The 57,161-nt window shown below is 42.3% G+C and carries 57 protein-coding genes, 2 tRNA genes and 1 rRNA gene (1 of these 60 running past the window's edge); 30 read left to right on the top strand and 30 right to left on the bottom strand.

Going from position 1 to position 57,161, the window contains the following annotated elements:
• The 3 genes from DSL64_RS24400 to DSL64_RS24390 all read left to right on the top strand — a co-directional run.
• Positions 1-989: the 3' end of a hypothetical protein gene (locus DSL64_RS24400; RefSeq protein WP_115833566.1), read on the top strand. The gene continues 3,688 nt to the left of window position 1, outside the view; the window shows 989 of its 4,677 coding nt (coding positions 3,689-4,677); its start codon lies off the left edge, out of view; it ends in the stop codon at positions 987-989.
• A 141-nt stretch (positions 990-1,130) separates the two neighbouring features.
• A complete protein-coding gene (gene plsY / locus DSL64_RS24395; protein ID WP_115833565.1) occupies positions 1,131-1,784 on the top strand; it encodes a glycerol-3-phosphate 1-O-acyltransferase PlsY in 654 nt (217 codons plus the stop codon).
• Positions 1,785-1,903: 119 nt separating this feature from the next.
• Positions 1,904-3,265, top strand: coding sequence for a dipeptidase (locus DSL64_RS24390; protein ID WP_115833564.1), 1,362 nt, complete (start codon positions 1,904-1,906; stop codon positions 3,263-3,265).
• Positions 3,266-3,332: 67 nt separating this feature from the next.
• On the opposite strand, the gene DSL64_RS24385 is transcribed toward DSL64_RS24390, so the two are convergent.
• Positions 3,333-4,556 (bottom strand): tetratricopeptide repeat protein, encoded by a 1,224-nt coding sequence (locus tag DSL64_RS24385; protein WP_115833563.1) that lies wholly within the window; start codon positions 4,554-4,556, stop codon positions 3,333-3,335.
• A 142-nt stretch (positions 4,557-4,698) separates the two neighbouring features.
• Here DSL64_RS24385 and hpt point away from each other — a divergent pair, with 142 nt between their 5' ends.
• From hpt to DSL64_RS24370, 3 genes are all read left to right on the top strand, one after another.
• Complete coding sequence (hpt, locus tag DSL64_RS24380) at positions 4,699-5,226, top strand: hypoxanthine phosphoribosyltransferase (protein ID WP_115833562.1); 528 nt, start codon at positions 4,699-4,701, stop codon at positions 5,224-5,226.
• A 32-nt stretch (positions 5,227-5,258) separates the two neighbouring features.
• Positions 5,259-6,659 (top strand): MBL fold metallo-hydrolase RNA specificity domain-containing protein, encoded by a 1,401-nt coding sequence (locus DSL64_RS24375; protein WP_115833561.1) that lies wholly within the window; start codon positions 5,259-5,261, stop codon positions 6,657-6,659.
• Between the two features lie 63 nt (positions 6,660-6,722).
• Positions 6,723-6,809 (top strand) — tRNA-Leu (locus DSL64_RS24370).
• Positions 6,810-6,931: 122 nt separating this feature from the next.
• Here DSL64_RS24370 and nagB read toward each other — a convergent pair.
• The gene (gene nagB, locus DSL64_RS24365) at positions 6,932-8,869 is read right to left on the bottom strand and encodes a glucosamine-6-phosphate deaminase (protein ID WP_374755844.1); all 1,938 of its coding nucleotides are present in this window, start codon (positions 8,867-8,869) and stop codon (positions 6,932-6,934) included.
• 331 nt (positions 8,870-9,200) lie between these two features.
• Here nagB and glyA point away from each other — a divergent pair, with 331 nt between their 5' ends.
• The 5 genes from glyA to serS all read left to right on the top strand — a co-directional run bounded on the left by glyA (position 9,201) and on the right by serS (position 15,084).
• A complete protein-coding gene (glyA, locus tag DSL64_RS24360) occupies positions 9,201-10,505 on the top strand; it encodes a serine hydroxymethyltransferase (RefSeq protein WP_115833560.1) in 1,305 nt (434 codons plus the stop codon).
• A 244-nt stretch (positions 10,506-10,749) separates the two neighbouring features.
• Complete coding sequence (locus tag DSL64_RS24355) at positions 10,750-11,451, top strand: tetratricopeptide repeat protein (RefSeq protein ID WP_115833559.1); 702 nt, start codon at positions 10,750-10,752, stop codon at positions 11,449-11,451.
• A gap of 144 nt (positions 11,452-11,595) precedes the next feature.
• Complete coding sequence (gene ribH / locus DSL64_RS24350; RefSeq protein ID WP_115833558.1) at positions 11,596-12,093, top strand: 6,7-dimethyl-8-ribityllumazine synthase; 498 nt, start codon at positions 11,596-11,598, stop codon at positions 12,091-12,093.
• A 273-nt stretch (positions 12,094-12,366) separates the two neighbouring features.
• A complete protein-coding gene (locus tag DSL64_RS24345; RefSeq protein ID WP_115833557.1) occupies positions 12,367-13,725 on the top strand; it encodes an aspartate kinase in 1,359 nt (452 codons plus the stop codon).
• Positions 13,726-13,791: 66 nt separating this feature from the next.
• Positions 13,792-15,084 (top strand): serine--tRNA ligase, encoded by a 1,293-nt coding sequence (gene serS / locus DSL64_RS24340; RefSeq protein ID WP_115833556.1) that lies wholly within the window; start codon positions 13,792-13,794, stop codon positions 15,082-15,084.
• 32 nt (positions 15,085-15,116) lie between these two features.
• Here serS and DSL64_RS24335 read toward each other — a convergent pair whose 3' ends face one another.
• The gene (locus DSL64_RS24335) at positions 15,117-16,466 is read right to left on the bottom strand and encodes a MutS-related protein (protein WP_115833555.1); all 1,350 of its coding nucleotides are present in this window, start codon (positions 16,464-16,466) and stop codon (positions 15,117-15,119) included.
• Between the two features lie 168 nt (positions 16,467-16,634).
• Between DSL64_RS24335 and DSL64_RS24330 the strand changes: the two genes are divergently transcribed.
• Entirely contained in the window at positions 16,635-16,946 is a 312-nt protein-coding gene (locus DSL64_RS24330) for a hypothetical protein (protein ID WP_115833554.1), read from the top strand.
• Entirely contained in the window at positions 16,943-17,605 is a 663-nt protein-coding gene (locus tag DSL64_RS24325; RefSeq protein WP_115833553.1) for an ATP-binding cassette domain-containing protein, read from the top strand. The genes DSL64_RS24330 and DSL64_RS24325 overlap by 4 nt, the downstream gene beginning before the upstream one ends.
• Here DSL64_RS24325 and DSL64_RS24320 read toward each other — a convergent pair.
• Together DSL64_RS24320 and DSL64_RS24315 are read right to left on the bottom strand one after the other, a co-directional pair.
• Positions 17,593-18,837, bottom strand: coding sequence for a hypothetical protein (locus tag DSL64_RS24320; RefSeq protein WP_115833552.1), 1,245 nt, complete (start codon positions 18,835-18,837; stop codon positions 17,593-17,595). The two genes, DSL64_RS24325 and DSL64_RS24320, sit on opposite strands and share 13 nt — an antisense overlap.
• Positions 18,834-20,105 (bottom strand): hypothetical protein, encoded by a 1,272-nt coding sequence (locus DSL64_RS24315; RefSeq protein ID WP_115833551.1) that lies wholly within the window; start codon positions 20,103-20,105, stop codon positions 18,834-18,836. The genes DSL64_RS24320 and DSL64_RS24315 overlap by 4 nt, the downstream gene beginning before the upstream one ends.
• Before the next feature lie 218 nt (positions 20,106-20,323).
• On the opposite strand from DSL64_RS24315, the gene DSL64_RS24310 reads away from it, so the two are divergent.
• Positions 20,324-21,463 carry an acyl-CoA dehydrogenase gene (locus DSL64_RS24310; RefSeq protein WP_115833584.1) on the top strand — a complete coding sequence of 380 codons (1,140 nt, stop codon included), beginning with the start codon at positions 20,324-20,326 and terminating at the stop codon, positions 21,461-21,463.
• Positions 21,464-21,635: 172 nt separating this feature from the next.
• Positions 21,636-22,565 carry a helix-turn-helix domain-containing protein gene (locus DSL64_RS24305; RefSeq protein WP_115833550.1) on the top strand — a complete coding sequence of 310 codons (930 nt, stop codon included), beginning with the start codon at positions 21,636-21,638 and terminating at the stop codon, positions 22,563-22,565.
• 64 nt (positions 22,566-22,629) lie between these two features.
• Here the strand turns inward: DSL64_RS24305 and DSL64_RS24300 are convergent, their stop codons facing one another.
• Positions 22,630-23,067, bottom strand: coding sequence for a nuclear transport factor 2 family protein (locus DSL64_RS24300; RefSeq protein WP_115833549.1), 438 nt, complete (start codon positions 23,065-23,067; stop codon positions 22,630-22,632).
• Between the two features lie 137 nt (positions 23,068-23,204).
• On the opposite strand from DSL64_RS24300, the gene DSL64_RS24295 reads away from it, so the two are divergent.
• Complete coding sequence (locus DSL64_RS24295) at positions 23,205-23,588, top strand: hypothetical protein (RefSeq protein WP_229217215.1); 384 nt, start codon at positions 23,205-23,207, stop codon at positions 23,586-23,588.
• 160 nt (positions 23,589-23,748) lie between these two features.
• Complete coding sequence (locus tag DSL64_RS24290) at positions 23,749-25,497, top strand: SWIM zinc finger family protein (RefSeq protein ID WP_115833548.1); 1,749 nt, start codon at positions 23,749-23,751, stop codon at positions 25,495-25,497.
• 8 nt (positions 25,498-25,505) lie between these two features.
• On the opposite strand, the gene nadD is transcribed toward DSL64_RS24290, so the two are convergent.
• The 7 genes from nadD to DSL64_RS24255 all read right to left on the bottom strand — a co-directional run bounded on the left by nadD (position 25,506) and on the right by DSL64_RS24255 (position 30,303).
• Positions 25,506-26,081 carry a nicotinate (nicotinamide) nucleotide adenylyltransferase gene (nadD, locus tag DSL64_RS24285; protein WP_115833547.1) on the bottom strand — a complete coding sequence of 192 codons (576 nt, stop codon included), beginning with the start codon at positions 26,079-26,081 and terminating at the stop codon, positions 25,506-25,508.
• A 27-nt stretch (positions 26,082-26,108) separates the two neighbouring features.
• Positions 26,109-26,678: a guanylate kinase gene (gene gmk / locus DSL64_RS24280; protein WP_115833546.1), complete on the bottom strand. Its 570-nt coding sequence runs from the start codon at positions 26,676-26,678 to the stop codon at positions 26,109-26,111.
• 10 nt (positions 26,679-26,688) lie between these two features.
• Complete coding sequence (locus tag DSL64_RS24275; RefSeq protein ID WP_229217214.1) at positions 26,689-26,979, bottom strand: phosphohydrolase; 291 nt, start codon at positions 26,977-26,979, stop codon at positions 26,689-26,691.
• Positions 26,980-27,061: 82 nt separating this feature from the next.
• Entirely contained in the window at positions 27,062-27,649 is a 588-nt protein-coding gene (locus DSL64_RS24270) for a sigma-70 family RNA polymerase sigma factor (RefSeq protein WP_229213821.1), read from the bottom strand.
• A gap of 227 nt (positions 27,650-27,876) precedes the next feature.
• Positions 27,877-28,332 (bottom strand): hypothetical protein, encoded by a 456-nt coding sequence (locus DSL64_RS24265; RefSeq protein ID WP_229217213.1) that lies wholly within the window; start codon positions 28,330-28,332, stop codon positions 27,877-27,879.
• Between the two features lie 44 nt (positions 28,333-28,376).
• Complete coding sequence (gene mreC, locus DSL64_RS24260) at positions 28,377-29,216, bottom strand: rod shape-determining protein MreC (RefSeq protein WP_115833543.1); 840 nt, start codon at positions 29,214-29,216, stop codon at positions 28,377-28,379.
• A 61-nt stretch (positions 29,217-29,277) separates the two neighbouring features.
• A complete protein-coding gene (locus DSL64_RS24255) occupies positions 29,278-30,303 on the bottom strand; it encodes a rod shape-determining protein (protein WP_115833542.1) in 1,026 nt (341 codons plus the stop codon).
• 268 nt (positions 30,304-30,571) lie between these two features.
• Between DSL64_RS24255 and DSL64_RS24250 the strand changes: the two genes are divergently transcribed.
• Genes DSL64_RS24250 through DSL64_RS24240 form a run of 3 tightly spaced genes read left to right on the top strand, consistent with a single transcriptional unit; the run spans position 30,572 to position 33,704 of the window.
• Entirely contained in the window at positions 30,572-32,074 is a 1,503-nt protein-coding gene (locus DSL64_RS24250; RefSeq protein WP_115833541.1) for a GH3 auxin-responsive promoter family protein, read from the top strand.
• 14 nt (positions 32,075-32,088) lie between these two features.
• Positions 32,089-33,255 (top strand): 1-deoxy-D-xylulose-5-phosphate reductoisomerase, encoded by a 1,167-nt coding sequence (locus DSL64_RS24245; RefSeq protein WP_115833540.1) that lies wholly within the window; start codon positions 32,089-32,091, stop codon positions 33,253-33,255.
• On the top strand, positions 33,255-33,704 hold the full coding sequence (locus DSL64_RS24240) for a hypothetical protein (protein WP_115833539.1): 450 nt from the start codon (positions 33,255-33,257) through the stop codon (positions 33,702-33,704). Before DSL64_RS24245 ends, DSL64_RS24240 begins: the two co-directional genes overlap by 1 nt.
• A 140-nt stretch (positions 33,705-33,844) precedes the next feature.
• Here the strand turns inward: DSL64_RS24240 and DSL64_RS24235 are convergent, their stop codons facing one another.
• From DSL64_RS24235 to DSL64_RS24215, 5 genes are all read right to left on the bottom strand, one after another.
• Positions 33,845-34,609, bottom strand: coding sequence for a glycosyltransferase family 2 protein (locus tag DSL64_RS24235; RefSeq protein WP_115833538.1), 765 nt, complete (start codon positions 34,607-34,609; stop codon positions 33,845-33,847).
• A 44-nt stretch (positions 34,610-34,653) separates the two neighbouring features.
• On the bottom strand, positions 34,654-35,478 hold the full coding sequence (locus DSL64_RS24230; RefSeq protein WP_115833537.1) for a glycosyltransferase family 2 protein: 825 nt from the start codon (positions 35,476-35,478) through the stop codon (positions 34,654-34,656).
• 54 nt (positions 35,479-35,532) lie between these two features.
• Positions 35,533-36,351: a phytanoyl-CoA dioxygenase family protein gene (locus tag DSL64_RS24225; protein WP_115833536.1), complete on the bottom strand. Its 819-nt coding sequence runs from the start codon at positions 36,349-36,351 to the stop codon at positions 35,533-35,535.
• 97 nt (positions 36,352-36,448) lie between these two features.
• Positions 36,449-37,384: a glycoside hydrolase family protein gene (locus DSL64_RS24220; protein ID WP_115833535.1), complete on the bottom strand. Its 936-nt coding sequence runs from the start codon at positions 37,382-37,384 to the stop codon at positions 36,449-36,451.
• A gap of 51 nt (positions 37,385-37,435) precedes the next feature.
• Entirely contained in the window at positions 37,436-38,317 is an 882-nt protein-coding gene (locus DSL64_RS24215; protein WP_115833534.1) for a class I SAM-dependent methyltransferase, read from the bottom strand.
• Between the two features lie 189 nt (positions 38,318-38,506).
• Between DSL64_RS24215 and DSL64_RS24210 the strand changes: the two genes are divergently transcribed.
• Positions 38,507-39,700 (top strand): M20 metallopeptidase family protein, encoded by a 1,194-nt coding sequence (locus tag DSL64_RS24210; RefSeq protein ID WP_115833533.1) that lies wholly within the window; start codon positions 38,507-38,509, stop codon positions 39,698-39,700.
• On the opposite strand, the gene DSL64_RS24205 is transcribed toward DSL64_RS24210, so the two are convergent.
• Together DSL64_RS24205 and DSL64_RS24200 are read right to left on the bottom strand one after the other, a co-directional pair.
• The gene (locus tag DSL64_RS24205; RefSeq protein ID WP_115833532.1) at positions 39,678-40,427 is read right to left on the bottom strand and encodes a polyprenol monophosphomannose synthase; all 750 of its coding nucleotides are present in this window, start codon (positions 40,425-40,427) and stop codon (positions 39,678-39,680) included. The two genes, DSL64_RS24210 and DSL64_RS24205, sit on opposite strands and share 23 nt — an antisense overlap.
• Positions 40,428-40,472: 45 nt before the next feature.
• Complete coding sequence (locus DSL64_RS24200; protein ID WP_115833581.1) at positions 40,473-40,847, bottom strand: DUF4296 domain-containing protein; 375 nt, start codon at positions 40,845-40,847, stop codon at positions 40,473-40,475.
• A gap of 69 nt (positions 40,848-40,916) precedes the next feature.
• On the opposite strand from DSL64_RS24200, the gene DSL64_RS24195 reads away from it, so the two are divergent.
• Genes DSL64_RS24195 through rnhB form a run of 4 tightly spaced genes read left to right on the top strand, consistent with a single transcriptional unit; the run spans position 40,917 to position 44,395 of the window.
• Positions 40,917-41,807, top strand: coding sequence for a DUF58 domain-containing protein (locus DSL64_RS24195; RefSeq protein ID WP_115833580.1), 891 nt, complete (start codon positions 40,917-40,919; stop codon positions 41,805-41,807).
• Positions 41,808-41,810: 3 nt separating this feature from the next.
• Positions 41,811-42,785: a hypothetical protein gene (locus DSL64_RS24190; RefSeq protein WP_229217212.1), complete on the top strand. Its 975-nt coding sequence runs from the start codon at positions 41,811-41,813 to the stop codon at positions 42,783-42,785.
• Between the two features lie 9 nt (positions 42,786-42,794).
• Positions 42,795-43,814, top strand: a complete 1,020-nt coding sequence (locus tag DSL64_RS24185) for a VWA domain-containing protein (RefSeq protein ID WP_115833531.1) — start codon at positions 42,795-42,797, stop codon at positions 43,812-43,814.
• Entirely contained in the window at positions 43,814-44,395 is a 582-nt protein-coding gene (rnhB, locus tag DSL64_RS24180; RefSeq protein ID WP_115833530.1) for a ribonuclease HII, read from the top strand. The genes DSL64_RS24185 and rnhB overlap by 1 nt, the downstream gene beginning before the upstream one ends.
• Here rnhB and DSL64_RS24175 read toward each other — a convergent pair whose 3' ends face one another.
• The 6 genes from DSL64_RS24175 to ligD form a co-directional block, all read right to left on the bottom strand.
• Positions 44,396-44,911, bottom strand: coding sequence for a DUF2480 family protein (locus DSL64_RS24175; protein WP_115833529.1), 516 nt, complete (start codon positions 44,909-44,911; stop codon positions 44,396-44,398).
• Between the two features lie 75 nt (positions 44,912-44,986).
• Positions 44,987-45,685 carry a tRNA (adenosine(37)-N6)-threonylcarbamoyltransferase complex dimerization subunit type 1 TsaB gene (gene tsaB, locus DSL64_RS24170; RefSeq protein WP_115833528.1) on the bottom strand — a complete coding sequence of 233 codons (699 nt, stop codon included), beginning with the start codon at positions 45,683-45,685 and terminating at the stop codon, positions 44,987-44,989.
• A gap of 36 nt (positions 45,686-45,721) precedes the next feature.
• The gene (locus DSL64_RS24165; RefSeq protein ID WP_115833527.1) at positions 45,722-47,380 is read right to left on the bottom strand and encodes a S41 family peptidase; all 1,659 of its coding nucleotides are present in this window, start codon (positions 47,378-47,380) and stop codon (positions 45,722-45,724) included.
• Between the two features lie 29 nt (positions 47,381-47,409).
• On the bottom strand, positions 47,410-47,805 hold the full coding sequence (gene rnpA / locus DSL64_RS24160; protein ID WP_115833578.1) for a ribonuclease P protein component: 396 nt from the start codon (positions 47,803-47,805) through the stop codon (positions 47,410-47,412).
• A gap of 133 nt (positions 47,806-47,938) precedes the next feature.
• Positions 47,939-48,097 (bottom strand): 50S ribosomal protein L34, encoded by a 159-nt coding sequence (rpmH, locus tag DSL64_RS24155; RefSeq protein WP_015813300.1) that lies wholly within the window; start codon positions 48,095-48,097, stop codon positions 47,939-47,941.
• A gap of 231 nt (positions 48,098-48,328) precedes the next feature.
• A complete protein-coding gene (ligD, locus tag DSL64_RS24150; protein WP_115833526.1) occupies positions 48,329-49,336 on the bottom strand; it encodes a non-homologous end-joining DNA ligase in 1,008 nt (335 codons plus the stop codon).
• 259 nt (positions 49,337-49,595) lie between these two features.
• Between ligD and DSL64_RS28860 the strand changes: the two genes are divergently transcribed.
• Complete coding sequence (locus DSL64_RS28860; protein ID WP_147300415.1) at positions 49,596-50,180, top strand: hypothetical protein; 585 nt, start codon at positions 49,596-49,598, stop codon at positions 50,178-50,180.
• Between the two features lie 72 nt (positions 50,181-50,252).
• On the opposite strand, the gene DSL64_RS24140 is transcribed toward DSL64_RS28860, so the two are convergent.
• On the bottom strand, positions 50,253-50,498 hold the full coding sequence (locus DSL64_RS24140) for a YgaP family membrane protein (protein WP_115833524.1): 246 nt from the start codon (positions 50,496-50,498) through the stop codon (positions 50,253-50,255).
• 180 nt (positions 50,499-50,678) lie between these two features.
• A complete protein-coding gene (locus DSL64_RS29190) occupies positions 50,679-50,843 on the bottom strand; it encodes a hypothetical protein (protein WP_199539491.1) in 165 nt (54 codons plus the stop codon).
• Positions 50,844-51,076: 233 nt separating this feature from the next.
• On the opposite strand from DSL64_RS29190, the gene mutL reads away from it, so the two are divergent.
• The 4 genes from mutL (at position 51,077) to dxs (ending at position 56,747) form a co-directional block, all read left to right on the top strand.
• Positions 51,077-52,966, top strand: coding sequence for a DNA mismatch repair endonuclease MutL (gene mutL, locus DSL64_RS24135; protein WP_115833523.1), 1,890 nt, complete (start codon positions 51,077-51,079; stop codon positions 52,964-52,966).
• A 53-nt stretch (positions 52,967-53,019) separates the two neighbouring features.
• A complete protein-coding gene (locus DSL64_RS24130; RefSeq protein WP_115833522.1) occupies positions 53,020-53,805 on the top strand; it encodes a rhomboid family intramembrane serine protease in 786 nt (261 codons plus the stop codon).
• A gap of 3 nt (positions 53,806-53,808) precedes the next feature.
• Complete coding sequence (locus tag DSL64_RS24125) at positions 53,809-54,726, top strand: rhomboid family intramembrane serine protease (protein WP_115833521.1); 918 nt, start codon at positions 53,809-53,811, stop codon at positions 54,724-54,726.
• A gap of 86 nt (positions 54,727-54,812) precedes the next feature.
• Positions 54,813-56,747 carry a 1-deoxy-D-xylulose-5-phosphate synthase gene (gene dxs, locus DSL64_RS24120; protein ID WP_115833520.1) on the top strand — a complete coding sequence of 645 codons (1,935 nt, stop codon included), beginning with the start codon at positions 54,813-54,815 and terminating at the stop codon, positions 56,745-56,747.
• A gap of 80 nt (positions 56,748-56,827) precedes the next feature.
• Here dxs and DSL64_RS24115 read toward each other — a convergent pair.
• Both DSL64_RS24115 and rrf read right to left on the bottom strand, forming a co-directional pair.
• Positions 56,828-56,901: transfer RNA gene (locus tag DSL64_RS24115), tRNA-Pro, on the bottom strand.
• A gap of 91 nt (positions 56,902-56,992) precedes the next feature.
• Positions 56,993-57,104, bottom strand: a 5S ribosomal RNA gene (gene rrf, locus DSL64_RS24110).
• Between the last annotated feature and the right edge of the window lie 57 nt (positions 57,105-57,161).

Raw genomic sequence — 57,161 nt, 5'->3', positions numbered from 1 at the left:
ATTTTAATGAGGCAAGAGGGTTATATATGAGCTTTTTGTCGGCCAAAGACTCCGACGGTGATGAAGACATATACCTCGCACAAGGCGCCATGAATTATGACGAAGACAACAAAGCTTTCAAAGTGACACCTCCGGCGGGTGCCGACGGGCTCATAGACGAATCCAATGTTCTGAAGTTTGATGACAAAACGGGAATCGCCAATTTTTCCGGCCCGCTGAAACTTACGTCGGCAGACTGGATGCAGGCGTCCGGCATTGTGGAAGCACAGGTAGACAGTTCGCGATTTAGTTTCAACACGATGCTATTGCTTAAAATGGCCGCTCTTGAACCAGTGTTACAGCCCATTGCTGCCAAAATTGTAGAAACGAACCTGGAAGAACAAAACAGCACGGCTGCAGAGGATGATTTCGAGCTACAGAACCGAAAACTGGCAGCAATGATTGGAGCCAAACCAACCGATGCATTTGTCAAATTATCTGCGGCAGCCTACAAACCTTTGTTCGAAGCTTCGCCCGTCATGGACGCTCCGATTGCGCTGTCCAATGTTAACCTGAACTGGTCTGCCGTACATGGGGCTTACTATTCACAAGGTCCGATAGGCGTGTCTCACTTTGGCAGAAACAATATTAATGCGCAAATGGAAGGCGTACTTGAAATAAGGAGAACGGCGGATGGTGACGAGTTTAGCTTATTCCTACAGGCATCTCCGGACATCTGGTATTATTTTGACTATCGCCAAAATGAACTGGGTGTAGTATCTTCTCAGCTTGATTTTAATGACCAGCTTACGGCAAAGTCTAAAAACGTAAAATCCAAAATGACTCTGATCTCATTGGGTACGGAAGAGAAGGATATGTTCGTCAACCGTTTCGATGATTTTTACCAGCCGGCAGTAAAAAAAGCAAAGCAGATGAAAGCTACAGTTAAGAAAAAAGTAACACCGGCAGCCGAAAAGAAAAAGAAAGAAGAACAGGCAGAAGGCTTCTGATTTGCGCTGCGTAGAATTTATTTGATCATTCGTGGCAAAAACATTAATTTTGCAGTTACGCATTATTTGCAAAAAACCATATTCTATCGTATTTTTGACAAAAACTCAATCTAATTCAAAATAAACAAGAAATAGTACAAAATGAGTGTTACCCTATTTATAATTACGATTCTTGCAGCTTATCTTCTGGGTTCAATTCCGAGTTCTGTATGGTATGGGATTGGTTATTTTGGAATTGATGTCAGAAAACATGGTAGTGGTAATGCTGGTGCAACCAACACTTTCAGAGTGCTGGGAAAACGTGCTGGTACTATCGTGATGCTGATTGATGTGATTAAAGGATGGACCGCCACTTGTATGGCTTCTATGCTGTTTTATATGGGTACTATTGGAGAAACCGAGCTCCTGATGTACAAAATCCTTTTTGGAATAATCGCAATCGTTGGTCATATCTTTCCTGTTTTTGTAAAGTTTAAAGGCGGTAAGGGAATTGCAACACTCCTGGGTATGGTACTGGCTATTCACCCCGAGCTTGCTTTGCTTAGCATTACTATATTCATACTTACCCTTTTGGCGTCTCAATATGTATCCCTGAGCTCGATACTGGCTACACTTTCCTTTCCTGTACTTTCCTGGATTGGTGTATTTGGTCATCCTGAGCCACTGCTGATCGTATTTGGTTTCGTAATGTTTGTGTTGGTGGTCTTAACACATCAGAAGAATATTGTCAGATTGATGAACGGCAACGAGAATAGGGTGAAGCTATTCGGCAAATCGAAAGCGATTCGCCACTAACAAGAAATATATCAGAATAAGCACCCCTAAGGACAAAACCTTAGGGGTTATTTTTTTTAAATTTGCCGATCTTTTTCAAATGCTGCTTTCCGTAGCAAAACTAATGAACAAACCAGATTATGAATAATTACATTGATAAAAATCGTGACAGATTCCTGAATGAACTACTTGATCTGCTTCGGATTCCATCTGTAAGCGCTGATTCAAAGTTCAAACCTGATATGATCAAAGCTGCAGAATACGTGCGTGATCGGATCAGTGAAGCCGGTGCAGACCGTGTGGAGATATTTGAAACACCCGGACATCCGGTAGTCTATGGAGAAAAAATAATAGATCCGGCGCTTCCAACAGTATTGGTATACGGTCATTATGATGTACAGCCTGCTGATCCTTATGAACTTTGGAACTCACCGCCATTTGAGCCGGTAATCAAAAATGATCGTATTTATGCTCGTGGAGCATGCGATGATAAGGGTCAGTTTTACATGCATATTAAAGCGTTGGAAACGATGCTTGCGACAGATTCGCTGACCTGCAACATCAAAATGATGATTGAGGGTGAAGAAGAAATTGGCTCATCACACCTGGAAACATTTGTGAAAGAGCACCGCGATTTGTTGAAATGTGACACCATCCTTATTTCTGATACCAGTATCATTGCCAATGATGTGCCTTCCATTGAAACCGGCCTGCGTGGACTTACATACATGGAAGTGGAAGTAGTAGGTGCAAACCGCGATTTACATTCTGGTGTATACGGCGGCGGCGTAGCGAACCCTATCAATGTGTTGTGTGAAATGATCGCTTCGCTTAAAGATGAAAACGGACATATTACCATTCCCGGATTCTACGATCAGGTTCAGGAGCTTAGTCAGGCGGAAAGAGATGCGTTGAATGCGGCTCCGTTTGATCTGGATGAATATAAAAAGGATCTGGTCATTGACGATGTAGCTGGTGAAAAAGGCTATACAACCATTGAAAGAACATCCATCCGCCCTACACTTGACGTCAACGGAATTTGGGGAGGTTATATAGGTGAAGGAGCAAAAACTGTTTTGCCGTCCAAAGCAAATGCTAAAATTTCCATGCGCCTTGTCCCTAATCAGACGGACCAAGAAATATGCGCTTTGTTCACCAAACATTTTGAATCTATTGCACCAGCATCAGTGAAAGTAAAGGTGACACCGCACCATGGTGGGTTACCTTATGTTACGCCGACAGATTCTGTTGAATACGAGGCAGCTTCACTTGCCATGGAAGAATCTTTCGGTAAAAAACCGATCCCAACACGTGGTGGAGGAAGTATTCCTATTGTAGCATTATTCGAGCAGGAACTGGGTCAGAAAAGTATCCTGATGGGCTTCGGACTGGATATCGACGCACTGCATTCTCCTAATGAGAGCTACGGACTTTTCAATTACTACAAAGGAATAGAGACTATTCCGCTTTTCTTCAAGCATTATGCAAGGTTGAAAAAGTAATAAAAAAGGGTTAAAACTGAAGATCATGTTCAGTTTTAACCCTTTCAATTTATCCGCTGATTTGCACCTACCTCCTTCTTCTTTCTTCCCGTTTCATTTTTTTTAGATTTTCAATAGCCTTCTTCGCTTCCTTATCCTGACTGGATTTTTTGTCAGCCTTGTCATCGGCCAGTTTATAATAGCGTAGTGCCTCATCATAATTCTTTTTCATCTCTGCTATTTTACCAAGTCCCAGCAACGAGGACACGTAGTATCCGGCATTCAGCGATTTGGTCTGCACTGAAAAGTCGATCGCCCGCTGATAATATTTAGCGGCCAGCTCGTAATTACGATGGTATTGCATATTATAATAAGCCAGAACATAGGCAGCGTTTCGCCCACTCACTCCTTCATATCCAGGCATATACTGATCTATCTTCGTAAGAATATTCTCAGCTGCCTTTTCCGCTTCCGCTGCTCTTCCGGTAACAAAAGCTGTCCGGCAGAAATAGCGCTCGAAATACGGATTATTCGGATAAGTCTGCCACATATACTTGGCCAGCTCATAGGCCTTGCCATACTCATTTTCCATGCTATATATCTGCAACAGGAAATACCTCGCTTCAACACGCGTGTAAAATGCGTTGTTACCCACTTTCTCCAACTGTTGCTGTCCCAGTTTCTTATTACCCTTTGGAAATAAAGCCAATATCGGCTTCAGCAAAGGATACTCCTTAGGAACCCATTCTGCGTAATAATTATAAAGACCATCACCAAACAGCAGCTCAGGAGAAAGGTCACCGTTTCCCTTACAAACCTCAAAATACTTGAGTGACTTCCTCCCGGCAAATGCAGCCTTTGTCCAGCTTTCCCGCTCTGCATAAAGCCTTCCTTTAAATGCGTAGGCAGCAGCCAGGAAAAAAGCTGGTTCTACTTTATTCTTTTCATTATCATACAATTTCTCCGCGAGCGTAATGGTTGAATCCATCTGAGCCAAAAATGCCCTGTCATGCTCTTCATTATCCGTATTAGGCACAATTTTCCACCATTCCGCCAATCCCATCAAAAAATGAGGCATCGGGTGCTTCGGATAGCGATATTTCAACCAGCGAAACTCTGCATCAGCCTCTGCAAACTTGTAATTGTAGAGCATATTGATCGCCTCAGTAGATTCAATCTGTACACTCGGATTCTTCAGGATCATGTCATAATTTTTGTCGAGATCAGCCGAAGAATATAATTGGGCAAAAACGTTGGTTGAGGAAAGCAGCGCCAGGAGGCAATATGTAGTAATATGTTGTATTCGTTTCATATCAGGGGTAATCTGTCCTATTAACGACGGAAAGTTATTTTACGTTTGCAGGGAGGTGGGTTTTTAAAAAAAGAGTTAATATTGATAAACTGAACCAATTATAAGATCCCTGCGAAGGTGATTTTTAGATATTAACTTCCTTATGATAACCATATTAGACAAAACCTTTGTTCCATTCATTGACCAGCCAACGCTAGAAAACCGGATATCACATCTGGCTTCTCAAGTGAGCGCTGACTACAAAGATCGCTGTCCGTTGTTTATTGTAGTACTTAATGGTGCTTTTTTGTTTGCAACCGAGCTTTTAAAAAGAATTCCCATCACTTGTGAAATCACTTTTGTAAAGCTTGCATCCTATGAAAATACAGGTTCAACCGGACAGGTAAGACAAATTATCGGTCTGGAAGAAAGTATAAAAGACCGCGACGTAATTGTAATCGAAGACATCGTAGACACAGGCCTCACGATGAATCATCTGATTGAACAAATATCGGCTTTTAGTCCCGCATCAGTAGAAATTGCCACTTTACTACACAAACCGGATGCATTGAAAAAACCAGTTGAAATGCGTTATATCGGATTTGAAATTGCTAATCGCTTCGTAGTAGGTTACGGTCTGGATTACAACGGGCTGGGCCGCAATCTGGATGCACTATACGTAATTGCCTGATTTAAATTTATTTCTCAAAAATCCACTCGAATATGCACATACAGTTTTTTGGAGCCGCAAGAACAGTTACCGGAAGCAAGCACCTCATCACAACCGAACAGGGAACAAAAATACTACTGGACTGTGGATTGTTCCAGGGTATTCAAACCGATGAATTTAATCGCAACCTGGGATTTAAAGCTTCTGATGTTGACTACCTGATCCTTTCACATGCACATATAGATCATTCGGGTTTGATTCCCCGACTGGTACGGCAAGGGTTTTCCGGACCTATTTATTGTACAGCACCAACGGCGGATCTGTGTAAAATTATGCTGATGGACAGCGCACATATTCAGGAGAAAGATTTGGAGAGAATCAATGAGCGCAGAAAAAAACAAGGCAGGCCCTTATTGGAAGAACTCTACGATGCTGAAGATGCGCAGAAGGCGCTGAGTCTTTTCAAAACAGTGAAATACGGACAAACTTTCCACCTGGGGCCGAACGACGAAGTAGCGGTATTTCTTACAGATGCAGCCCACTTGCTTGGAAGCGCTGCGGTACATTTGAGCGTACCGGATAAAGGCACTTTTAAACAAATTACTTTTACAGGTGATATAGGCCGTCCGGAAGACAGGATACTTCGTAAACCCGATGTTTTCCCTCAGGCTGACATCATCATTTGTGAATCGACTTATGGCGATCGACTGCATGAAAAGGAGATTGATATGCATGGACATTTGTTACAGATTGTTCATGAAACATGTGTCGAGAAACGTGGTAAACTGATTATTCCGGCATTCGCAGTCGACCGTACGCAAGAACTGATCTACGCCCTTGATCAGCTGTCAAGCTCGGGCAAATTACCCCGGATACCTGTTTACATTGACAGCCCGCTGGCTATCAACGCGACTAAAATCATGAAAGATCATGAGGATTTTTTCAACCCTGAAATTCTGGATTATATTGAAAAAGACGGTGATGCCTTCGCATTCCCCTATCTTCATTATGTATCTGACGTAAACGAATCTAAGGCTATCAACGACCGCAAAGAGCCTTGTATCATCATTTCATCCTCCGGCATGGCAGAAGCTGGCAGGATTAAACACCATATCAGGAATAATGTTGAGAAAGAAAACTGCACCATACTACTCGTAGGATATGCTTCAGCCAATACACTTGCCGGTGCTCTCAAACGGGGTGATAAGCAGGTCAATATATTCGGAGAAACCCTGGATGTGAAATGCCGGGTCGCCACTATGGATTCATTCTCGGGACACGGGGATTACAACGAAATGATTGATTTCCTTTCCTGCCAAACCCCGGAACGGGTTAAGAAAGTTTTTCTTGTTCATGGAGAATATGAAACCCAGGTTGCATTCAAGTTAAAACTGCAGGCCAAAGGATATAAAAACATCCATATTCCGGCATTATACGAGAACGTAGAAATTTAGTTAAGATTTTTTTGAAGCGTATTTGGAAACCTGTTAACTCTTGCTACTTTTGCACACCCAAATGCCGAAGTGGTGAAACTGGTAGACACGCACGTTTCAGAGGCGTGTGGGGGTTGCCCCATGCGGGTTCGAGTCCCGCCTTCGGCACCAAATGCCGCTCCTGTTCACAGGGGTGGCATTTTTGCTATTAGAACGTAGTGGGCGGGACAAAAAATAACCAGCAAGAAATGAATCCAGCCGGCTATTTTTAGTACTCTCTATATTTCAAAATTCTAGAATCTCCACCTCACAAAGGCTTCCATCGCTTCGTACTCTGCAAGACCCAGTTCATCGTACAATAACGCAGTTGCGCTGTTTCTTTCTTCAGCTCTCTGCCAGAATTCCCTTGCATCTTCACCCTGGAATACAACACCATCCTTTTGAGACTGGTGCTTGAAAATACCACGACGTTTTTTCAATACCTGATCCGGACTCATCGGCACAGCCATTTCGATCTCATGAATATCCCACTCAGCCCATGCGCCACGGTACAACCATACCCAGCAATCCTTCATGTAATTTTTATGCTTGCAACGTTCCAATGCCGCCTCTATCGCATCCCAGCATACCTTGTGCGTACCATGCGGATCAGCAAAGTCACCTGCAGCATATATCTGATGTGGTTTTATTTCTTCGATCAGGTTTTCAATGATTTTGATATCCTCTTCACCGATCGGGTTTTTCTGTACTGTACCTGTTTCGTAGAAAGGCATGTTCAGGAAGTGAGCCTGCTTGGTAGGAATACCTACGAAACGGCATGTCGCCTTCGCCTCACCTTGTCTCAAAAGACCTTTCACCTGACGAATCTCAGGTGTATCAATCTCACTGTCTTTAGTATGCTTCAGGAATTCTTTTGCATCCAGGAACAACTTATTAGCTGCCGGACTGTCAATACCGAAACCGTTGTTAAAATCAACAACGAAATCTATAAATCTCAACGCCTCGTCATCAGCAACAGCAATGTTACCTGATGTCTGATACGCAACGTGTACCTCATGTCCCTGATCCACCAGACGCTGGAAGGTTCCTCCCATAGAAATGATGTCGTCATCCGGATGCGGACTAAAAATCAAAACACGTTTTTTAGCTGGCTGAGCACGTTCCGGACGATTGGTATCATCCGCATTCGGCTTACCTCCCGGCCAACCGGTAATTGTATGTTGTAACTGATTAAATACATTGATGTTGATTTCATAACCTGCTCCGTATTGAGCAAGCAAATCACTCATACCATTGTCATTATAATCTTTATCCGTTAGTTTCAGAATAGGCTTTCTAAGGCTCTGTGACAAGTGCGTCACTGCCTTTTTGATCATTTTATTATCCCATACTACCGAATCTACTGCCCATGGTGTTTTCACACGCGTAAGTTCAGTGGCAGCACTTTCATCCACTACGAAAGATACATTCGTATGTGCCTGCAGGTAAGAAGCTGGATTACGTTCTGTTACCGGCCCTTCTACAGCGCTGCGAATTACAGACGCTTTCCTTTCTCCCCAGGCAAGCAAAACAATACGGCGCGCACTCAAAATCGGAGCAACACCCAATGTAATCGCTTTACGAGGCACTTTATGTAATCCACCAAATTCCATAGCTGCTGCTGCTCTGGTCGAATGGTCAAGTGTGATAAGTCTTGTGTGAGAATTGATCAGAGAACCCGGTTCGTTGAAACCGACGTGTCCGTTTCCTCCGATTCCCAGCAACTGAAAATCCAGGCCACCCACAGCATTGATCTTATTCTCATAAGAAATACAATATTCTCTCAGCATAGCCGGAGGAATTGTACCATCGGGAATAAAGTAATTCTCTTTTGGAATATCCACATGATTGAACAGCTGCTCCTTCATGAACCGGTGGTAGCTATAAATAGAATCCGGCTCCATCTGGTAATATTCATCCAGATTGAATGAAATCACATTTTTAAAGCTCAACCCTTCTTCTCTATGCATTTTGACAAGCTTGGCATATACGGTTTTGGGCGAAGAGCCGGTTGCCAAACCTAATACACACATTTTACCTTCTTTTTGCTTTTTACGGATTAACTCCGCAATCTCCAGCGCAACGGCAGTAGAGGCCTCTTTTGAGTCAGCAAAAATCTGGGTTGGAATTTTTTCGTAGGTAATCGGTTGGCCAACAGTTCCGTTTGTAGCGTTGGTATCCGCTGTTTGCATCAGCATTGTTTCCGGATTCACAGTCTTAATGTCCATTTGTGGTTGTTTGACGGGATTTTAAGAATAGGAAGTAAGCAGGTTTCGAAGTCCCTGCTTACGCATCGATTTACAAAAATACGATTCGAAAGTCAATATTATTAAAAAAATTTAAAAATAACTTTTCCCTGAATATACTCTTTGAAAACACTAAAAGGCTACCGGTTTATACTGTATTTAAAGCATGAAGTGACTACCATTAAGGAGAAAGTGTTGTGTATTTTTTCTTTCCACGATAATTGCTTGTATTTTTGCGGCTTAATCTACATTCAACATCATTTTTCTGTTAAATCCCATGTCTACACTCACAAGCGTTGTACGTGACACTGCCATTTTCGACCTGATCAATAAAGAAAAAAATCGTCAGGAAGAAGGTATCGAACTGATTGCTTCCGAGAACTTTACCTCAAAACAGGTAATGGAAGCTGCCGGAAGTGTGCTAACTAATAAATACGCCGAAGGACTTCCTGGAAAAAGATATTACGGAGGATGTGAGGTTGTAGATGAAATCGAGCAAATCGCAATCGACAGACTTAAGGAACTTTTCGGAGCAACTTGGGCCAATGTGCAGCCTCACTCAGGTGCACAGGCGAATACAGCTGTATTTTTGGCCTGCCTTAATCCTGGCGACAAAATTATGGGCTTCAACCTGGCACATGGCGGACACCTTTCTCATGGTTCTCCTGTTAATATTTCGGGTAAATATTTTCAACCTGTATTTTATGGTGTAGAGGCTGAAACTGGTCTTATCAACTGGGATAAAGTAGAGGAAACTGCCGTAAAAGAGAAACCGAAATTGTTGATCTGTGGTGCTTCTGCATATAGCCGTGATTGGGATTACGAGCGTCTGCGTGCCATCGCTGACCAGGTAGGTGCTTTGCTGATGGCTGACATCGCTCACCCTGCAGGTCTTATTGCTAAAGGTTTACTTAAGGATCCATTTGATCACTGCCATGTTGTAACAACTACAACTCATAAGACATTACGCGGACCTCGTGGTGGTGTGATTATGATGCGTAACGATTTTGAGAACCCATTCGGAATCACTACTCCGAAAGGACAACTTCGTACGATGTCATCTTTGTTGGATTCAGGCGTTTTCCCTGGAACACAAGGTGGACCATTGGAACACATTATTGCTGCAAAAGCGATCGCATTTGGAGAAGCGTTAGGAGAAGGATACTACAACTACGCTACGCAGGTTGCTAAAAATGCACAGGCAATGGCGAAAGCATTTACTGAAAAAGGTTACAGAATTATCTCTGGCGGAACAGAAAACCATTTAATGCTGATTGATCTTCGTTCTAAAAACGGAGTTGAAACTGCAATGACTGGTAAACTTGCTGAGAATACTTTGATAAAAGCAGATATTACTATCAACAAAAACATGGTTCCTTTTGACGAGAAATCGCCGATGGTAACTTCTGGTATGCGTGTAGGAACTGCTGCTATGACCACCCGTGGATTGGTAGAAACAGACATGGCTCGTATCGTTGATATGATTGACACTGTATTGGTAAATCACGACAACGACAGCAAAATAGCAGCTGTGAAACAGGAGGTTAATACCTGGATGAAAGATTTCCCATTGTATAGCTAATACAATCCCGGTATAGAAAATAAACGGCATGGTATTCAATATTGTTTACTATGCCGTTTATTTTTTATCGTGCTAAATCTATTTTGATACGACATTCATTTCTATCAAAATGCAGGATATAAATGACACAAGTCTGACAACGGAAAGTATAGTAATATTAAGAACTTAAAGAATTGTGTGCTAAGATGTTTTGACTTAATAAAGTTTTCATAACTTTGCACTCCAAAATTGAATTCTAATTGATATGAGCAAGAAAAACACGGACGAGTCCGGTTTTGAAATTATTGAAACACCCGAGGCTCTGGCCGGACAAATCAGTAAAGCAGAAGTTTTCTTCCTGAAAAACCGTAGTGTGGTTTTCGGTATCGGCGGCGTTATTTTGCTTGCTGTTGTAGCTTTTGCAGGTTATCGTTTCTATATCGATAGCCAGGAAGGAACTGCACAGACTGCGCTTGCTAATGTCGTTTACGATTTTGAGGCTGATTCTCTTCAAAAAGCTTTGAACGGTAGTGGTGGAAACGAAGGTCTTTTGTCTATCGCAGATAGCTACAAAGGAACAGATGCAAGTAACCTTGCTACTTTCTACGCAGGTGTTGCTTTGTTGAAAGAAGGGAAATATGACGAAGCGATTACTCGTCTGCAGGCATTCAGCTCATCTGATCTGTTGCTACATGCTCGTGCTCAATCTCTGATAGGAGATGCTTATCTTGAAAAAAATCAAGCTGCAGAAGCTATTTCTTATTACAAGAAAGCTTCTGAATATGAAAAAAATGAATTCTTTACACCAGTTTATCTGATGAAACTTGCTCTTGCACAAGAGAAGGGAAATCAGGCGGCTGATGCTGTTTCTACGTATAAACGTGTTATCGATGAGTTTCCACTTTCCTCGGAAGTTGTGAACGCTAAGAAATACATCGGATTATTGGAAGGACAGGCCGGCAAATAATGTTTCATTATTTCTGTTCTTAAAAGGATAAAGCCGATAACGGTTTTATCCTTTTTTTTGTTCCGGATATATATTGTTTTAAATGACTACCTGAGCTGATTCAGGTTCTGTTAATAATAAAATTTACAAAACAGTTAAAAAGCTATGTCAAGCGCTGATAAAAATTTAAGTGTATTTTCTACCAATGACCTTCCCGATATCAGTAATAAAAAGTTTGCAATCGTTGTGGCAGAATGGAACGACGAAATAACTGAAAAGCTTTTTGAAGGTGCTTATCAAACCTTATTGCAATACGGTGCACTGGCTCAAAATATTGAAAGAGGAAATGTACCGGGTAGTTTTGAGCTCACATTGGGTGCACATTGGTATGCACAACGTGAAGATATTGATGCTGTTATTGCGATCGGAGTTGTGATTCAGGGAGAAACCAAGCATAATGATTATATCAACCATGCTGTTGCTCAGGGCATTACAAATATCAGCATTCAAAATAACAAACCTGTGATATTTGGTGTATTGACTCCCAATAACATGGAACAGGCTATCGACAGAGCAGGTGGCGTCCACGGTAATAAAGGAGACGAAGCTGCGATGACGGCCATCAAAATGGTAGGGCTTAAAGACAAAATATTCGTCAGGTAAACAATTGTCTGGTATTGACAAGAGGGGTCATGCGTAGTCAGGAGATGGTCGTTCATTGTCAAGAGTGGTCAGTTGTAGTCAGGAGATGGTCGTTTATTGTCAAGAGTGGTCAGTTGTAGTCAAGAGATGGTCATGCGTAGTCAAGGATCGGCTCTGACAATCAATGACAACTTCCTGACCATCAATGACCATTTCCTGACTATCCTTGACAATACCTGACCATAAGTGACAGTTCAAAAAAATAAGTAATCAAAAATCAATCACTATAAATTTATGCAAGTCTGGAAATTTGGTGGCACGTCGGTAGGAAAACCCGAACGCATGCATTCGATCCGCGAACTTCTTGAAAATGATTCCAATCGTAAAATTGTGGTTCTTTCAGCTTTGTCCGGCACGACAAACGCTCTTCTTTCCATTGGAGAGTCGGCAAAAGCCTACGACGAAGAGCAAGCCATTGCAAAAACAGACGAATTAAAAGCGCACTACGACCAGTTTATTACCGAACTGTATGCTACGGAAGAGGGGCTCGCAAAAGGCAAAGAAATTATTGAAAGTGAATTTGGTTTTATCAGATCTCTGGTAGGTATCAAACCTTTCACTATTAAGCAGGATAAAGAGCTGGTTGCGGAAGGAGAGATTTTAAGCACTAAAATGTTCCAGGCTTATCTGGAAGAAAAAGGTGACAGCGCGGTACTGTTGTCAGCGCTTGATTTTATGCGTATAGACGCAGATGGAGAGCCTGAAATGGCAACAATTGAAGAGAAACTTGTTGGTATATTGAACCAGCATACAGATGCTAAAATTGTGGTAACACAGGGGTTCATTTGCCGTAACCCACGTGAAGAAGTGGATAACCTGAAACGTGGCGGATCAGACTATACTGCGTCACTGATCGGTGGAGCGATTCGTGCAGACGAAATTCAGATATGGACAGATATTGACGGAATGCACAACAACGATCCCCGCATCGTAAAAAGAACATTCCCGATCAGAGAACTTACATTTGAAGAAGCCGCTGAACTGGCCTATTTCGGTGCCAAAATCCTGCATCCAAGTACGATCACTCCTGCCAAACTGAGAGGAGTTCCTGTTCGTCTGAAAAATACGATGCAACCGGAAGCGCCTGGTACGCTGATCGCAAACCAGAGTTCAGACCGTGAAATTAAAGCCATTGCAGCGAAGGATAACATCACAGCAATCTATATCCATTCGACACGTATGCTGAATGCTTACGGATTCCTGCGAAGAGTATTTGAGATTTTTGAAAAATACAAAACACCTGTAGACATGATCACTACTTCGGAAGTGTCCGTGTCGGTAACGATTGATAACTCTGAACACCTGGAAGCAATTACAGCAGAACTGAGAGAATTCGCAGACCTGGAAGAGCACGACCGCGATCAGAACATCATTTGTATTGTAGGTAATTTCAGTGCGGACAAAGAAGGCATCGCCCTTAAAGTGCTCGACGCGATGAAAAACATTCCTATCAGAATGATTTCTTATGGTGCATCCGAGCATAACCTTTCTCTTCTGATTCATTCAAAATACAAGTCAGAAGCGTTGAACGTACTAAACGAGCGTCTTTTCTATTATGAAGATGCTATGAAAAATATATTCTCGGCTCAGTAAGAGATTCGGGAAAATTGATTAAAACTTTAAAAAGCTGCCTGCTCACCGCCGACAGCTGACAGCCATATGTTACAACCCATTTTCATCCGCGAAAACAGAGAACTGACAATCGCAGGATTACAGAAAAAGCATTTTAAGGATGCTGAGAAGGCCGTAGATCAGATCATTACACTTGACCAGAGTCGCCGGGAGGTGCAGCAGGAACTGGATACCGTTCTGGCCGAATCCAACAACAAGGCGAAAGAGATCGGTGCTTTGATGAAATCAGGGCAAAAAGAGGCTGCAGAGGCTGCCAAAGCAGAAACTGCCGTTCTTAAGGAACGCTCCAAAACGCTTGACGACAAACACAAGGAGATAGAACAGGCTTTATTGGAAGAACTTGTAAAACTTCCTAACCTGCCGCATGAAAGCGTTCCGGAAGGCCGCACTGCGGAAGACAATGTAAACGTGCTTGAAAAGGGCGAAAAACCTGCTTTACACGCCGGTGCGTTGCCCCACTGGGAATTGATCCGCAAGTTGGGAAAATCGCAGGCTCCGATCATTGACTTTGAATTGGGTAATAAAATTACCGGTGCAGGTTTTCCTGTTTACAAAGGAAAAGCGGCGCGTTTACAACGTGCGATGATTTCTTTCTTCCTGGACGAAGCAACAAAAGCAGGCTATATAGAAGTGCAGACTCCTATTTTAGTAAATGCTGATTCAGGCTTCGGAACAGGACAACTCCCTGATAAAGAGGGACAAATGTACCACGATGCACAGGATGATCTTTATTTAATCCCTACAGCTGAAGTACCTGTTACGAACTTATACCGCGATGTAATCGTACCGGAATCTGAGCTTCCTGTCAAGCATGCTGCCTATACACCGTGTTTCCGTCGTGAAGCAGGAAGTTGGGGAGCGCACGTGAGAGGGTTGAACCGTCTGCATCAGTTCGACAAAATTGAGATTGTACAGATCAACAAACCTGAAGAATCGTACAAAGCACTGGACGAGATGGTTGAGCATGTAAAAAGCCTTCTTGAAAAGCTGGAATTACCTTATCGCATACTCCGTTTGTGCGGTGGAGATATGGGCTTTACTTCTGCGTTAACATATGATTTTGAGGTATGGTCTGCGGGACAGGAACGCTGGCTTGAATGTAGCTCTGTATCCAACTTTGAAACCTACCAGGCAAACCGCCTTAAATTGCGTTACAAAAATGCGGATAAGAAAACGCAGCTTCTTCATACCCTGAATGGCTCAGCACTTGCACTTCCGCGTATTGTTGCAGCTCTTTTAGAGAATAATCAGCAGGAAGATGGTACCATCCGTGTGCCGGCTGTATTGGTTCCTTATTGCGGTTTTGATGTGGTCGAGTAATCGAATCCGCGCCAAAAACTTATGTAAAGCCTTCACCTTTGTGAGGGCTTTATGCTTTTATTACCTTCCAGCAACTCAGGAATCCCAACATTTTCCATGATCAGTTTACCTACCTTTTCGGTTGCTACGCCATCTTCCAGCTTGTAAGTATTTTCAAATCCATCCCGGGTAATCATCGTCTTGAAACAATTGAACCTGATGTAAGGGTTCTTTTCGTAATTCTTCAAAAGCTCCATGAGGTGTGTAGAGATCACAAAAACTGACGTTGAATAATTGAGAAAGCCATTCACAACGGTACCCGAACAGTGCAGCGCATCTTCCTGATTTGTACCTCTGAACAGCTCATCTATTAACACCAAACACCTTTTTCCGTTAGCCAGCGCCTGAGCAATCTCTTTAATTCTCATGATTTCATTGTAAAAATGACTGTATCCGAGGGTAAGATCATCAGAGAGATGTATGGAAGTAAACAGCCGATCCGAAAAAGAAAGTTGCAGCTTAGCCGCCGGAACCGGCCAGCCCAGATGTGCCAGATAAACAGAAATGCCCAACGCTTTTAAAAAGGTCGTTTTTCCGCTGGTATTGGCTCCTGTAAGTATACAAATACCTGACTCTCTTGTGAGTGTACAACCATTTTTGACGGGATTCTGAAGCAAGGGATGCCACAAATCAGATACTTCAAGAACTCCGTCATCAGAGACAAATTCCGGAAAATACAACGCATGATCACGGGCCGTCATAGCAATAGACAACATGGCATCCAGCTTGTACAGTATATCAAGCATCCGTCTGAACTCATCTTTACATTGCTTTCGCAAGAAGTAATCCAGATGAAAAACACTCATTTTACTTATACCCCTATCCTCTTCCTGCATATAGGGACGTAACATCAGCGAGTCGAGGAAAGCCACTATAAACTCAAAATCCTTTTTAAAGGAATCCGGCACATCCATATAAGAGAGCTGCCAAACTGTTCTTTTCAAAGCTCTGAAAACCCTGATCGTTGCTGTAACCCCGCTCTGAATCAGATAAAATTCCGCCTCATTTTTATAGGCAAACATCATCGTCTGAAACCAGTGCTGAACAATATCCTGAGCCATCGTATGCCCTATATTACTTTCATAGTAATACTCGGTCGCAGCGATATAAGCATGGGAAACATTCACTTCCCACCAGGAGTAATTGGTAATAACAGATCTCAGCAACTCTTGCTCTTCAATGATATCCTCCACCGACTCCTTCGGTTCCCGGATCATCTTTTTCAGCAAATCCCTTCCACCGTAAGAAACGGTCCTGTCAAAAAAAGAGAGAATCGACTCCTCATGTACTTTTTCCGAGATAATCTGAAGTTCGTATAAAGTATGTAATCCAACTGGTAGCATAGAATATATGTGATACCCTCAAAGATACTTCCGCCACCTATCCTCCTATGTTAAAATAAGTTAAAGGGCTATTTCCTTGTGATGATTTGCCTGTTAAAAAAGCTTAATGCACTTATTAACTCAAAGCCATTTCTCTACATTGCCTCAAAAATTGAAACAGGTAAATGAATGACAGCAATCCTATACTTCTACCGCTCCATTGGTCTTTTTACAGGCATAATCTCGCTTGCATTATGGGCTTTGGCAGATCTTCCTTTAGACAAGAATTTTCATGTGTTCCTCCCAAGATATCTGATCATCAAGCTTATTACTGACTACATCATATTGCGCTATATGAGAAAATACCGGATGGCTTCTCAGCGCTATTTTTATCACAATCTTGGTATATCAGAAACAAGGTTATATCTGACCGCATTTGGATTAGATATACTGATCTTCTTTTTGTTAGTAGCCGTAGTTAAAATGTATACCCAGCTATGATTACGCACAAGCTTGAAGCGGACAGCATGTGGCTGGAATATAACAATCGAAAAATCCTGCAGAACATTTATATCCAGTTAGAGACTGGAAAAGTCACAGGCTTGCTGGGACGAAACGGAACAGGGAAATCAAGTCTGCTCAGGATGATATTAGGAAGTTTGCGAGGCCAGAGTCAATCTGTCAGGTGGAACGGAGATTATATAGCTCATCCATATCAGGAGCCGGGCCTGGTACGGTACCTTCCTCAGTTTAATTTTATACCGCCAAACATGAGGATTAATCAGATATGCCGGATGTATCAGGTTGAATATGATCGTATGATCGACTTTTTTCCTGAATTGCAGACATCTCGTTATACTTCTGCCGCAAAGCTCTCAGGTGGCTACAAAAGACTGATAGAAACGCTGCTTATACTGTTCTCCCCTGTGAAGTTCGTGTTGCTGGATGAGCCATTTACACATTTATCTCCGCGTAGCATAGAAACGTTAGTAAAGATCATTCACCTTGAAAAGCAGAATAAGGGAATTTTGGTGTCGGACCATATGCATCAATATGTAACAAATCTGAGTGACGCTGTGTATCTGCTCGCACCCGTTGGCCGGTGTATTCTTCTGAAAGATCCGGTAAAAGATATGAAGCTGATGGGCTATATCCGCTGACTTTTTTTAGGGAATGCAAGCCAGACAAAATATCCGGTCATCAAAACAATAGCCACTTGCATCAGATAATCCGTAAGCAGCTCCGTAGAAGAGACCATATCCTGGGGAGACATATAACACGGCATTCCCAATCTCCACCAATACGACGGATGCACAACGCAGAGAATGTTAAAAATCAGTAGCAAAATGACCTGAACAGGGCTTTTCCAATTGATCACATAAAAGACCAATGGAATCAGAAAAAGAAAGATATAGTTACTGTATGCACTTTGCTGTACAACCATCATGGTGGCATAAAGTACAACCCAAACTCGGGATAGCATGATGCGAAAATCAGCCTTTCGTAATCTCCAGGCCGCCAGACAACCCAGCCCAACCGATGCCACCAATCCGATCCAGTTCCAGAACTTCTCTCCTACCCCTATATGATTATTAAACCAGGGGTTCAGAATAGCGGGAATATTAGGAGCCCTAAGCGTTTGTGCTTCGTCCATAGGTTGCGTGAATTCCCAGCCTACGAGCGGGTACAAAATCCCCAGAGATATAATACCTACAATAATCATCGGTATCATAAACCTGATTTTCTCTTTCTCAATCAGAAAAAGTGGAACCAGAATCAATACAAAAATGGCTTTGGTCATCAGTAAGCCAATAGCCAGAATGAACGAATACCATGCGACACCCACCTTCCGCTCGCGAACCAGATACGCAAGCGCTACAAAAAGCCACATCCAAACATCCTCCTGAGCTCCTACAATACATAATACCAGCGCGCCCGGCAGAATATAGTAAACCAATGCATTAAACAGGAAAACTCCGCGTGACTGAAATGGCCTGAAAAAATGCCATGATACAAACAGGGCAACTCCATCCATAACGGCCATCGTCAGCACAATCATTTTAGAATCGTACCAGATTTTCAGCCATATACCCAGGAAGTAAGCATACAACGGAGAATACGGCGACCAGAAGTCGCGGTACACAATCATTCCCTGAGAGGCTTTGCTGCCCTCATCCCAAAAACCATTCACATCGGACGTTGTCGCAAGACCGGCTATCAGATAAATCGCTATGAAAGGCAACAAGCGAAAGAGCACCCAGCCCGACAAAAGCGTTACGCGCACGCCCTGATTTTCCAGCCATTTAGTCAATACGCTTTTTCTAAAAAGCATCAGCATCAGTAATAATACACTGATAACACTGATTCCCAGCTTCGCCCAAACGATACTCATGCTACGGAAAGTTTAGGTGATAAAACCACTTTCCTGTATGTTTCACGCAGAATCCAGAAGAAGCAGAGCACATTCATGATTTGCAGCAAATACTCGAATAAAAACAATGGATTTGCAAACATCGCCGGTGAGGTGTAGGCAGGTTGACCAATATATACCCATACAAATGGCTGAACCACAGTAAGCCAGTTAAGAGCAATGAGCACAGCAATGTGCCCGGTTTTCCTGATATCTATAATTTCGAACAAAGCCGCCATCAGATAAGCAATCACATACGCGCCCATGGCACTGGCCTGAAAAATCATCATACATACGAAGCAGGCAATAAATATCCCCGGTAAAACTTCATTGATATGTTTGTGGCGAGCTTTATAGGCCATATATACCGGTACAAAAACAGTGAACAAAAGTCCGAACCAATTGATCATGGTCGACTTTTTCTCATTGATATGTAATACCAGCTCTACCCAGGGACGTGTCACAGAAAACAAATTAGGCGTCATCAATTGCTCCGTATGCTGAATAGGCATCAGGAACAAATCCCCGATCTGCCAATAGAGAAACCCGACAGCAGGAATACCTACAGCTGCCATCACCAGTAACATTTTGACAGGTCGCTTTACAACCACAAGCAATGCCGGCAACAGAAATATAAATGTAACCTTGATTGTAAGCAACGTAAGCGCATAGAGCAGCCCAATTCCTACTTCGTAATTTTCCTTATTTTTCAGTGTATATCTCCAAATCAGTAAAGCAGCTCCCCAAAACCAAACTTCTTCCTGCCCGTCGACAAGAATATACATAAATGCAGCCGGAAGCATCAGGTAAATCACTGCAAGTTGCAATGCTTTCACGCTTCTCTCTTTGTACGTTTGATAGGTAAGCCATAAAATGCCGGTTTCCATCAACACCATAAAAAGGACAATAGCGCGTGCATTGTGCCATATCCATACTGGCAAGCTGATAATATAAGCATACAACGGCGCGTGATAGGACCAGAAATCCCGGTACACAAACCCACCTTTTTTTGCAGCTTCAGCTTTATAAAAAAAGAATGGAATATCTCCTCTCGGATCCTCATTGATGACAAGGAAAATTCCGATCCAGGGAATTAAGCGAAAGATTACAAAGGCCAGTAAAAATATCTGTTTATCTTTTTCCAGCTGCCATTTGGCGAAAAGTTCTGAGCGGCTTATAGTCCAGATGATTCCCAGTGTCAAACCCAGATTGATGATCAGCTTTAAATAAAAGACTGTAAGAATAGGCATGTGAATAAATAGCAGTAATGAAAGATTCTTGAAGCGTGCGTATGTTCCGTTCAGACCGCAAACTTAAGACTTCTTTTTTTCAAAACAGGCAGCAATACACAAAGTTTTAACACGTTAGAAATTCGTATGCTTGCATACTATTGTCTGAAGTCTTATTTTTGATTACTTCATTCCCAAACATCAAATAGCCCATGGCACATACTAATGAGATAAACTGTATGGATTTTGAGCTGAGCGAGGAACACCTTGCCGTACAGGAAGCTGCAAAAGATTTCGCTCAAAATGAACTACTCCCTGGTGTGATTGAAAGGGATAATGAACAAAAATTTGATCCCGTACTTCTCCGAAAAATGGGTGAATTGGGATTTTTAGGCATGATGGTTTCACCTGAGTATGGCGGTGGCGGTATGGATACGCTCTCCTACGTGATTGCGATGGAAGAACTATCCAAAGTAGATGCATCCGCATCCGTAATCATGTCGGTGAATAATTCATTGGTTTGCTGGGGGATGGAAACCTACGGAACAGACGCTCAGAAAGAAAAATACCTTACGCAATTAGCTGCCGGCAAATACATCGGTGCTTTTTGCCTCTCGGAGCCTCAGGCCGGCTCAGATGCCACCTCGCAACATACTACTGCAAAAGAAGAAGGTGACCATTACCTATTGAATGGCACTAAAAACTGGATCACCAATGGAAACTCATCCTCTGTTTGCCTTGTGATTGCACATACGCATCGCGAAAAAGGGCATAAGGGAATCAATGTTTTTATTGTAGAAAAGGGGTGGGAAGGATTTTCGGTAGGTAAAAAAGAGGATAAAATGGGCATCAGGGCGTCGGATACCCATACACTGATGTTTACTGACGTGAAAGTACCCAAAGAAAACAGAATTGGAGAAGATGGGTTCGGGTTTAAATTTGCCATGAGTACCCTGAACGGCGGCCGGATCGGTATTGCAGCGCAGGCATTGGGAATTGCCTCCGGGGCATTTGAGCTCTCGCTGAAATATGCTCAGGAAAGAAAGACGTTTGGCAAGCCAATCAGCGAACACCAGGCCATTCAATTCAAACTTTCCGAAATGGATACACGAATCGAAGCGGCAAGACTACTCGTTTACAAAGCTGCCCGACTCAAAGACCAGGGCAAAGATTATATAAAAGCAGCAGCCATGGCCAAATTATATGCGTCTGATGTTGCCATGTGGGTTACAACGGAAGCCGTTCAGATTCATGGGGGTTACGGCTATGTGAGGGAATATCACGTCGAAAGGCTCATGAGAGATGCCAAAATCACTCAAATTTATGAGGGTACCTCAGAAATCCAAAAACTTGTAATTGCCCGTGAACTTTTAAAATAACCCGAAACAAGGCCTCACGACTATTTTATTCTAAATCTTGGATTAAATTCATACCAAAATATCACTTTTTTTCATTTTTTTGTCGAAAAACACTTGTATTAGTTTTGTACAATTTATTAGATTTGTACAAAATAAGAAAGTAAGGCACTTCAGCCCATAAATATATACAAGCATGGAAGACTATAATAAGATTATTGAGTCATTGGGGGTAAAGTTCGTAAAGGCTCGTCATATACGGATTTTGCAACCTATCACGATCAAAAACTTCTACGATGTACAAAATTCGTTAACAATTCTGTATGACGGAGAGGTATCTTTCGGAGGTGAGGAATCTCAGAAAGTAGAAGAAGGTGATATGCTCTTCATTCCGGGCGGCAAGCACGCTACTGTTACTTACGGCAGTGCAACTTCTGCGAAAACGGTATCCAATGAGGAGTTCATGACCAACCGCGACAATTACATAGAAGCAGGTCACGATCCGGCACTCATCGGCAAATTGCCTAACTCATTTGGTCTTATTTCTTTCGAAGCAAAAGTTTTCGATACCGTTAACTTCTTCACTTCTCTGGACGTTCCTCCATTCCTGATCAAACGTGATGATCAGATTGCGGCAACGATCAACCAGATCCTGACAGAAGATATGCTGGATACGCCTGGTAAAGGCCGTATCATCAAGATCAAAACAGAAGAGGTTGTTATTGAAATTATTCGTTACATCCTGAAAAACAAACTGTTCGTTGAGCAATTAGTTACAAACAGTACGTATTTCAAAGATCCTCGTTTGATCGACATTTTCGCCTATATCAAAGATAATTTGGGTGGTGACCTGTCTAACAAAGTATTGGCTAACGTAGCTAATGTTTCTGAGGATTACGTAGGACAGTACTTCAAAATGCTGACAGGTATTAATCCACAGGATTACATTGAATACCAAAGAATGGAAAAAGCAGTTGATTTGCTGCGTACTTCTAAGAAGAGCATCCGCGCGATCGGTTCAGATGTTGGTTACAAAGACACCGCTTACTTCTGCCGTCGTTTTAAAATGATGTTTGGTATTCCTGCTGGTAAAATGCGTCGTCGTGAATCTTTGATGAACGTTTAGAAATAACCTATACCAAAAGAACGCGGAGTGAGTCATGTCGAATGGCTCACTCTTCTTTTTTTAACTACCTCAATGGTGTAAACTGCAGTGCGGTGACCTTCCAGCTACCTCCTGCCTTTACAGCTACTAACATATAAGCCAGATCATTATTAAAACTGATGTTCTGAATTTGCCCGCGCGCACTCCAGTTGCCCTGCACCAGGCCCACATCCCCATAGTTTCTGGTTCTCATACCTGAAAGCATACCACTCTCAATTTTGAGAACCCCCTCTTCCAGTGCTCTGATCAAAAAATTCCTCTCCAAAGGCTGACCATCAAAATTGGTAACAGAAAAATCCGGGGACATAATAGTTTGTAAAGTCCCACTGTCTTTATCCTGCAGCGCTTTAAAGAGAATAAGTGCACAGTCATTAGCATCCATTGGCTGAACCGATTGACTTCTGGCTACGAGTGTACAGCCAGACAACACTATTAATAAGATTAGCTTCCTTAGCATTTTCATTGGTGATTCTTTTAGTTCTTACCGGCCGTATAAAGTGATTACAACCGCCATGCCAATATTTATACCAAACTATACAAAAGATTTCATAACGAATTATTATATCGTTAGTTTCGTATTTTGCAGTAATGGCATACCAAATGATGAGATATATTACTTTCGCACTACTTCTGACAGGGATAATGTCCTGCTCTTCTCAACCTGAAACACTGGGTAAGTTGGACCTGAAGAAATGGCGTAGTGACAGAGGCAGTTGCAACGGTGTACGCACCACGCTTATAAACGACTTCAAAGCAGAACAAAATCAACTAATGGGTAAATATGCCGATGAAGTAGGCGAAATCCTCGGAAGACCTGATATCCATCAGTTAGGAGAACGTAATCAGAAGTTTTACGTATACTTTCTTGAAAAAGGTACCCATTGCGATGACATCAAAGCTCCTTCCAAATCCAATAAGGTGATTCTTAAATTCAATGCAATTGGCTTGCTGTCAGAGATTACGTATCAGGAGCGGCCGTTGTAGAACAAACTTGAACGGCTTAAATAGCAGCTAAAATTAGTTTATATTATTTTGTTTCATAATATACTATTAATCATTTACTTACGGAAATGACAGCTAAAACCAACAGCTACTCATGATCGTTTAAGTTGTTATTATCTTTCCGAACATTCACCATCCCAGAATGAACCTGAAAAATTTCCAAAACCATATCTCTTCCACAATTCTCAATAGGGGAAAAGAATATTACTATAATGGTGCTGTGAATGTTTTAGAAGAGGAGGAGGATGGTGTCTGGTGTGCGGAAGTGGAAGGTTCTGAGGTTTACTCCGTGGAAGTTGAGCTGTCTGCTGGCTGCGAAATAGATAGTTATACCTGTGACTGTCCCCACGAAGCTGATGTATGCAAACACATTGTGGCGGTGTTTTATGAACTGAAGGACAAGGTTAAAATTATCAAACTGAAACCTGAGAAGAAAGGAAAGAAGCAGGCCCTGTCGTTCAATGAATTGCTGGAAACTATTTCCTTCGCCGAATTAAAGCAATTTGTATCGCAACACGCGCAAAACGACAAAAACCTCAAAAATCAGTTTGAGCTATATTTTGCTCACAAGGACGAACATTTTGATATTGAAAAGAAATATTCGGATCTCCTGAAGAAGGCAATCCGTTCTTCAATGAGCCAGGGTTATGTAGATTACTACTCTGCAGGAGAGCTGTCAATGAAGGCCGACAGTTTTCTCAACAAGGCTCAGGAAGCTTTCGGAAATCACAATTTCAAAGAGGCATCTATCATTGCACGGGTTGTCCTGAAACAGTTAGTTGAAGAGGTAATTCCAAGTGCTGATGATTCTAACGGAAATATAGGCGACACCATTTTCAATGCCGTCCAGCTATTAGCATCCGTGGCCGAATCCGGGAGCTGTAACAGAGAGTTGAAAGAAGATTTGTATGATTTTTTTGCCAAAGCGCTGGTCGATGACACCTATTTCGATTATGGAGATTTTGGTGAAAGTTGCTTTGAGATATTCAGAAATTTAGCCGTTCAACTCAACAGACCAGAAATGTTTCTGGCCTTCAGCAATCTTGCTGTCCGGGATCCTGGAGAGGAAACATCCGAAGATTACAAAACAGAATTTTTCATCTTACAAACCCTTCTATTCTTTCAGGAAACAGGTAATGTGCAGGAAGCAGAGAAACTGATCCGACAGAACATGCACATTGTAGAAATCCGGCAGAATGTTGTAGATAATGCCATAAACAGACAATCGTATGAAGAAGCCAAGGAATTGATCCGTGAAGGCATTGACTTAGCAGACAAAAGGCAACATCCAGGTACCGTTTTTAACTGGCAGAAAACACTTCTTGATATTGCTTGTTTGGAGGGCGATATTCCAATGCAAAGACAGCTCAATCTACATTTCGCATTCGACCGTGGTTTCAACATCGAATACTATGAAGGCTGGAAAAAAACGTTTACACAGGCTGAATGGGAAACAGAATTCAGATTATTAGTCGGGAGTATCATTGCCGAGGTTGAACAGCAGGCGGAAAAGAATCTGAACAATCATTGGTGGTCCAAAAACAGAACAATACTTAACCAGCTTGCTCCTGTTTATGTACAGGAAAAACAGTGGAATAAGCTTTATCAACTTGTCGAGTCCTACCCAAGTCTAGACGTACTGCTCAGCTACATGAAATATCTGGCAAAAGATTATCAGGTTCAGTTGACCGAATTAATATGTCCCGCGCTGGTGCTTGCCGGCGACAAGGCCGATTCCCGCTCAAGCTACTCGCAAATTGCATCTCATATGCAAAACATCATCAAACTAATGCCTGAAAGCAAAAATAAAATTTTGGAAACAGCTCAGATTTTGCGTGCTAAATATCCGAGGCGCCCTGCCATGCACGATGAGCTAAAGAAGGTGAGGTAGTGAATATTTCAATTAACATAAAACTTCTTAATACGAATCATCTGCTCCACCGGCTCCGGCACCATGTAACGGATAGAAGAACCATTTTTCAAACAAGAACGGATGTAGGTGGCAGAAATGTCCAGCAGAGGGGCTTCTACAAATTTGACTGCAGGATGATCTTTAAAGTTATGCGGAGCGGATTGTGGTCTGGAATAGACGTAGAGTCCTGTATACTCCAGGATTTGCTCATAGTTTTTCCATTTAGGAAATTGTGCCAGATTGTCTTCTCCCATAATAAGCCGGAACTCGTGCTGAGGAAACTTCTCCTGAATTCTGACCAAAGTATCAATCGTATAGCTTGGCTTTGGCATATGGAATTCAATATCAGTCACCTTAAGAAGCGGGTTCTCGGATACTGCACGTTGCACCATATCATACCGGTCAAACTCGTGCAATAAGCTGTTATTCTTCTTAAATGGATTTTGGGGACTTACTACAAACCAAACTTGTTCAAGATCGGTAGCAGATGCCATGGTATTGGCGATGATCAGGTGGCCAATGTGGATAGGATTAAATGATCCGAAAAAGAGGCCTATTTTCATTGCTGAGGATTTGATGGAAGGCTAAACTTACGAAGCAATAAAATCGAGCGCAAGGTTTTCCGCTTTTTCCAGCGCATCCGACAAATTGTCATTGATCAGTGTAATATCAAACTTATCCTCAAAGCTAAGTTCATAACGCACCTTTCCAAGTCGTGTTTCCAGCGATTTTTCCGATTCAGTTCCTCTTCCACTCAAACGGCGGATGATTTCGTCTTCCGAAGATACTTTTACGAAAACAGCCAGTGCATCTTCTCTGTATATTTCTTTAAGCTTAAGCCCACCCTTTACATCTACATCAAAAAGAACATGTTTTCCTTCTGCCCACAGACGCTCAATCTCGGTTTTGAAAGTGCCATAGTAATTGCCTGCATACACCTCTTCCCACTCTGCAAATTCATTGTCTGCAATTTTCTGACGAAACTCTTTTTTGGGGATGAAGTAGTAATCTTTTCCGTTTACCTCGTGCTCACGCTGCTCGCGTGTAGCAGCCGATACCGAAAACGCCAGCAAAGACGGATACTTTTGTAATAAATGGCGAACGATAGTGGTTTTACCGGAACCTGAGGGGGCAGAAAATATGATAAGCTTACCTTTCACGCGAATACTACTAACCGTTAATTTTTGAAATAATAGTATTCAAAATGTTCTGAGGACAAGGCTTTTTCTGAACTTTGCTGCTCAAAGAATCTTTAATACACTTTTCGAGGCGATAAGCTTCTATACAAGGGATGCATTTATCCATGTTTTCTCTGAAGTGATCCTTCTCCGCCTCGGTTGCTTCGTCGTCAAGTATTGCCTGAATGACTTTCATACATTCAGCATGATGCTCGCAGGTATGCTTCATGGTTTGCTTTTGCGCTTCTTCTGTCACAGAAGGCGTCTTCAAAGATGCATTCATTACCGGTAATGATAAAAAAGAATTATGGAATATGTACAGTTGTACCTTATAACCACTTAGGTTACAAAAAAAGTTTCAAACGTTATGAATCATATCCCATTGAGCTCGCATAACTTTTCAGTTTCTCTTTCAAAAGGTTACGAGCACGGTGCAATCTAGATCTTACAGTACCGATAGGTATATCCAGAATTTTAGCCATTTCCTCGTAAGTGAATCCTTCTATATCGCAAAGGATGATCACGGTACGGAAGTCGACCGGTAACGCATTTAAAGCATTGGCCACTTCGTCCCCAATCAGCTCCTGAACTGCATCAGCCCGCAAATCTACCGTGTAAGTAGTATCCGAAGCTTCTTCTGAATTATAGGTAGTCTCAACCTCCTGATAATCTACCTTGGAAGGTTCTTTGCTCTTCTTACGGTAATCATTGATGAAGCTGTTTTTTAAAATTCTGAAAAGCCAGGCTTTTGCATTGGTACCTTGCTCAAAAGAAGAAATAAACCTGAAAGCTTTTAAATAGGTATCCTGAACCAGGTCATTAGCATCGTCTTCGTCCATGGTAAGACGAAAGGCGAAATTGTACATGGAGTCAATATGAGGCATGAATTCACGGTTAAAAACCTCATAGCGAAGGTCATCCGTATATCCATTGTTCGTGAGTGTTTCTGACATGGCGACTAACATAGGAATGCTGAATTTACAAAGATTAACAACAGCTCCAAACGGTACAAATTAAAATTTGATGAACGGCTTTTTGAAGCACCGAAAACCCGTTCACTAGTTGAAAGGAAGTGTGACGCAACTGACAACCTGTTATTTCAGAATCTTACTCCAACCATTATTATATGTATATACATCAAATAATGAGCCAGGGTCACCAGCTGCGACAAATTGTCATACTACCTTTTTGAGAAAAGTTCCAGGAGAATCAACACAATAGTACTTAACACTACGCTGGCACAAATGCGAATGAAAGTATACAGGATCATGCCAAAGCTGTTCATTTCCATCAGGAAAAGTACAGCGTGATGTATGAAAATAAGAGGTACGATATATGCCAAAAATGATCCGAGCCCTTGCGACCGGATGCCAAGCTCCATTCGTTCCGTTCCCTTAGCTTCCATTTGATAATTCACCAGATAGGGTTTGAGGTAGGCAATCAGAACGGTGGCAAATGCATGCATTCCGAAGGTATTGGAAAAAACATCGACAGTGAATCCCGTTGCGAAACCTATGAGCAACAAATACAACCTATCGGTATCAGCTGGTAACAGTAACACGCCTCCGATATAGACAAAGCAGAATGCATAATTGAAGAGTACAACATTACGCAAAAACAAAATCTGCAGTATCATATACAGCAATATCATTAAGGAGTATTGAATAGCTTCCCGTAAACTCATTTTTGATCTACTGTACGTGATTTAAGTTTCTCTTGCTCCCCAAGCTGGTGATTTTGTACCACATAGACGTAAGACAGATTCCTGAAGTCGGTAGCCAGTCTTAAAGCAATATTATAAAATGTCTGATCCGGGTGTACTTCCACATGCTCCACTTTCCCCACCATAATACCTGGAGGGAAAACAGAATTCTGGTTTGAAGTTACAGCGGAATCTCCTTTGAAAACTTTAGTATATTTCGAAACATCCACCAGATCAATCACTGACGGATCTTTACCCGGCCATTTTGCATAACCTATTTCGTTGCTTCTGACAAGCCTCGAAGAAACCATAAACTGCGAATGCAGAATGGATGTAATCACCGAATAGTTTTCAGAACAGAAACGTACTTTACCAACGACACCGGTAGCGGATATCACACCCATTCCAGGTTGTATCCCGTCTGCCAGCCCTTTATCTATCGTGATTACATTGTTCGCTTTTGTTGTTTCATTGTCTACCACTTTGGCTACTGTGTAAGAAAAACGAGAAGCAAAAGCTGAGTCCGGTACATATCCTACCGGGGCATCGGACGGGTTACGTTGCGTCACATCCGCAAGCATAGCATGTAACCTAGCATTCTCATGTGCCAGATCCGCATTAATTTCTCCCAGCTTGGCATACTCCTGCGCAGCATTCGACAATGCAAGCGTTTTGGCTACATAATAATTGGATGTATTGAAGTACGTAGCACCCCAATAAGAATTATTGCGCACAATAAGCCATACACTGAGTACTTCCAGCAAAACAAACACCAGGAAGAAACGATTCCGGATAACAAAATCAACGAGCTGGAGCATAGGCAAAAAATGCTCCCATATCCAGTGACATGGGAGCTATAAAAAACGTTGATAATCCGAATCAGGAAATCAATACAGGCTTATAAAGTTCCAGATTCTTCAAAACCTCACCTGTACCTTTCACTACAGCCTTTAACGGATCCTCAGCAATATGTACCGGTAACTTTGTCTTTTGTGAAATCCGGCGGTCAAGACCATGAATCAATGCACCACCACCAGTGAGCCAGATACCATTCTTGAAAATATCGGCAGAAAGCTCAGGCGGAGAAATTTCCAGCGCTTTCATCACTCCTTCTTCTATTTTAGATATTGATTTATCGAGAGAATAAGCAATTTCACTATACGTTACCTTAATTTCTTTTGGAATACCTGTCATCAAATCACGACCGCGTACCTGATAGTCTTCCAGAGCGATTTCCAGCTCAGGAGATGCAGAACCTATCGCCATTTTGATCAACTCAGCAGAACGCTCACCGATCAGCAGGTTGTGCTCGCGGCGCATGTAATCAACAATATCACGTGTAAACACATCCCCGGCAATACGTACCGACTGCTCACAAACAATACCGGAAAGAGCAATAACGGCGATTTCGGTAGTACCACCACCAATGTCCACGATCATCACCCCATTAGGTTGTGTAATATCTATCCCGATACCTATTGCAGCAGCAATCGGCTCATGTACCATATACACTTCTTTCGCGCCTGCATGCTCACAGGAATCTTTTACTGCACGCTTTTCAACTTCTGTAATGCCTGAAGGGATACAAACCACCATTCTGTGAGAAGCAGAAAAGAACCGGTTGCCTGTATCAATCATCTTGATTAACCCTCTGATCATCATCTCCGCAGCGGTAAAATCTGCGATAACACCGTCTTTGAGAGGACGGATTGTCTTTATATTCTCGTTGGTCTTCTCATGCATTTGCATAGCTGTGTGGCCAATCGCGAGTACTTTACCAGTGGTTTTATCCATGGCAATAATCGACGGCTCATCGACAACTACAGTATCCTTGTGGATGATAAGGGTATTGGCAGTACCCAAATCTATCGCAATGTCGCTTGTTAAAAAATCAAACAATCCCATATATATATTTAAAATTTCTTTATCTCTGAATTCAAGGTTGCAAAATTACAGATTATTACCCACAAACAAAGTCATTTGACAAAATTCACATACAGACCATTTCATCTTTCGAAAACCACTCTAAATGCAGTTATTTCAACACATTGTCCCTTGTAGAACTAGTATGTAATGACTATCTCGTACATCCCAAAATCACCATTAAAAGCATCTCTTCATGCTACCCGATTTATAACGGAATTTACAAATCCTGCGTACATTTGTTTTTACTATGGGAATCAAATCACTTTTGAGTGAGCCGTTGGCTCGCTATATCGTATCACAACAACATGAGTGGATTGCGCGCAGCGTACAAGTGCAGGACGAATGGCTCAGCGCGTTGATAAAAAAAGCACGCGACACTCAATTCGGAAGGGATCACCATTTTAAGGATATACAATCCTACTCCGACTTTAAAGAAGCAGTTCCCGTAAGTGATTACGAAGATCTTAAAAGCTATATTGCCCGTATTAAGGAAGGAGAGCAAGATATCCTATGGCCGGGAAAACCGCTCTATTTTGCAAAAACATCGGGTACAACTTCGGGCACAAAGTATATACCAATCTCTAAGGATTCCATATCCAACCATATCAACTCTGCCAAAAATGCCATTCTGACATATATTGCAGAAACGGGCAAATCTCAATTTTTAGATCATAAACTTATTTTCCTTTCCGGAAGCCCGGTACTTACTGACACAGGTGGGGTTCTGACAGGCCGTTTATCAGGAATTTCAAACCATCATGTTCCTGCATACCTGCGTTCTAATCAGTTGCCAAGCTACGAAACCAACTGTATCGAAGACTGGGAAACCAAGCTGGACAAAATCATAGATGAGACAATCGATGAGCCAATGTCTCTTATTTCCGGCATTCCTCCATGGGTACAAATGTACTTTGACAGGATTATAGCCCGAACCGGCAAAAAAATTAAAGATGTATTCCCGGAGTTTTCACTCTTCATCTATGGAGGTGTGAATTTTGAACCCTATCGCGCCAAACTTTTCGAATCTATCGGTAAACGTATTGACTCTATTGAGCTTTATCCGGCTTCAGAAGGATTCTTTGCGTATCAGGATTCTCAGGAGGAAGAAGGTTTGTTACTATTGCTCAACACAGGCATTTTTTATGAATTTATCCCCTCAGAAAATTTCTTTGACGAAAACCCGAAAAGGCTTTCCATCGGAGAAGTAGAAGTAGGTAAGAACTATGCGATGATAGTCAATAACAACGCCGGTCTATGGGGTTATTCACTGGGAGATACGGTACGCTTTGTATCTACCAATCCATACCGTGTGGTTGTTTCAGGACGTATTAAACATTTTATCTCAGCTTTTGGTGAACACGTAATTGGCGAAGAGATAGAGAAAGCGTTGCGCTATGGTATGGAGCGCCATCCCGAAGTGGAAGTGGTGGAATTTACAGTAGCACCCATGGTAACGGCATCTGGCGGCAGCCTGCCTTATCACGAATGGTTGGTGGAATTTGCCAAAGAACCGGTGAACATGGCAGATTTTGTTGCCGATGTAGACAGACGACTAACAGAGCTCAACGTATATTACGACGATCTTATCAAAGGAAGTATTCTCCGCCAACTGGTACTGGTGCCACTCCGCAAGAATACGTTTATTGATTACATGAGGGCAAATGGCAAACTGGGTGGTCAGAATAAGGTACCCAGACTCTCCAATGATCGTAAAATCGCTGACGAACTGATTAAGATAAACCGCTCCTGAGGGACAAGAAATATATGATGAGTAAAAAACGTATAGCCATTCTCGGGTCTACCGGATCAATAGGAACTCAGGCACTAGATGTAATTGAGGCAAATCTGGATACATTTTCCTTAGAAGTCATTACCGCACAAACAAGTGCCACGTTACTGATAGCGCAGGCCCGGAAATTCCTCCCCAAAGAAGTAGTTATCGGAAACAAGGATTTCTATGATCAGGTGAAAGCGGCGCTGTCTGACCTGCCAATCAAGGTCTACACGGGCTCCTCTGCACTTGTTTCAGTCGTAGAATCCGATTCTGTAGATGTAGTGTTAACAGCAATGGTTGGCTATGCAGGACTGCTACCCACAATTCACGCTATTAAGGCTGGAAAAGACATTGCCCTGGCAAACAAAGAAACGCTTGTGGTGGCAGGAGAGCTGATCATGGGACTTGCCAAAGCACACGACGTCAATATTTATCCGGTTGATTCAGAGCATTCTGCAATATTCCAATGCCTTGCAGGAGAAGAGCATAATCCGATTGAGAAAATTATTCTGACCGCATCGGGAGGACCATTCCGTGGAAAGGATCGTTCATTGCTGGCTTCTGTCAAAAAAGAGCAAGCTTTAAAGCATCCCAACTGGTCAATGGGGGCTAAAATTACCATTGATTCTGCCACATTAATGAACAAAGGTCTGGAAGTTATTGAAGCTAAATGGCTTTTTAATCTTACAGCCAGCCAGATTGAGGTCATCGTACATCCACAGAGTATCGTCCATTCTTTGGTTCAGTTTGAAGATGGCAGTATCAAAGCACAACTCGGCCTGCCGGATATGAAATTGCCGATACAATATGCGTTACACTATCCGCAGCGCCTGAAAAGTGATTTTCCACGGTTTAGTTTCATGGATTACCCCTCACTCACTTTCGAGAAGCCTGATATGGAGACATTCCGTAACCTCGCCATAGCTTATCATGTTCTGGAAAAAGGTGGCAATGCAGCATGCATTATCAATGCTGCCAATGAGATTGCAGTAGATGCATTTTTACACGACAGAGTCGGATTTTTAGAGATCTCTGATGTAATTCTGGAGACCCTTGAAAAAGTCGATTTTATCCCAAACCCCGGTTACGACGATTACGTTCAGACCAATGAGGCAGCAAGGCGCTACGCTTCGGAAATGATCCAAGTGAAAATCTAATGAAATCCCTTTTGTTTAAATATATATCAGTAGCACTGGCAAGTACTCTTAAATTTTTCGGAGGACCAATAACAGGTGTATTGCTACAACTAAACTGGCTTGAAACTGCGCTATTTTCTGCTATAGGAATGATGTTCAGCGTGGTGGTACTTACCTATGCCGGAAAAGCAGTACAATCTCTTATAAGTCAATACAGAAAGACGCCACCTAAAAAATTTAGCAAAACGAATAGGCTAGCCATCAAAATCTGGAAGAAATTCGGAATCATAGGAATCGCATTTTTGACTCCACCCTTATTCACACCACTTTTTGGACCATTGCTGGCGGTTGCGTTCCGTGTTCCACGCTCATCCATATTTATCTGGATGACGATCAGCGCTATAGTCTGGGGTTTGGCGATATCTTACATTGCCCACAAAATGACGTTTATCCAGGAATGGATTAAGTGAGGTGGGGGTTAAGAATGAAAAGTTAAAAATGAAGAGTTAATTTAACCGCAGCGGCGGCTCGATCTTAATTCTTAACCGCAGCGACGGCCCGGTCTTAATTCTTAATTCCTAATTCCTAATTCCTAATTCTTAATCAAAAACTACCTGCTTACCTCCTTCCTAGGTGCTTCTGATTTTTTCTTAAAATCTCCTCTTGAAAAGTATTTTTCAATAAAACAGTACATAAGAATAAAGAAATAGCGGCTGCCCATTTCTTTGATTTTGAGCTTTGATTCTCCGTATTTGCGGTTTGTCCAGCTATTAGGAACAACCGCATAATTATAGCCACGAACCATGGCTTTGAGAGGCAATTCTAAAGTAAGGTTAAAATGTGGTGCAAGAAATGGCTTTAACCCTTCAATGGTTTCACGCTTATACAGTTTAAAAGCGTTGGTAGTATCATTGTATTTGATCCCCATTACCATCTTCACAATCATATTGGCAACACGGTTTATCACCTTTTTCAAACCCGGGTAATCAATAACTTTGCCTCCCTTTTCCCAGCGGGATCCAAAAATGCAGTCGTAGTTTCCTTCCAGCATTTTATTGTAGAATTTCACCAGATCTTCAGGATCATCGGACATATCTGCCATAAAAACAGCAACACAGTCACCTTTGAATCTTTCCAGCCCATAACGTACCGCATAACCAAAGCCATTCGGCCCGGGATTAGTGTAATAGGTCAGAGTAGGGATGGTAAGTGACAATTCATCCAATACCCGTAAAGTCCCATCTTTGGAATTATCGTTGGTAACACATATTTCGTGAGGTATATTGTACTTATTTAAGGTGCCGTAAAGCGCCCTTAACGTGTCCGATATAGACTCTTCTTCATTATATGCCGGTATTACAACGCTTAGCTTCATATAGGTTAATCAGTGAAAACAGTACAAATTAAAGATTATTAATTCTAATGTCCAATTTTGTCAAGTTCTGAAAGGCGAGCATCATAAGAAGCAACTGTTTTTTCGATGGTGTCATTATACCGATAATCAAGCCATACATTCACAGCCTCAAACATCTCCTTCCTGTTTTGCCAGAATTTTCTGTTTGTATTGGCATGAACATTACTTAATCCTGCGCTATGTTTACGATAGATACTCATCGTCTCCGGAAGGTACCCTATTTTACCCTGAGCCGCCAACTGAATCATAATGGCCCAATCACCTGCTGCAGCGCCCGCGTGCCAGTCAGCAAAATCATTTTCTAAGAAATGATTCCTGTACAACCAGCTTGCTGTGGCCATAAACCATTTATCTTCCAAAATGTCTACAATTGTGGAAGTAAGTTTCTGATCAGTATCATTGAAAGAATGACTTGGCGATCCATCTTCATAAATCACCTCTGCATTATGATGACATATCGCATAATCGGGATTGGCATCCAGAAAATCCACCTGCTTCTGCAATTTCAATGGATCAGTCCAATAATCGTCCCCTTCACACATGGCGACATATTCTCCTTTACAGGCTTTCAGCAGACCTAGCACATTGTTTCTTCCGGCAAACTCTCTTGGTTCCGCAGGTCCCTGATTTTCAGCATGGAGAAAAGCACGGATACGGCCCGGATTTGCTGCTATATATTGCCTGATAATATCCTGTGTGCCGTCTTTAGACGCATCATCACCAATCACAATTTCGAAATCAAAATTGGTTTGCTGCATCAGTGCCCCATCAAGCATCTGACCAATATACTTTTCGTGATTATAAGCGGGAACACAAACTGAGACTTTCATAAAAGAGAAAAAGCACCAGCCTGATGACTGATGCTTGTATTAATTCGTATTTGTTTAACTGTAAACTTCCAACAGCTGCTCTTTCGTGGGAAAGTCGGGCGTGACAAGCTCCGTTTCAGGTTTGTAAATATAGGCCATCGGATATCCCCTTTCTATGAAAGTAGGCTCATCCAGATTATTATATCTCAACTGCACCGACCAGCGGATGTTGTTAGTGACATTATTACCCGACTGATGTATCAGGAACGAAGAGAAGATCAGAATATCTCCTACTTTAAATTCCGTCTGAATAAAATCTTCTTCTTTGAGTGAAGAAGTAATACCTCCCTGATAACCCGATGCACTTGACGCCTGAAGACCAAACTTGTGGCTTCCCGGAATCACTTGCAAAGCGCCAATTTCAGCACCGGCATCCACCATCGGAAACCAGATTACAGCACTGTCCAGAGAACCCTGTCCTGTACGCCAATCCTGATGTGCATCCAGTTTCCAGTGTTTGCTCCCGTCTTTTGACAAGAAACGGCTGTTGAACTGCATAGCAGCGCGTGCTCCGATTACCGGATTTGCCAAACCAACCTCTTTCAGCAGGTTCTCGATTTTAGGATCAAGTCCAAGACGATGAAGTGAAAAACTATGCTGTACAGTTTTCCCGGTACCTACAAATGCTTCAAAATCCTTTTCGAAGAACTCGAACATTGCATTTTCAAAAGCATCCTTGTCATCTATATCAACCGATTTCCCGGTAACTCTTTTTATCTGAGCTGCGAATATTTTCCGAGCCTCTGTATAAATGGAATTAACCTGATCTTTCTCCAGAAAATTTCTGAGAATTACATATCCGTCTTCATTGAACTGTTCGCGAAGTGTACTCATTTTATGATCAATTTTTTTGCAAGATATTTACATTCAAAACTATCATCAGGTAAAAGTTCATGGTATGACGTGAGTCAGTACGTATGGTGATATTTTTTTAGTCTTCCCAAACAGCATAAGCAAAGCCAGCTGCCCCGAAACCATTTCCATTATATAAAAGATATTTCTTACCGTTATGCTCGTAGTAATTGGCATAATCGATCATTTGGTAATCAAAATCTTCAGGATTGTCCGATTTTGAAATACCAACCAGATGATCCTTCCGCTCCCAATTTGTTCCGTCTACAGACTCAGCGTAGCCAAGGCGGTAACTTTGGTTACGGTCGGTACGGTAATCTCTTGTGTGACGGTACGAATAGTACATTTTATAGATACCATCTTCCTTGAACACACTCGGACGCCCCACTGCATGAAGGAAATCATCAAAATCAAGTGTAGGAACATCGCTGATTTCCCAGTGAATTCCATCTTTTGAAATAGCTGACTGTCCCCGGTAGTAAGGCTCGGGATAGTCGTGAATATACTCACATTTATGACCTGAGATATACCACATTCTCCAGGTACCGTCATCTTCACGGATTACAGAAGGTTGTGCAGCCCAAAGCGGATTTTGGATACTGCGATCCATAATCGGTCCTGTGAACATTTTTTTGAAAGATATACCACCATCGTGACTTACCGCAAGACCCATAGAAAGTCTGTACGAATTCCAGGTTCTGTTCCAGCCTGTGTAATAAAGCCAGATATCACCATTCGGCATATCGACAAACCACGACGGCATGGCACCGGTTTCATCGTATTCGCCAGGTCCACCCAATTCAAGAATGGGTTTGTCATGTATGTTGATTATCTTTTTCGGATTGTCATAATCTACATCCAGGAAGGTTGGCCTCGACTGACCACTCGCATCACGGGATGAGAAATAGATTCGTAAAAAATCTTTATGCTTGTATGCAAACGGCACCTGAGCATGCGAAAGGCTATGCGGCAGACTTCCGTCCGGTTTATATATAACTCCTTTTTTTACCCACATTGTAATTGTCCTTTTATTTCGTACTTAACCCGTAACACTGTCAGCTGTCGCTTAGTCAACTGCTTTTTCAGCGCGCAGTCTCCAGTTATCAACAAAGTCTTTCCCGGGAATCGGCAGATCAATATCTACCTCAGGAGCTTTTGCCGTTACACGGTATTCAAGTACATAAAAAGCATTACCAAAAATGTAGTGTAGCTTCAGATCTTCCACATTCGCAGGTACATCTTCTATAGGTACCTCGGCACGGAAAAGTGGATTAGCCTTTAATAAAGTAGCGTAAGTTGGCGTGTTTCTCAACCATGGAGCAACACTCTCATCTCCAACAACCACCTTTCCGCCTGGCTTCACAACGCGGGTCAATTCATCAAATGCTCTCTTTCTTTCCGAAAAAGTATTAATTCCGCCAAAGTGGAATACAGCATCGAATGTATCATCAGCAAAAGGAAGGTAAGATCCGTTGCCAAGGAAATAATGAACATTCACATCGTCTGCAGAAAGTTTATCCTGAGCCAGCTTCAACATATTGGGCGACAAGTCAGACAAAACCGCTGTTCCGCCAGGTCTTACTCTGTTCAGGATCAGCGCAGAATCTTTACCAGTTCCGGCACCTACTTCAAGTGCCTTCATACCTGGTTTTAACTCCATCAAATCTATCATAAACTCCCGTGTCGCTGCTTCGTCGGAGTGATTCAGTGTTTCAAAAACCCAGGAAACACCTTTATCGTAACGTAGAAAAGCCTGATCGTAAAGGTACTGCTCTCTTGCATCTCCGGGAAGTAGCTCCTTGGGATACAGCATATTAACAATTCCATTTTCATTTACATCGTAAACAACACCATCCTCGCTGGTGAGTGTTTTACCATCTTCTGCTATCGTTAGTGTGCCGCCGGTAAGTGGACAAACCAGCGATTTTAAAAACTCCTTATGATCCATTTTCTGTTGTCTTAATGATACATCGGTTCAAAATTACCTTTTTTATTGGAAGAACATTCAAAGAAACGTGCCTTCTTCACAAATGGTATAATTCAAAGTCGTTATGCCCGCAGCACCCTGCCCGATCCTAATTATTTGTACCTTTGCCCAAGTCGGTTCCTACCGCTATGTTACACCGTTTTTGTACTTATGTCACAGCTTCAGGAAAAAATAAAACAACTGGCCCGTCAACAGGCTGAACGCGTCATTGCTCATCGTCATCATCTGCACAGCAATCCGGAACTCTCATTTGAAGAATTCAAAACTGCTGAATATGTAGCTGCACAGTTGAGGGCAATAGGACTAAATCCACAGGAAGGCTTTGCCGGAACAGGGGTAGTTGCACTTATCGAAGGGAAAAATCCTGAATCGAGGATAGTCGGACTCCGTGCTGATATGGATGCCTTGCCTATTCTTGAGGCAAATGATGTTCCTTATAAATCAACAGTCCCTGGTGTGATGCATGCCTGTGGACATGATGTGCACACTTCCAGCCTATTAGGTACAGCAGCTATTTTGCAACAACTTAAAGATGAATTTGACGGAAGTATCAAGCTTGTTTTTCAACCGGCAGAAGAAAAAGCCCCGGGTGGAGCATCTATTATGATTAAGGAAGGTGTTCTGGAAAATCCACGGCCTGCCAGTATGATAGGTCAGCACGTTGCACCAAATGTACCTGTAGGCAAGATCGGTTTCCGTGAAGGTATGTATATGGCCAGTACGGACGAGCTATACCTTACCGTAAAAGGAAAGGGAGGACATGCTGCGGCTCCTCATCAGTTGGTAGATCCTGTTCTGATGGCATCACATATTATAGTGGCTTTACAGCAAATCATCAGCCGTAACAGAAATCCGGCCAATCCTGCCGTTTTGTCTTTCGGAAGGTTTATTGCTGATGGCGTGACCAACGTAATCCCCAACGAAGTGACTATTCAGGGAACATGGAGATGTATGGACGAAGAATGGCGTGAAGATGGACTCAAAAGAATGAAGAAACTAGCCGAAGGTATTGCAGAATCGATGGGAGGCTCTTGCCAGTTTGATGTTGTAAAAGGATATCCCTTCCTGAAAAATCATCCCGAACTGACAAGACGCACACGTACCGCCGCTACACAGTACGTGGGTGAAGAAAATATCGTTGACCTCGACCTGTGGATGGCCGGTGAAGATTTCGCCTTTTACTCACAGGTAGTAGACTCCTGCTTTTATCGTCTCGGAACACGTAATGAAGCACGCGGAATCATATCCGGAGTACATACACCAACATTCGACATTGATGAGTCGGCACTAGAAATTTCCACCGGGTTAATGAGCTGGCTCGCTATTTCTGAACTTGGTTCTTAGGGATATATCTTTTGAAGAAGCTATTTACTTTCAGGCTGATCACGCCCAAAATAGCTTCTTTAAATATACCTCTTGACATTTTTGAGGCTCCCTTAGTTCGGTCTGTAAAAATGATAGGCACCTCAGTAATACTGAAACCGTACTTCCATGAGTTGAATTTCATTTCAATCTGGAATGCATAGCCAATGAAACGAATACTGTCCAGATTAATCGTTTCCAACACGCGGCGGGTGTAGCAGATGAAACCGGCTGTCGGGTCCATAATCGTCATACCTGTAATCATTCTCACATAATAACCGGCGAAATAAGACATTAGTACTCGGTTAATGGGCCAGTTTACTACATTAACACCTGTAATATACCGCGATCCGATCGCCACATCATGTTTATCTACCGCACAGGCGTTGTAAAGGCGGATAAGATCTTCAGGAGGATGAGAAAAATCGGCATCCATTTCAAAGATATAATCATATCCTCTTTCAAGTGCCCACTTAAAACCATGAATATAAGCTGTTCCCAAACCCAGTTTGCCTTTCCGCTCCACCATATGAAGAGATGAAGGAAATTCCTGCATCAGTTTTTTCACCTCCAGGGCAGTCCCGTCAGGAGAACCATCATCAATAATAAGTACGTCGAAAGGATGTCCCAGGCTAAATACTTTGCGAATAATCGCTTCAATATTTTCGATTTCGTTGTATGTTGGAATAACAACAATACTATTGTTCACAGCTTATAATGTTAAGTTCTGATCCGACAAACGTAGACTACGTGTTCAGGGTTTGATATTATTATTCTTTTCCCGGGCTTCGATTTTTTTATTCACCTTTTCATAAATCTGGGACATCTGTTTGGGGTTAGTCATATAATAGTCATAACTATTCCGGTAAGCCAGTGTATCCACCTTATGTTTCTTCCAGATTTGCTTTTTCAGTGTATCAAAAACCATCAGAGAAGAATCTGATGATCTGAGCTGAAGCTTTGTAATTCGAGCCTCCGCAATGTGAATATCCGAGAGAATAGATGCCATTTCCTCCTGCGTCAGTACTTCTTTGGGCGGTTTGTTACTATCCGAACAACCAGAAGCAGCTAGCAAGCCAAGTATGAAAAGTAGAGAAACGAATGAGAAATTCACTGTACGTTCTACCATAACCCTCAAATACCTATCTTTGTTTGGCACCATTTGAGTGCAAAGGTGGTAATTTTTTTTGCAAATCGTATGTTCCAGCAGTTTTTAAGCAAGCTAAGAAAGTATGAAATTCGCATGCGAAAAGCCGTAACCAGCGAACGACATGGCAATTTCCATTCTGTGTTTAAAGGTTCCGGTCTTGAATTCGATGATCTTCGGCTGTATCAGTATGGGGACGATGTGCGCGCCATAGACTGGAACACTTCTGCTAAAGGACATGGTACATTTGTAAAAATATTCAAAGAAGACAAAGAGCAAACAGCATTTTTTATGCTGGATGTGAGCGCCTCGCAACAGGTAGGCGAAGTTAAAAAGCTCAAAATAGACATTGCTAAAGAGATTTGTGGTGTACTCACTCTCTCCGCGATACAAGAAGCAAGCCGGGTCGGACTGCTCTGTTTCTCTGATAAAACCGAACGTTATATCAGACCATCTGACGGCATGAAGCACGGGTACAGTGTCGTTTCGGAGTTATATAAGCTGGTTCCGGAATCTATACAGACCAATATTGCCGATGCAATTTTGGTAGCGCTTAATTTATTGCGACGCCGTAGCCTTGTGTTTCTTATTTCTGATTTTATTGACGAAAATTATTCGCACAACCTGAAAGCCCTTTGTCGCAAGCATGATGTGATCGTAATCCATTTGTACGATGCCCGCGAAACGAGTCTGCCGAGCCTGGGCATCATCCCTCTTTTTGATGCTGAAAAGCAACGCATCGTTTGGGTAAATACTTCTTCGAGGCAGTACCAGGAAAATATGGCTGATCGTTTCAAAAAGAGGAGCGCTGAACTGGAAAAAATATGCAGACAAAACCGTGCTGACTATATTGCGATCAACACCCAGGAAGATTATGTTCCCGGCCTGATCCATTTATTTAAAATTCGTCAGTATAGCAAAAGCGCTCAATCCTCATCGTAAAGAATGATTTATCTTTTTAAAAGCATTTACAGGATCAGCCTGAAACATACCTGCACGGATTTAAAATTAAATCTGATCGGAGTTGGTTTATGTATGCTTTTCATTTTGTGGGGCAATGCAACTTTCGGACAACAGAGCAAACCCAAAGGCACTTTCCTCACTGATAGTATAGAGGTAGGAAAACCATTTTTTTATGCCCTCAGTTATTCTCATGCTCCTAACAGGGAAGTTTTCTTTCCTGATACCACGTTCAGCTACACACCATTTGAAATCATTTCAAAAAAGAGCTTTCCTTCTGTAACCAATGCCGCAGGAACCATCACCATTGACAGTGCAGTCTATCAACTTGTAACTTTTGATGTCGCTCCCGTTCAGACACTACAGGTTCCCATTTATACTTTTGCCAGAGGAGATTCTACTCCAGTTTTCGGCAGGAAAGATTCCATATTTCTGAAGAAAAGTAATCTGAATCCAATACTGAAAAAGGAAAAATTACAACCCTCTGTGGTACTCGCTCCTTTGAGCAGCAATTTCAATTTTTCAAGATTGATCGGCACACTGGCGATAGCTCTGGGTATAGCCATTATCATCTATTGGGTTTTTGGAAAAGATATTTACAAGCAGTGGCGACTAATCAAATTGCAAAGAAGACATTTGGAATATCTTCGCTCTTTCAACAGGTTACTTCGGAATGCCAGAGAAAAGAATAATATCAAAGACGCTGAGAATGCGATTATCGTCTGGAAAAACTACCTGGAGCGGCTTGAAAAAAAACCATTTGCTACTTACACAACCCGGGAAATTATCGACAACATGCCCGACGATGCACTCGCCCAGGCTTTAAAAAAAATGGATGGAATTATTTATGGACAAGTCAAGTCCAATAATATGGATACGTTTCTGGAAGTCCTCAAAACAGGTGCTACCAAATTGTACCGGAGCAAAAGACGGCAAATATTAGATAACCCTGTATCCTGATAAAATAATATGGAGCAGTGGTTTTCATTAAAATGGTTTGGGTATGAGATGTTCCGTTCTTATGAATGGGTGCATCCGTATTTCCTGTACGGGCTCCCATTTGTCCCACTCCTTTTCTGGTTACGCAACGCTTTTCACCGCAAGCATAAGCAACGACTGGTAATTACTTATCATTCCGAAAAAGAGGGAAGAGATTGGCTCACACTGCTCCGTTTTATACAACCTGTTTGTGTTGGACTTGCACTATGCCTTGTACTCATCGCTCTGGCACGTCCTCAGGTAGTTTCTGAACGTAAAGACCGCTTCTCCGAAGGAATTGATATTATGTTGCTTATGGATATCTCCGATTCCATGTTGGAAAAAGATCTGAGCCCCAACCGACTGGAAGCTGCTAAGCAAGTGGCGCGTCAGTTCATCAAAGGCCGTTTACAGGATCGGATCGGTCTGATCATATTTGCCGGGGAAGCAGTATCGTTATGTCCGCTTACTACGGATTATGAGCTGTTGTACGGCTACCTGGATGAAATCAAACCAGACATGATCCCTACGGCCGGAACAGCCATTGGCAGCGCGTTGGCAGTTGCTGTGAACCGTATGCGGGAAACAAAAGGGGATGGAAAAGTCGCCATCCTGATCAGTGATGGCGACAACACATCCGGCAACCTTGATCCCACTACAGCTGCTCAGCTGGCAAAAGCTTTCGGAGTTAAAGTGTATACAATATCTGTAGGCAACGTGATCAGGCAGGTTAAAAGAGATTCTCTCACAACATCCAACGCGCTGGTAGATGAGGGCGGACTTCGTAACATTGCAGCATTGGGTAGCGGAAAATACTTCAGAGCAACGGATAATAAGGGATTGGGAGAGGTTTTCAAACAAATAAACCAGATAGAAAAAGTAAAATATATAGACGTCACCTCCCGTGACGTTAGTGATTATTACAGAATTTACCTTTACTGGGCTGTTACGCTGCTTCTGATTGCAATTGCAACCAAAAGTACGTTTATGGCCAATATACTTGAAGATTAATGCTTAAGTCTTACTATAATTTTGAAGCAATTGAAGCGGGTCTGGACGAAGTCGGCAGAGGTTGCCTTGCCGGTCCGGTGGTTGCAGCAGCTGTAATTTTGCCCAAGGACTATACACATGTTTTCCTTAACGACTCAAAACAGCTTTCTAAATTACAAAGAGATATTCTCGAAAAAGAGATTATCAGGGAATCTGTTGCGTGGGCCGTGGCAGAAGTAGATAATATAGAAATCGATAAAATCAATATTCTGAAAGCCAGCTTTCTTGCCATGCACAGAGCCGTGGATAAACTCCATACCCGACCTGAACATTTGCTGGTGGATGGGAACCGGTTTACCCCTTACCCAATGATTCCGCATACGTGCATTATCAAAGGAGATACCCATTATCTTTCCATTGCCGCAGCATCTGTACTAGCCAAAAATTATCGTGATCAATTGATGGCAGATTTGGGGACTCAGTTTCCGCATTATGGTTGGGATAGCAATGTAGGCTACCCCACTATTCATCATCGGCGTGCAATTCTGGAACACGGAACATGCTCCTATCACCGGATGAGCTTCAAATTACTAAAATTGTAATCAGGCTTTTGGCTTTTTATAGAGAGGTACTGTACTGCATGGTTCTCCAAACATCAGACTCTGAACCACAGGTTTCAGTAGTTTAGTGATTTCCATGTAGGCAGATACCGGAACCGGATATTTGCTACAGCCCTTCACAACAACACGTTTTGCCTCGTATTCATATGCATTAATTCCGGCAATAGCATCACTGAAAAGTTTGGCTTCCAAAACTTCCAGGTCACCAAATACAACCTGATGTGCATAAGGCTCCAGATGACTTGCGAGCAGCATATACGCCCATGTAGGCACGATTGCGTCTTCTGAACAAGTGACGGCCACATTTTTACCCGAATAGGCTGCCCAATCATGAGATTTCAAAAAGTCCCGGAAATCTTTCTCTTTCAGGATCATTCCCTGCCAGAGGTTATCTTTGATGTCATACAAAACCCTTTCACCAGGATGATATAATTCTTCCAGATCAAGGGAAATAATGCCACTGGTTGCAACGCGGTTAACAATTTCTTCTGTTTCCATACTTGGTATTTTCTATTCTGATGGAGAACATCAAAAAATCAGAATTTGTTTACGGCAATAAAGGCTTATTACATTTTATGAGGCTGAAACAGGTTGCTTTTTCGCCGGCGGCGACATAAAATCTTTCAGGTAATAAGGTTCAAAAGAGGCAACATTTACAAAGTTACCTGCCGCGTAAGCATCTTTTGCTAAAGCACCTACAGTCATCGCAGAAGGGCGAATGTCAGCTTTTAGAAACACCGCATTTTTATTCTGCCCTAAAACCTTAATACACTTCGAAGCGCCATCACCAAAGAATACAACCTTGCCATTCGCTAAAAAACTATGAAATGAATTTTCATCCACAATTACAGCTTCAGTCGGACTCACCACTTTCCCTTCGGCATCAAAAATGGAAGCGTATACTTCCATTCTGCGCGCATCAATCATCGGACAAAAGAGTAGGTCTGACGAATGGAAAGGGATTACCTGCCATGCCATCGCCTCCAGCGTATTAATGACCAGAAGTGGTTTATCCAAGGCGTAGCACAGACCTTTGGCTGTAGAAACTCCTACTCTTAACCCCGTGTACGATCCCGGTCCCTTGGCAACAGCAATCGCATCCAGATCGGCTAAAGTAGCGCCGGCATGTTTCACAGCGCTTTCCATGAGAGAAGTCAGCATAGCAGAAGACGACTTATCAGCAAACAAATCATAGCTTGCAAGCAGAGCTCCGCTATCGTGAACTGCAACAGAACAACCTCTTGTTGAGGTGTCAATACTTAATATCTTCATAGGAAAATGAAGAAGAAAATGCAATCTGTTCCCAAACTACTTTTTCTTCCCTTTCAGAATTTCATTATATCGATTTGAATCCTTTAAAAGAGCAAGCGCTTCTTTCACTTCTTTATCCTCTTCAAAAGAAGCTTCACGCATTCCTTTTTCCAGGTAATAGTGTTTGATGATTTCCTCTTCCAATATCTTTTTTATTTCCGCTTTTCCGATTTGCAGATCGTTATCCTTTGTATGGGATAATTTCGAGCGAAGTGCTTTCAATTGCTCATCGATCAGGTCTATTGATTTTTCCTTTTTCGCAGCTGCTTCCAGATCATTCAAATCACGCTCTACCTGAGTCGTGTAATCATATTCTTTGTCAGACAACCACTTTACAAAAGTGCTGTACTCGGGATCAGTCAAATGAAACTCCTTTGCCGGCTTAATCGTCGGATGTTCGAAGTGATATTTCACTGCATATTCAAAGAAAAGCCTATTACGACCTAAGGCTGAGGCCAATGGCGAGTAAGTCTCTCTTTCAGTAACAATATCCGGCAGGATACCTCCACCATCATAAACAACTCTTCCGTTTTTGGTTTTAAAAGCAGTCATTAAAGAATCTGCAATTTTACCTACGCTGCCGTCTTCATTTCTCTGACTGTAATTGATAGCCTGAATACATCTGCCACTCGGTATGTAATACTTGGCAGTCGTAATCTTCATTTTTGTATTGTACGACAAATCTCTGGTTGTCTGCACCAAACCCTTACCATAAGTCCGCTGCCCGATCAGAACACCACGGTCATAGTCCTGAATGACACCAGAAACAATCTCGGCTGCCGAAGCACTACGGTTATTGGTTAGGACGACCACAGGAATATCAATATCCATAGCCGGATTATAGGCGGTATAGGTTTTATTCCATTCTGTCACCTTCCCCTTTGTGGAAACTACTTCTGAGCCCTGCGGAACAAAGATGTTGGAAATTTCAATTGCCATATTAAGCAGTCCTCCCGGATTATCACGCAAGTCCAGCACAACCGACTTCATACCTTTACCTTTCAGCTCCTGAAAAGCATTTCTTACTTCGCGGGAAGCTGTAGCCGTAAAATCTTTCAGGTCAATATAGCCTACGTTCTCACTGATCATACCATAATAAGGTACGTTGGTGACCTTTACGATATCACGGTTCAGTTTAATTTCCAGAGGCTTCACAATCCCATATCTTTTAATCGATAAGGTAACGCTCGTCTGTGTCTGGCCTTTCAATAATTTTCCTGTATCAAAATCTTCTCTGGCAGCAACGTCAACTCCATTGATTCTGATGATCTCATCTCCAATCTGAAGTCCGGCTTTCTGTGCGGGCGTATCCTCGTACACCATCATCACAGTATGTTTTCCTTCAGCAGAACTGACCATCGCACCAATACCATTGTATTTTCCGGTGGTCATTGTCATGTAATCTTCGATATCATCTTCCGCATAGTAAACCGTGTACGGATCCAGCGTCCTCAGCATATTGTCTATGCTGGTTTTGATCAGCTGATTCGGATTGATTTCATCTACGTAATAGGCATTCAGCTCTTTAAAGAGCGTAGCATATATATCCAGATTACGGGCAATTTCAAATAAACGGTCGTCTTGGCGAAAGGAAAAAACCGTCAGTCCGGCAACAACGGGAACCGCCAGCCATTTGGAGCGAAAATACTTTCTCATCTGAGTCAGGAATTATCAGTTTGCAAAAATCAGGGAGCAGGAGGCGTCTTACCCATTTTTTTCAGGGTTTGCTTCATGGCCTGTTCAATAACGTCGTAAGTTGTTATTTCTTTTGCAAGATACAAAAAAGCAATATAAGATGGGGGAGCCCCGGCGGAGCTGGCAATTAATAGTTCTTTATGAAGCCGATATGCTTCGCGGCACCTGCGCCTGACAAGGTTTCGGTCAACAGCCTTTTTAAACTGTTTTTTAGATACCGAAAATAATACCTGAGGATATTTTTGAGTGCTTTCCTTATCATAAATATAAAGCACACGAAAAGGAAAGAGGTAGAACGTCTGAACATCCGAACTACCTCTTTTGAAAAGCTTGCCGATTAAACGAGGATCACAAAGACGCTCATTTTTTCCAAATTTTTGTTTCAAGTCTATTGCAGACAAAATCGTCTGATTCGCTGGAGATTACTTCAGCGAATCAGACGGTGTAAGACTGTAAAGATTAAAAAGTACAGCCGGTATAACCTGCTGTTGCTCCTTTACCTAAACTTTAAAACCTTAACTATTGCTTATGACGTTTTTCGTCAGAAACAGTCAGTTTCCAACGGCCTTTTTTGCGACGACCCGCAACAACCTTGCGTCCGTTAGCCGTAGACATTCTTTCACGGAATCCGTGCTTATTTCTCCTCTTGCGATTCGATGGTTGAAAGGTACGTTTCATTTCTTTATGTATTTATTGCTCTGTAAAATCTCTCCTACCCGTAATTTGGGCTTGCAAAGGTAGACTAATTTTTTCAGTAAGTCAAAATTTACAAGCAATTTATAATTGTATTTAGCTCTTGATCACCTTATTTAGCTCAAATTCTTGCTGATAACGTAAAATTTAACCCTTCGGATACTCCAATTTTTTTATTAAAAATTAGTTTTCGAACAAAAGTAGCTTTCAAAATCATCAATCTCCGGACGAAGTCATTGGTTTTTCCAATGCAATATCTTTCGGATTTTTATCCATCCTGAGCCCTGCAAAGGAAGGGTGCCGGAAGAGGCCATCCTGTGTGATCTCAGCGTAATTTACCTCACATACTAAAGTTGGCTTCAGCCAAGTCACTGTCATATCTGTGGTAACGGGGCGGAAGCGATTTCTCTTGTTATAATCGGGAGTAGCTTCGAATGGGCTTTTCTTTCTTATTAGTGGCTTGAATATTGCGAGCATTTCCTTCTGCTGCTTATTGGAAAATCCGGTTCCTACTTTGCCTACGTATTGAAGTTTGTTTTTTTCATACACCCCCAGCAACAGAGAACTGAACACTTTGGGAGAGCCCTGCTTATTTGTATAACCTGCAATAATTACCTCCTGCCTTTTTTCTGTTTTAATTTTGAGCCAATCCTTTGAGCGGGCCCCTGGACTATACAAACTATCAGACCTTTTGGCAATAATCCCTTCCAAACCCATCTTGCTGGCCGCATCAAAAAATGCAGTTCCCTGTGCAGCAACGCTGTATCCGCTTCTTATGACTTCGTGTTCTGATGGTATCAGGTCAGCCAAAATCTTTTTTCGTTCCAGCAAAGGCTGTCCCGTCAAATTCTTTCCATCAAGCCAAAGTACATCAAAAACATAAAACAGTAACTGCCCATCTTTTTTTTCCTGCCAGTTTTGCAACAAGCCGAATTTTGAAATTCCCTCTTCATTCACCACAACGATTTCCCCATCTAAAATGGCGTTGATCTTCCACTTTGCCAATGCGTCTGTTACAGGATAGAATTTTTCATTAAACGACTTTCGATTTCTCGACCGTAGATGAACCTCCCCATCCTTCATGAATGCCAGCGCTCTGTAACCGTCCCACTTAATCTCATATTCCCATCCATCGTTATCGAAGGGTTTATCGGTGAGTGTAGCAAGCATTGGGGTCATATTAAGGCTAAATTCCTGATCCGGTAAATCTTTTGAAGCTTTCATAATGAATCGCAAAAGGGAATTATTCTATTTATTTTCAAGCACTTACAAACAAATATGAAAAAGTAATGCCATTAATTATAATCCGGCATTTGACTATGCATCTTAAACCATCCCAGATACAGCAAAAGCCGTCGTCAGGTCGAAAAAATAATTTATAAAAAACCACATTTTATTCATATACGTAACATTATCAAGTAGTTAGTGGTACGATTGTTTTTAACATATCGTCAATTCATTATTCATCAAATTTCTGGAAATCATGAAAAAGATAACATTGAATATAACCGCAATAGCATTATTCGCTTCGTTCGCTTCGTTTGGTCAGGTAATGCCAACCTCGACGGCACCCGGAAGTACGACAAGACCTGCCGCACCTGCAGGCAGCACACAGTCAACCACTCCGGGGAGTGTTAATACTACCCAGCCTGGGTCTGTACTACCTGCCACGACGCAACCGACAACGTCACCTATCGGAACATATCCACAAACAGCACCGGCAACAACACAACCATCAACCAACTTGCCAGGTACAACCACCACAGTTCCCGGTAGTGTAACAAGGCCACAATCTACAGCCCCCGGCGCAGTAACGCCAGGTGGAACTGTTCCGGGGAGCATTACACAACCCGGAACATTACCAGGCGCTGTAACCCCCAATTCGGGTAGCACTGTTCCTGCAACAGGAACAAACCCTGTAAGGCCTGGCACAACTGTACCAGGAACTTCTACAAGACCTGCAACAACGCAGCCTTCTACCATACCCGGAACCAGTACCCCGGCCAGCGCAAGACCAGGCGGCAATTCACCAACATCGGGCAGACCCGGAGGGAATAGTCCTCAATAAACAGAAACCATACAAAAGCGCCCGGCGATTTCGATAATCGCCGGGCGCTTTTGTATACATGCTGAAAGAATATCAGTTCCTTTCTAAGGCCCTATTTACCGGACAATAGCCTGTAGTTCCTCTTGTAATCAGAAGTCCGCCTACAAATGTAAGCCCCTTGCCTAAAATCGTCTCCTTCTTCTGCAAACCATAATAAGTTGCAACAGCTCCTGCCAAGAGGGAGACAATCCTTTCGATATTATTAACATTCTGTACTTCACTGATGGCTGTACCTGCGTCAGTTATCTTTTCTTTAATAAGGTCGATTGATGATTCCATAACTTACGATTGTTTTGATAATGTTGGTCTGTTGCTATCAAACACTGTACCAACATGAGTTTAAAATAAGAGAGCGACCATCTCAGTCGCTCTCTTAAATGTTCCAACACGTATTTTGAATGCATCTGCATTCTTTGGAGCTATTTTTTAAAATGAACTATCCATAACTATTCGAGGCGTCTACAACTCCAGATCAACCCACATTCTATGAACCATTTTTTCAACCATACCCACTATACCCTGAAAAGCACCGAACACGACGCATAATGGTAGTATAACCGGCAAAAAGATCAGCCATTGTAAAGCCATCGTTGCATTGAATTTTTTCAGAATTGGTGCTTTCATGATAATGGGTTACTGTTATGGAGTGCTAGAAATAGTTATAATTCTGTAATATTAACGAAATACGATTAAAAAACAGATTAATTATTATAGAAAATTTCAATAAAAAATGTGATTTTTTTCTCAAATCGAATTTTTGGCCTTCAAGGTAGTCTTTCGGCCTACACACAAAAGCACCTTCCCCCTAAACAAAAAATTTGCTAAGTTTGTATATATAGTAAAACTTAGATTTATATATGGCGTCTTCCGACATCATTCAATTATTGCCAGATTCAATTGCTAATCAGATAGCCGCAGGAGAGGTAGTGCAACGGCCAGCTTCGGTAGTGAAAGAATTGCTGGAAAATGCTATTGATGCTGGAGCGACACAGATTCAGGTTATCCTGAAAGAAGCAGGCAGAACATTAATTCAAGTCATTGATAATGGCTCTGGTATGTCAGAAACAGACGCCAGAATGTGTTTCGAACGCCACGCGACTTCCAAGATCCGTAAGTCTGAAGATTTATTCAGTATAAGAACAATGGGATTTCGTGGAGAAGCTTTAGCTTCCATCGCTGCTGTTGCTCAGGTTGAGCTGCGTACCAGAAGAGAGGAAGATGAAACAGGTATCCAGATAAAAATTGAAGCTTCTGAAATCAAAACGCATGAAGCAGTTGCCTGCGTGACAGGAACCAGCCTTTCTGTTAAAAATCTTTTTTTTAATGTACCGGCTCGTCGTAATTTTTTAAAGTCCAATGCTGTAGAAATGCGGCATGTGCTGGACGAATTTCAACGCATCGCACTGGCTAATCCCGAAGTTTCTCTAAGTCTGCATCATAATGATACCGAAGTTTTTAATCTGGGTGGCGGCAAACTTGTAAGGCGTATCATAGATATATACGGAAAGAGTTATCGTGAGCAACTCGCATTCTGCCAGGAGGATACCTCCTACATAAGCGTGCGTGGTTATATCGGTAAACCTGAATTTGCGCGTAAAACGAGAGGAGAGCAGTTTTTCTTTGTCAACAATCGTTTTATCAAGCACAGTTACATGCATCATGCGGTGATCAGCGCTTTCGATGGTAGCATTGCTGAGGGTAGCCATCCTTTTTATGTCTTGTTTATTGAGATAGATCCGTCTCACATAGACATAAACATACATCCTACCAAGACAGAGATCAAATTCGACGATGAGAAATCGGTGTATGCCATTATTATGGCTGCAGTAAAGAAAGCTGTAGGTGTTTACAATCTGTCTCAGTCTATAGATTTCGAAGAAAATATCAACTTTCTCAGCCCTTCTCCATCAGAAGCAAGTCATAATCTGGTTCCGAGAACTGTAATGCCTGACTGGGCTGCTCAATCCAAAAAATCTGATTCGGCGCAGTCCCGCTCCAATCTGACCAATTGGAATAAGCTGTTTGAGGGATTGCAGAATACCGAAGACCGCACAAGGGAAATTGTGGCCTTTGAAACCGCCGGAACTGCTCCTGCTGTCAGAAAACCTTATTCTGAGCCGGCTATGACTGTTGCCAGCAAGGTAAACCGAATGGCATCCGAGGCTATTGCCGCTCCGGAAAGCGATGCTGTCATATTCCAGTTACACAATAGGTATATCCTGTCGCAAGTCAAAGACGGCATTATGCTCATCGATCAAAAGGCTGCTTATGAGCGTATTCTCTATGAGCGATACCGCAAAATGCTTACGAATCGTAATGGTGCATGTCAGCAACTTCTGTTTCCGAAAACGATCAGACTTACACACTCTGATATGCAGCTTGTGCAGGAAACCAGAAAGGAGATACGCAGTCTTGGTTTTGAATTTGATGAATTCGGAGCCAATGAATTAATAATACGCGGTATTCCTGCAGACCTTCCTGAAGAAAGCGAACAGGATTTGTTCGAAGAACTCGTTGAGCAGCTGAAGCAGAGCTATTCAGATCTGAAACTGAATAAGCCTGAAAGCCTTTCAAGATCATTGGCGCGCCGTTTTTCCATTCGTTATGCTGTGAAGCTGTCTCTTGTGGAAATACATACCCTTATTGACCAGCTGTTTGCATCAACAGATCCAAACCGTACACCCAATGGAGAGGCAATTATTGTGCTGTTAACCATGGATAAGCTCAGCAGTATTTTTAAAGTATAAACAACATTTCTTCAGAAAAAGAATAAAAGACCTTTAACTGATTTTAGTCAAATATGTTAGCCATAACCCCAACGGTAAGAAATTTACTTATTCTGAATATTCTGTTTTACATAGTAGATTCATTTGTGCTCAAAATCTCTAACGGATTTGCACTTATGCCCCTGCTATCTCCCTCATTCATGCCTTACCAGTTCGTAACGTATATGTTTTTACATGCGAATCTGGGCCATCTTTTCAGTAACATGTTTGGATTATTCATGTTTGGCCCGCTTCTGGAGCGAATGTGGGGATCTAAGAAATTTTTATTTTTCTACTTTTTTACCGGAATAGGTGCAGGGCTGTTGTTTTCAGGAATTAGCTATTATGAAAACATACAGCTTAGGAATGCGGTAGAATTCTACCTTCAGCAACCCGGTCCGGATGCGCTTGCTGACTTTTTCAGTAAACATGCAAAGGCGCTGTACGAATCAAATCTGGGTTTCCTGAATAAATTTGAAGCCGACCCAACAAACGTGTCATATATCAATGATAGTGTAGGTTTTGTAAAAGGGTGGTTGCAACGGGAAATCAACATCCCTATGGTAGGGGCTTCGGGTGCAGTGTTTGGCATTTTGATGGCTTTCGGCTTGTTATTCCCAAATACTGAGCTGTTTATGTTATTCGTTCCTTTTCCAATAAAAGCCAAATACTTCGTAACATTTTACGGATTATTTGAGTTATATTCAGGTATAAAAAACGCTCAGTCAGACAACGTTGCACACTTCGCCCACGTGGGAGGAATGCTATTTGCATACATATTGTTGAGATACTGGCGGACCAAGAAAACAAACTTCTATTGACCAATGAGCAATATTATAGATGATATAAAACGTGAGTTTTCAAAATCGGAAAACTCACTGGTTAAAATTATACTGATCAATACCGCGGTTTTCCTCGTGCTTTTGATTTCTAAGATTATTTTTACCCTTTCCCAGTCATCCGGTATTTATGCCTGGATTATGAATAATCTGCAGTTGCCGGCGTCAACTACGGAATTTTTATACCGCCCCTGGACGCTCATTACCTATTTCTTCACCCACGACGACATTTTCCATATTCTTTTCAATATGCTCTTCCTTTATTGGTTCGGGCGCTTAATTGACGAATATCTGGGCGCTAAAAGGGTAGTAGCGCTTTATTTACTGGGTGGTATTTTCGGAGGAGTGATTTATATGGTCATTTATAACATTCTTCCCTACTTCCAGCCACATCTTGAACAATCCAGAATGTTGGGCGCTTCTGCTGCTGCTTTTGCAGTGGCTGTTGGGGCATCTACTCTTTTGCCTAATTATACATTTAACCTGATCTTTTTAGGACCAATACGAATCAAGTTTATCGCGTTGTTTTATATCATTCTGTCATTGGCACAAACTGTTGGCCCAAATGCAGGTGGTAACCTGGCGCATTTGGGTGGGGCTTTTGTAGGCTACTTCTTCATAAAGCTGTTACAGAATGGTACAGATATGGGAAAACCAATCTACGCACTGGTGAATTTATGGTCGGGGCTCTTCAGAAAGAAACCTTCCATGCAGGTCACCTATCGCGAAAAACAAGTTTACAGAAGTACCAGTGTCTACACCAGCACGGCATCGTCGGCTACGATAGAGACTCCGGATCAAACTGAAATAGATTCTATTTTGGACAAAATATCCAAATCCGGCTATGAAAGTCTTACGAAGGAAGAAAAGCAAAAGCTTTTCAAAGCAAGTCAACAAAAATAAAACGGAGATTGATTACCTATTTGTTTAATTTTGTGCGTGTTTCACGTTTATTCTGATTCACCAATCTGATACTAATTTCCTTCAACATGCTTATAACACCAGGAAAACTACTTGCGCAAATTGAAACACCAGAGGATTTAAGAAAACTGGATCGTTCTCAATTGCCGCAGGTTTGTGCAGAATTGCGCCAATTCATTATTGATAATGTATCTGTTTACGGGGGCCATTTCGGAGCTAGTCTGGGTGTTGTAGAATTAAGCGTTGCGCTTCATTATGTTTTTAATACTCCCGATGATCAACTTGTCTGGGATGTGGGTCATCAGGCCTACGGACACAAGATTCTTACCGGGAGAAAGAATGAATTTCATACAAACCGGACTTACGGAGGTATTTCGGGCTTTCCCAATCGGAAAGAAAGTATATATGATGCCTTTGGAGTAGGCCATTCATCTACTTCGATTTCATCAGCATTAGGAATGGCGGTTGCATCTGCACTGGACAAGCATTATCAACGTCAGCACATTGCTGTAATAGGTGACGGTGCCATGACTGCCGGCCTTGCCTTCGAAGGCATGAACCATGCAGGCGCTACAGACTCCAATTTGCTGATTATCCTGAATGACAATTGCATGGCAATTGATCCTAATGTAGGTGCATTGAAAGAATATCTGACGGATATTACGACTTCAAAAACCTACAATAAATTCAGGGATGAAGTATGGAACATCCTGGGCAAGATGAGCAACTTTGGGAAAAGTGCTCAGGAAGTGGTTTCGAAAGTAGAAACGGTTATGAAAACCGCAATACTTCGCCAGAGTAATTTATTCGAATCGTTAGGTTTACGATATTTCGGACCTATTGATGGCAATGATATCGGCCACCTTACCGAAGTACTCAATGACCTTAAGAATATCCCTGGTCCTAAGCTGCTGCATTGCCTCACCGTTAAAGGTAAAGGCTATGGTCCTGCAGAAAAGGATCAGACCAAATGGCACGCTCCAGGTATTTTTGATAAAATCTCAGGAGAGATTCAAAAGAAAATATTTGATAGTCCGCAACCTCCCAAATATCAGGACGTATTCGGACATACGATTGTTGAACTTGCAACAGCCAATAAAGAAATCATCGGTGTAACGCCTGCAATGCCTTCCGGATCGTCGCTCAACATTATGATGGAGGCAATGCCCGAGCGAGCTTTTGATGTAGGTATCGCAGAGCAGCACGCTGTTACCTTCTCAGCCGGTATGGCTACACAGGGTAAGGTAGTGTTTTGTAACATCTACTCTACGTTCATGCAAAGGGCGTATGACCAGGTAATACATGATGTGTGCATTCAAAACCTTCCGGTTGTTTTCTGTCTGGATAGAGCTGGTTTGGTAGGAGCTGACGGACCAACACATCACGGAGCGTATGATGTAGCCTATATGCGTTGTATTCCCAACATGGTAGTGGCATCTCCGATGAACGAAGAAGAGCTCCGCAACCTGATGTTTACAGCGCAAGGAGAAAAATTTCAGAAAAGCGGAAACGCATTCACAATAAGATATCCCCGCGGAAACGGTGTTATGCCTAACTGGCGCTCTCCTTTCCAGGAAATACGCATAGGAAGTGGCCGGAAGATTAAAGACGGCTCAGACATCGCTATTTTAACTTTGGGTCCTGTTGGTAATTTTGCCAGCCAGGCCTGTGATGCTTTGGAAAGACAAGGAATTCACGCTGCGCTTTATGATATGCGCTTTGTGAAACCGTTGGATGAAGCGTTACTGCACGAAATATTCGCCAGATTCGACAAAGTAATTACTGTTGAAGATGGATGCCTGCAGGGAGGATTTGGAAGCGCTGTGATCGAATTTATGGTTGATCATAATTATAGAGCCCGGGTTAAAAGACTTGGAATCCCTGATGGCATCGTTGAACATGGTGAGCCTTCAGATTTATATCGTGAGTGCCGCCTTGATGTTAAGGGTATTATTGATACAGTACATGAAGAGATGGTTGCTGAAGTGACAGCAATCTTATAATAAATAACAAAGGCACAGACTGCCTCAAAGCAGAAAAGAGTCAGAGCGTAGATAAACTACATTCTGACTCTTTTTTATTGTCGGGGAGACAGGATTCGAACCTGCGACCCTCTGGTCCCAAACCAGATGCGCTACCGGGCTGCGCCACTCCCCGATTGCATAGTGTTATAGCGAACTATAAACTGTATGCCCTCTACTTTAACGCGAAAAAGCCTCACATTTCTGTGAGGCTTTCTGTTGTAGTATTGTGGCGACTACCTACTTTACCAGGTTTGATCCAAGTATCATCGGCGGTTCCGGGCTTAACTTCTCTGTTCGGGATGGGAAGAGGTGAACACCGGACCAATAGTCACCAACAAGATCTTTGAGTTAAGAATGATGAGTTAATAATGAAGAGTACTAGTCTTCGATTTA

Origin of the sequence: Dyadobacter luteus (assembly GCF_003383615.1) — a bacterium.
Classification (GTDB): domain Bacteria; phylum Bacteroidota; class Bacteroidia; order Cytophagales; family Spirosomataceae; genus Dyadobacter; species Dyadobacter luteus.
The sequence above is the reverse complement of the archived record's forward strand: the minus strand, read 5'-3'. Positions and strand labels throughout refer to the sequence as shown.

What these genes read in the sequence shown, in the direction of transcription:
- plsY (WP_115833565.1), top strand. Translation starts at nt 1,131, where the DNA reads ATGAGTGTTACCCTATTTATAATTACGATTCTTGCAGCTTATCTTCTG.
- DSL64_RS24390 (WP_115833564.1), top strand. Translation starts at nt 1,904, where the DNA reads ATGAATAATTACATTGATAAAAATCGTGACAGATTCCTGAATGAACTA.
- DSL64_RS24385 (WP_115833563.1), bottom strand. Translation starts at nt 4,556, where the DNA reads ATGAAACGAATACAACATATTACTACATATTGCCTCCTGGCGCTGCTT.
- hpt (WP_115833562.1), top strand. Translation starts at nt 4,699, where the DNA reads ATGATAACCATATTAGACAAAACCTTTGTTCCATTCATTGACCAGCCA.
- DSL64_RS24375 (WP_115833561.1), top strand. Translation starts at nt 5,259, where the DNA reads ATGCACATACAGTTTTTTGGAGCCGCAAGAACAGTTACCGGAAGCAAG.
- nagB (WP_374755844.1), bottom strand. Translation starts at nt 8,869, where the DNA reads ATGCAAACAGCGGATACCAACGCTACAAACGGAACTGTTGGCCAACCG.
- glyA (WP_115833560.1), top strand. Translation starts at nt 9,201, where the DNA reads ATGTCTACACTCACAAGCGTTGTACGTGACACTGCCATTTTCGACCTG.
- DSL64_RS24355 (WP_115833559.1), top strand. Translation starts at nt 10,750, where the DNA reads ATGAGCAAGAAAAACACGGACGAGTCCGGTTTTGAAATTATTGAAACA.
- ribH (WP_115833558.1), top strand. Translation starts at nt 11,596, where the DNA reads ATGTCAAGCGCTGATAAAAATTTAAGTGTATTTTCTACCAATGACCTT.
- DSL64_RS24345 (WP_115833557.1), top strand. Translation starts at nt 12,367, where the DNA reads ATGCAAGTCTGGAAATTTGGTGGCACGTCGGTAGGAAAACCCGAACGC.
- serS (WP_115833556.1), top strand. Translation starts at nt 13,792, where the DNA reads ATGTTACAACCCATTTTCATCCGCGAAAACAGAGAACTGACAATCGCA.
- DSL64_RS24335 (WP_115833555.1), bottom strand. Translation starts at nt 16,466, where the DNA reads ATGCTACCAGTTGGATTACATACTTTATACGAACTTCAGATTATCTCG.
- DSL64_RS24330 (WP_115833554.1), top strand. Translation starts at nt 16,635, where the DNA reads ATGACAGCAATCCTATACTTCTACCGCTCCATTGGTCTTTTTACAGGC.
- DSL64_RS24325 (WP_115833553.1), top strand. Translation starts at nt 16,943, where the DNA reads ATGATTACGCACAAGCTTGAAGCGGACAGCATGTGGCTGGAATATAAC.
- DSL64_RS24320 (WP_115833552.1), bottom strand. Translation starts at nt 18,837, where the DNA reads ATGAGTATCGTTTGGGCGAAGCTGGGAATCAGTGTTATCAGTGTATTA.
- DSL64_RS24315 (WP_115833551.1), bottom strand. Translation starts at nt 20,105, where the DNA reads ATGCCTATTCTTACAGTCTTTTATTTAAAGCTGATCATCAATCTGGGT.
- DSL64_RS24310 (WP_115833584.1), top strand. Translation starts at nt 20,324, where the DNA reads ATGGATTTTGAGCTGAGCGAGGAACACCTTGCCGTACAGGAAGCTGCA.
- DSL64_RS24305 (WP_115833550.1), top strand. Translation starts at nt 21,636, where the DNA reads ATGGAAGACTATAATAAGATTATTGAGTCATTGGGGGTAAAGTTCGTA.
- DSL64_RS24300 (WP_115833549.1), bottom strand. Translation starts at nt 23,067, where the DNA reads ATGAAAATGCTAAGGAAGCTAATCTTATTAATAGTGTTGTCTGGCTGT.
- DSL64_RS24295 (WP_229217215.1), top strand. Translation starts at nt 23,205, where the DNA reads ATGATGAGATATATTACTTTCGCACTACTTCTGACAGGGATAATGTCC.
- DSL64_RS24290 (WP_115833548.1), top strand. Translation starts at nt 23,749, where the DNA reads ATGAACCTGAAAAATTTCCAAAACCATATCTCTTCCACAATTCTCAAT.
- nadD (WP_115833547.1), bottom strand. Translation starts at nt 26,081, where the DNA reads ATGAAAATAGGCCTCTTTTTCGGATCATTTAATCCTATCCACATTGGC.
- DSL64_RS24275 (WP_229217214.1), bottom strand. Translation starts at nt 26,979, where the DNA reads ATGAATGCATCTTTGAAGACGCCTTCTGTGACAGAAGAAGCGCAAAAG.
- DSL64_RS24270 (WP_229213821.1), bottom strand. Translation starts at nt 27,649, where the DNA reads ATGTCAGAAACACTCACGAACAATGGATATACGGATGACCTTCGCTAT.
- DSL64_RS24265 (WP_229217213.1), bottom strand. Translation starts at nt 28,332, where the DNA reads ATGATACTGCAGATTTTGTTTTTGCGTAATGTTGTACTCTTCAATTAT.
- mreC (WP_115833543.1), bottom strand. Translation starts at nt 29,216, where the DNA reads ATGCTCCAGCTCGTTGATTTTGTTATCCGGAATCGTTTCTTCCTGGTG.
- DSL64_RS24255 (WP_115833542.1), bottom strand. Translation starts at nt 30,303, where the DNA reads ATGGGATTGTTTGATTTTTTAACAAGCGACATTGCGATAGATTTGGGT.
- DSL64_RS24250 (WP_115833541.1), top strand. Translation starts at nt 30,572, where the DNA reads ATGGGAATCAAATCACTTTTGAGTGAGCCGTTGGCTCGCTATATCGTA.
- DSL64_RS24245 (WP_115833540.1), top strand. Translation starts at nt 32,089, where the DNA reads ATGATGAGTAAAAAACGTATAGCCATTCTCGGGTCTACCGGATCAATA.
- DSL64_RS24240 (WP_115833539.1), top strand. Translation starts at nt 33,255, where the DNA reads ATGAAATCCCTTTTGTTTAAATATATATCAGTAGCACTGGCAAGTACT.
- DSL64_RS24235 (WP_115833538.1), bottom strand. Translation starts at nt 34,609, where the DNA reads ATGAAGCTAAGCGTTGTAATACCGGCATATAATGAAGAAGAGTCTATA.
- DSL64_RS24230 (WP_115833537.1), bottom strand. Translation starts at nt 35,478, where the DNA reads ATGAAAGTCTCAGTTTGTGTTCCCGCTTATAATCACGAAAAGTATATT.
- DSL64_RS24225 (WP_115833536.1), bottom strand. Translation starts at nt 36,351, where the DNA reads ATGAGTACACTTCGCGAACAGTTCAATGAAGACGGATATGTAATTCTC.
- DSL64_RS24220 (WP_115833535.1), bottom strand. Translation starts at nt 37,384, where the DNA reads ATGTGGGTAAAAAAAGGAGTTATATATAAACCGGACGGAAGTCTGCCG.
- DSL64_RS24215 (WP_115833534.1), bottom strand. Translation starts at nt 38,317, where the DNA reads ATGGATCATAAGGAGTTTTTAAAATCGCTGGTTTGTCCACTTACCGGC.
- DSL64_RS24210 (WP_115833533.1), top strand. Translation starts at nt 38,507, where the DNA reads ATGTCACAGCTTCAGGAAAAAATAAAACAACTGGCCCGTCAACAGGCT.
- DSL64_RS24200 (WP_115833581.1), bottom strand. Translation starts at nt 40,847, where the DNA reads ATGGTAGAACGTACAGTGAATTTCTCATTCGTTTCTCTACTTTTCATA.
- DSL64_RS24195 (WP_115833580.1), top strand. Translation starts at nt 40,917, where the DNA reads ATGTTCCAGCAGTTTTTAAGCAAGCTAAGAAAGTATGAAATTCGCATG.
- DSL64_RS24190 (WP_229217212.1), top strand. Translation starts at nt 41,811, where the DNA reads ATGATTTATCTTTTTAAAAGCATTTACAGGATCAGCCTGAAACATACC.
- DSL64_RS24185 (WP_115833531.1), top strand. Translation starts at nt 42,795, where the DNA reads ATGGAGCAGTGGTTTTCATTAAAATGGTTTGGGTATGAGATGTTCCGT.
- rnhB (WP_115833530.1), top strand. Translation starts at nt 43,814, where the DNA reads ATGCTTAAGTCTTACTATAATTTTGAAGCAATTGAAGCGGGTCTGGAC.
- DSL64_RS24175 (WP_115833529.1), bottom strand. Translation starts at nt 44,911, where the DNA reads ATGGAAACAGAAGAAATTGTTAACCGCGTTGCAACCAGTGGCATTATT.
- tsaB (WP_115833528.1), bottom strand. Translation starts at nt 45,685, where the DNA reads ATGAAGATATTAAGTATTGACACCTCAACAAGAGGTTGTTCTGTTGCA.
- DSL64_RS24165 (WP_115833527.1), bottom strand. Translation starts at nt 47,380, where the DNA reads ATGAGAAAGTATTTTCGCTCCAAATGGCTGGCGGTTCCCGTTGTTGCC.
- rpmH (WP_015813300.1), bottom strand. Translation starts at nt 48,097, where the DNA reads ATGAAACGTACCTTTCAACCATCGAATCGCAAGAGGAGAAATAAGCAC.
- ligD (WP_115833526.1), bottom strand. Translation starts at nt 49,336, where the DNA reads ATGAAAGCTTCAAAAGATTTACCGGATCAGGAATTTAGCCTTAATATG.
- DSL64_RS28860 (WP_147300415.1), top strand. Translation starts at nt 49,596, where the DNA reads ATGAAAAAGATAACATTGAATATAACCGCAATAGCATTATTCGCTTCG.
- DSL64_RS24140 (WP_115833524.1), bottom strand. Translation starts at nt 50,498, where the DNA reads ATGGAATCATCAATCGACCTTATTAAAGAAAAGATAACTGACGCAGGT.
- DSL64_RS29190 (WP_199539491.1), bottom strand. Translation starts at nt 50,843, where the DNA reads ATGAAAGCACCAATTCTGAAAAAATTCAATGCAACGATGGCTTTACAA.
- mutL (WP_115833523.1), top strand. Translation starts at nt 51,077, where the DNA reads ATGGCGTCTTCCGACATCATTCAATTATTGCCAGATTCAATTGCTAAT.
- DSL64_RS24130 (WP_115833522.1), top strand. Translation starts at nt 53,020, where the DNA reads ATGTTAGCCATAACCCCAACGGTAAGAAATTTACTTATTCTGAATATT.
- DSL64_RS24125 (WP_115833521.1), top strand. Translation starts at nt 53,809, where the DNA reads ATGAGCAATATTATAGATGATATAAAACGTGAGTTTTCAAAATCGGAA.
- dxs (WP_115833520.1), top strand. Translation starts at nt 54,813, where the DNA reads ATGCTTATAACACCAGGAAAACTACTTGCGCAAATTGAAACACCAGAG.